The following is a 57,481-nucleotide window of genomic DNA, read 5'->3' on the forward strand; positions in this document are numbered from 1 at the left end:
AAGCGCCGGCTCCGAGCCGGGCCCGGCCTGCTACGGCCGCGGCGGCGAGCGCCCCGCCATCACCGACGCCGATCTGGTGCTCGGCAAGCTCGACCCCGACAATTTCGCCGGCGGCGCCATCCGGCTCGATACCGAGGCATCGCGGCGGGCGATCACCCGCGATGTCGGCGCCCGCCTGTCGCTGGAGCCGCAGGCGGCGGCCTTCGGCATCTGCGAGGTCGTGGACGAGAACATGGCCAACGCGGCCCGCGTCCACGCCGTCGAGAACGGCAAGAACATCTCCGACAACGTGATGATCGCCTTCGGCGGCGCCGCCCCGCTGCACGCGGCCCGCCTGTGCGAGAAGCTCGGCCTCGACCGCTGCCTCGTCCCGCAGGGAGCAGGCGTCGGCTCGGCGATCGGCTTCCTCAAGGCGCCCTTCGGCTACGAGGCGCTGGCCTCGAAGCTGGTGCGGCTGTCGCGGTTCCGGGCCGACGAGGTGAACGCGCTGCTGGCCGACCTCAAGGCTTCCGCCGAGAGCTTCGTGCGCGCCGGCACCAGCGGCACGATCCGGCGCGAGATCACCGCCTTCATGCGCTATGCCGGACAGGGCTGGGAAATCCCCGTGCCGCTGGCGGACGAACCCTTCGGCGACGGCGCCGTGGCGGGCCTCACCGAGGCCTTCCGCCGGAACTATGCCCGCTTCTTCGGCCGCGCCATCGACGGCCTCGACGGCCTGGAGATCGAGGTCGTCACCTGGTCGGTGAAGGCGAGCGACGAGCGCCCGGCGCCCGAAAAGCACTCCATCACCACCGGCACGCGGACGGTACCGGCGGGCGTGACGCGCCCGGTCTTCGACCCCGCCACCGGAACCACGCAGATATCCGCCATCGTCGAGCGCACCACTCTCTCGGCCGGCGATCGCGTTCCCGGCCCGGCGGTGATCGTCGAGCGCGAGACTTCGACGGTGGTTACCACGACGTTCGATGCGGTCATGCAGAGCGACGGCGGGATACTTCTGGTCCGCAAGGAGATCGCGGCATGAGCAACGTGGCCGAAATCCGCATGCAGGTCATGTGGAACCGACTGATCTCGGTGGTCGAGGAGCAGGCGCTGACGCTGCTGCGCACCGCCTTCTCCACCTCGGTGCGCGAATCCGGCGACCTGTCCGCCGGCGTGTTCAACCCGCGCGGCGAGATGCTGGCGCAGGCGGTGACGGGAACGCCCGGCCATGTGAACACCATGGCCGAGGCCGTACTGCAGTTCATGAACGAGATTCCCCGCGAGGAGATGTTCGAGGGCGACACCTACGTCACCAACGATCCCTGGCAGGGCACCGGGCACCTGCACGACATCACCATGGTGTCGCCGTCCTTCCTCAACGGCGAGCTCGTCGCCTTCTTCGCCTGCACGGCGCATGTCGTGGACGTGGGCGGGCGCGGCTTCGGCGCCGACGGCAAGTCGGTCTACGAGGAAGGCATCCAGATCCCGATCATGAAGTTCGCCGAGCGGGGCACGGTCAATCGCGACCTGATCCGGATCCTGCGCAGCAATGTCCGCGAGCCGAACCAGGTCATCGGCGACTTCTATTCGCTCGCCGCCTGCAACGATGTCGGCCATCGGCGCCTCGTCGACATGATGAACGAGATCGGCCTGGCCTCGCTGGACGGGCTGGGGGAATTCATCTTCTCGCGCACGCACGACGCCATGCTGGAGCGGATCCGGACCCTGCCGAAGGGATCGTGGTCGAACGAGCTGGTCACCGACGGCTATGACGAGCCGGTGAAGCTGGCGGCGACGGTCAGCGTGCACGACGAGCGCGTCGACGTGGACTTCTCCGGCAGCGCGCCGATGAGCCGCTGGGGCATCAACGTGCCCATCATCTATAGCAAGGCCTATGCCTGCTACGCCCTCAAATGCGTGGTGGCGCCCGATATCCCGAACAATGCCGCCTCGCTGGCCTTCTTCACCGTCTCCTCGCCGACCAACATCCTCAACGCCGCCCGGCCGGCGCCGGTGGCGCTGCGCCACGTGATCGGCCACATGGTGCCCGACCTCGTGCTGGGCGCGATGGCGCAGGCGCTGCCGGGCCGGATCCTCGCCGAAGGCGCCGCCGCGCTGTGGAACATCCACATCTCGGTGAGGCCCGCCAACGGCGCCGCCGGAAGGCGCGCCGAGGTGCTGATGTTCAATTCCGGCGGCATGGGCGCGCGCCCGGCGCTCGACGGGCTGTCGGCGACCGCCTTCCCCTCCGGCGTGCACACCATGCCCATTGAGGCGACCGAGCATACCGGCCCGATCGTCATCTGGCGCAAGGAGCTGCGCCCGGACTCCGGCGGCGACGGCGAGTTCCGCGGCGGGCTCGGGCAAGTGATCGAGATCGCCGCGACGGACGGTCACGAGTTCGATTTCTCGGCCATGTTCGACCGGGTCCGCCACCCCGCGCGCGGGCGTGACGGCGGCGGCGACGGCGCGCCGGGCGTCGTGCGGCTCGACGATGGGACGCAGCTGCGCCCCAAGGGCTGGCAGCACGTCCCGGAAGGGCGGCGGCTGATTCTGGAATTGCCGGGCGGCGGTGGCTATGGCGACCCCGCAAGGCGCAGCGTCGATGCCCGGGCCGAGGACCGGTCCAAGGGCTATGTTTCGGAGAACGACCGATGAGCTACATCTCCTCGCGCCTCGCGGTGGTCAAGCCGTCCGCCTCGATGGCGGCCTCGCAGGCGGCCAAGGCGCTGCGGGCCAAGGGCGTCGACGTCATCGACCTCGGCCTCGGCGAGCCCGATTTCCCGACCCCCGCCCACATCATCGAGGCGGCCTATGCCGCGGCCAAGGCCGGGCAGACGCTCTACACCGGGGCCACCGGCACGCCGGAGGTCCGCGAGGCGGTGGCCGGCAAGTTCCGGCGCGAGAACGGCCTCGACGTCACCGCCGACGACATCGTGGTGGCCAACGGCGCCAAGCAGATCATCTTCAACGCGCTGATGGCGACGCTGGAGACCGGCGACGAGGTGATCCTGCCCGCGCCCTATTTCGTCTCCTATCCGGAGATGGTGAAGCTGCTGGGCGGCACTCCCGTCATCGTCGAATGCCCCGAGACGACCGGCTTCCGGCTGACGCCGGAACTGCTGGAGCGGACCATCACGCCGAAGACCAAGTGGCTGTTCCTCAACATGCCGGGCAACCCCTCCGGCGCCGTCTATTCCGAGGACGACCTCACGGCGCTGGGCGCCGTGCTGGCCCGCCACCCGCAGGTGCTGGTGCTGTCGGACGAGATCTACGAGCATATCCTGTTCGACGGACGCGCCTTCGTGTCCTTCGGCAAGGCCTGCCCGGAGCTGAAGGACCGTAGCCTGATCGTCAACGGCGTCTCCAAGTCCTATGCCATGACCGGCTGGCGCGTCGGCTACGCGGCGGGGCCGGCGCCGCTGGTCAAGGCGATGGCGACCATCCAGAGCCAGTCCGTCACCTCGGTCTGCTCGATCGCGCAGGCGGCGACGGTGGCCGCGCTCAACGGCCCGCAGGACGAGGTGGCGCGCTTCCGCAAGGCCTTCGAGGCGCGCCGCGACCTCGTCGTCGAGGGCATAGGCGGGATCAACGGACTGACCCTCTCCCCGCCGGAAGGCGCCTTCTACGCCTATATCGGCTGCGCCAGCCTGATCGGCCGCAAGACGCCCGCCGGCGTGGTGCTGGAAGACGATGCCGCCGTCGCCGCCTATCTGCTCACCGAGGGGCGGGTGGCGTCGGTACCGGGCGTGGCCTATGGCCTGTCTCCCTATTTCCGCATCTCCACCGCGACCAGCGAGGAGGTGCTCACCGAGGCGGTGGCGCGCATCAAGGCCGCCGTCGCGCATGTGGAGTAGATCATGCCGCAGTATGAACGCATCCTGATCACCGGTGCCGCCGGCCGCCTCGGCTCGGAGCTGCGGAAGGCGCTGGCGCCGCTGGCGGGCAGGATACGCCTGGCGGCGCGCGAACCGCTGGGCGCGCTCGCGGCGCATGAGGAGGAGGCGGTCTTCGACCTCGCCGACATGGACGCCACCATCGCCGCGACCGAGGGCTGCGACGCGATCGTGCATTTCGGCGGGGCGTCGCTGGAAAGCCCGTGGCAGACCATTCTGGACGCCAATATCCGCGGCTCCTACCACATCTATGAAGGCGCCCGGAAACACGGCGCCAAGCGCGTGGTCTACGCTTCCTCCGTGCACGCCATCGGCTATCACGAGGTGGAAGCCCAGATCGGCGTCGACGCGCCGGTGCGGCCCGACAGCCTCTACGGCGTGTCGAAGAACTTCGTGGAGAGCCTCAGCCGGCTCTACTGGGACAAGTTCGGCATCGAGTCGGTGTGCCTGCGCATCTTCTCGTCCTTCCCGGAGCCGGCCGACCGGCGCATGCTCTGGTCCTATCTTTCCTTCGCCGACTGCATAAGGCTGGTCGAGGCCTCGCTCACCGCTCCGCGCGTGGGCCACACCATCTCGTTCGGCATGTCCGACAACAAGGTGAAGACGGTCGACAACCGCGGCGCCAACCATCTCGGCTTCATCCCGCAGGACAGTTCCGAGCCGTTCCGCGCGGCGGTGGAGGCACGCACCCCCGTTCCCGATCCGGCGCGGCCTTCGGTCAAATATCTCGGCGGCTGGTTCTGCGAACTCGGCCATCCCGACGACGAGCCGAAGGGCTGAGCAGCGTCGCGCTTACACGGGCGCCGGCCGTCCGTCGGCGCCCGGCAGCGACATCGAACGCAACACGTCGATGAAATCGGCCGCGTTGGCCGAGGGCTTCTCGCCCTTGCGCGTGATAATGCCGAGCGGGCGGAGCTGGGTGGAAAGGTCGATCGGCAGGCGCACAAAGGCGCCGCGCGCCACGCTGTCGGTGAGGATCGACTTCGGCAGGCAGGCGATCATGCCGGCGTCGCGCACCAGATGCAGCGTGGCGAAGATCGAGGTGGTCTCGACGCAGTTGTTGAGCACCCCGACCCCCTGCTCGGCGAAGGTGCGGTCGATCAGCTCGCGCATCGGGCTGCTGCCGGGCTGCAGCACCCACGGCATCGGCGCGGTTTCCGCCAGCGTCAGGAAGGGCCGCGCCGCCAGCGGGTGGTCCCGCGCCACGAAGATCCACAGTTCCTCATGCGCCAGCGGCTCCATGTCGAAGGCGAGCGCGTCCTTGGCGTCGGTGAAGCGCCCCACGGCCAGCGCGATCTCGTTGCGGCTCAGCGCATCGAGCAGGATGTCGCTGGTGGCGGCGAGCAGCCGGATCGTCATCAGCGGGCGGCGCTGCTTCAACTCCGCCACCGCGCGAGGCAGGAGGCCGGGCGTGGTCGCCATGATCGCGCCGATCGACAGCGCGCCGAAGCCGCCCGCCTTCAGGTTTCCCAGCCCTTCCGCGAAACTGTCGGTCTCGCGCAGCAGCCGCCCGGCATAGTCGGCGACGAAGCCGCCTATCTCGGTCAGCGCCATGCCGCGCGGCAGGCGCTCGAACAGCAGCGCGCCGAGGATCGTCTCGGCGTCCTGCAGGATCTTCGTCGCCGCCGGCTGGGTGACGTGCATCTCGGCGGCGACGCGGTGCAGGTTGCCGGTGCGCGCGAGGGCGTCGATCAGGCGCAGGTGCCGGAAGCGCAGCCGGCCGACGAGTTGGGCGGAAAGCGGGGACGCCATCGACCCTCCGATAACCTGATGGAATTAGCCAAGTCAGACTTTTCATTACCCAGTTATCGGCTTTACCGCTAGGGCTTTCGGCCAAGAATAGCTGCCGTTCAATGGCGGCAGCCTCAGGCAAGGAGGAACCTCGGGATGAAACTGGTTCGCTATGGTGAGTTCGGGCGCGAGCGCCCCGGTCTGATCGACGATCAGGGCGTGCTGCGCGACCTGTCCGCGGTGGTTCCCGACATTGCCGGCGACACGCTGCTCCCCGAAGGGCTGGCTCGCCTGCGCGGGCTCGATCCGAAGACGCTTCCGGCCGTGAGCGGCGCGCCGCGCTTCGGCGCCTGCGTCGGCGGGGTCGGCAAGTTCGTCTGCGTCGGCCTCAACTACACCGACCACGCCGCCGAATCCGGCATGCCGATCCCCGAGGAGCCGGTGCTCTTCATGAAGCCGACCAACTGCATCGTCGGCCCCTACGACCATGTCGAGATCCCGCGCGGCTCGCAGAAGACCGACTGGGAAGTCGAGCTCGGCATCGTCATCGGCAAGGCCGCCAAATACGTCTCGAAGGAAAACGCCTACGAGCACGTCGCCGGCTACTGCATCGTCAACGATGTCTCCGAGCGCGCCTTCCAGCTCGAGCATGGCGGCCAGTGGGACAAGGGCAAGGGCTGCGACACCTTCGGCCCGGTCGGTCCCTGGCTGGTGACCACCGACGAGATTCCCGACCCGCACGTGCTCGACATGTGGCTGGAGGTCGACGGCAAGCGCTACCAGAACGGCTCGACGCGCACGATGATCTTCGACGTGCCGACCATCGTCTCCTACATCAGCCGGTTCATGAGCCTGCAGCCGGGCGACATCATCTCCACCGGCACGCCGCCGGGCGTCGGCCTCGGCCAGAAGCCGCCGGTCTATCTCAAGGCCGGCCAGACCATGCACCTGTTCATCGACGGCCTCGGCGAGCAGAAGCAGACGACCGTCCCGGCCGCGTGAGAGTGAGCAGCTAGCGTCATGAACAACATCGATCTCAAGGGCCGCGTCGCTATCGTCACCGGCGGCGCCCGCGGCATCGGCTACGCCACCGCCGAGCGCATGCTGAACTCCGGCGCCTCGGTGGCGCTGTGGGACATCGACGCCGCGCGCCTCGACGAGGCGGCCGCCGCCCTCGGCGCGCACGGCAAGGTGTCGACCCATGTCGTCGAGCTGACCGACGAGGCCTCCGTCACCGCCGCCGCCGAGGCGACCGCGGGCGTGCACGGCAAGATCGACATCCTCGTCAACAATGCCGGCATCACCGGCGGCAACGGCAAGCTCTGGGAGCTCGACACTGACACCTGGCGCCGCGTCGTCGACGTCAACCTCGTGGGGCCGTTCCTGACCTGCAAGGCGGTGGTGCCGCACCTGCTGAAGAACGGCTGGGGCCGCATCGTCAACGTCGCCTCCATCGCCGGCAAGGAAGGCAACCCGAACGCCTCCCACTATTCGGCGTCGAAGGCGGGGCTGATCGGGCTGACCAAGTCGCTCGGCAAGGAGCTGGCGACGAGCAACATCCTCGTCAACGCCATCACCCCGGCGGCGGCGAAGACCGAGATCTTCAACCAGATGAAGCAGGAACACATCGACTTCATGCTGTCGAAGATCCCGATGAACCGGTTCCTGCAGGTCGACGAGGCCGCCGCGCTGATCTCGTGGCTGTCCTCCGAGGACTGCGCCTTCTCGACCGGCGCCGTGTTCGACATTTCCGGCGGGCGCGCCGTGTACTGACGATAGCCGGCGCGGCCTGCCCGCGGCGCTGTCCAATTTCGATGAAGAAGATCGCCGGTGGCCGCAGGCGCGGCCGCCAAAGGCGGCGCTTGTCCACGCGTCGGGGGAGGAAACCCGCATGCCCACCATATCGCCCACGCTCGCGGCGACCATCGACAAGGTCACCAAGCGGCTGCTGCCGTTCCTGCTGCTGATGTATGTGCTCGCCTTCCTGGACCGGGCCAATGTCGGCTTCGCCAAGAAGGCCTTCCAGGCCGACACCGGCATCTCCGACGCCGCCTTCGCGCTCGGCGCCAGCATCTTCTTTCTCGGCTATGCGCTGTTCGAGGTCCCCTCGAACCTGATCATGCACCGTGTCGGCGCCAAGATCTGGATGGCGCGCATCATGATTACCTGGGGGCTGATCTCGGCGGCGATGATGTTCGCCCATAACGAGATCACCTTCTACGTCCTGCGCGTTCTGCTCGGCATCGCCGAGGCCGGCTTCTTCCCGGGCGTGATCCTCTACCTGACCTACTGGTTCCCCTCCTTCGCGCGCGGCCGGGCCATGGGCCTGTTCTATTTCGGCGCGCCGCTCGCCTTCATCTTCGGCTCGCCGCTCTCCGGCCTGCTGCTGGAGTTCCAGGGGCTGGGCGGCCTGCATGGCTGGCAGTGGATGTTCCTGATCGAGGGGCTGCTCGCCTCCATCGTCGGCGTCTTCGCCTACTTCTACCTCGACAACAAGCCGAAGGACGCCAAATGGCTGAGCGGCGAGGAGAAGGCGGTGCTCGACCAGGCGCTCGCGAACGAGGACAGCGCCAAGCAGGCGCACGGGCCCCGCGGCACGCTGGCGGCGCTGAAGAACGGCCGGGTGCTCTATTTCTCGCTGATCTACCTGATCATCCAGATGAGCGTGTACGGCGTGGTGTTCTACCTGCCGAGCCAGGTGGCCGGGCTGCTCGGCACCAATGTCGGCTTCACCGTCGGCCTCGTCACCGCCATTCCGTGGATCTGCGCGATGGTCGCGACCTACTTCCTGCCGCGCTGGTCCGACCGCACCGGCGAGCGGCGGCTGTTCGCCGGCGGCATCCTGGTGGTGTGCGCCATCGGCATCGCCGCCTCGGTGGCCAGCAACTCGCCGGCGCTGTCGCTGATCGCCCTGTGCTTCGCGGCGGCCGGCTTCATCTCGGTGCAGCCGATCTTCTGGACCCTGCCGACCGGCTATCTCGGCGGCGTGGCGGCGGCCGGCGGCATCGCGCTGATCAACTCGCTGGGCAATGTCGGCGGCTTCATCGCCCCGAACGTGAAGACCTGGGCCGAGGCCACCTTCGCCTCGACCTCGGCCGGCCTCTATCTGCTCGCGATCACCACCCTCATCGGCGCGGTGCTGGTCTTCGCCCTCGCGGCGGTGGGCATCGGGCGCGAGACGCGCGCCGCCGAGGCCTCGGGCCGCTGAACCTTCTTCCCCGCGGCGGCAGCGCTGCCGCGGGTTCCACCTTCCGGGAGCTCGACACATCATGTCCATGCCGACCATCAAGGCCGTGCGCGCCTTCACCGTCCGGGGCGGCGGCGCCGACTACCACGATCAGGGCGCCGGCCACTGGATCGACGACCACATCGGCACGCCGATGGGCAAGTATCCCGAGTACCGCCAGAGCCGGCAGAGCTTCGGCATCAACGTGCTCGGCACGCTGGTCGTCGAGATCGAGGCCTCCGACGGCACGGTGGGCTTCGCCGTCACCACGGCGGGCGAGATCGGCGCCTTCATCGTCGAGAAGCACCTCGCGCGCTTCCTGATCGGCCGGCAGGTCACCGAGATCGAGAAGATCTGGGACCAGATGTATTTCGCCACCCAGTATTACGGCCGCAAGGGCGTGGTGCTGAACACCATCTCCGGCGTCGACCTCGCGCTGTGGGACCTGCTCGCCAAGGTGCGCGGCGAGCCGGTGCACGCGCTGCTCGGCGGCCCGGTGCGCGACGAGCTGCAGTTCTACGCCACCGGCGCGCGGCCCGACCTCGCCAAGAAAATGGGCTTCATCGGCGGCAAGATGCCCCTCCACCACGTTCCCGCCGAGGGCGAGGAAGGGCTGCGGGCGAACATCGAGGAGCTCGCCACCATGCGCGAGCGCTGCGGCGACGACTTCTGGCTGATGTTCGACTGCTGGATGAGCCTCGACCTCAACTACGCGACCCGCCTCGCCCACAAGGCCCACGAATACGGGCTGAAGTGGATCGAGGAATGCCTCTCGCCGGACGATTACTGGGGCTATGCCGAGCTGCGCAGGAACGCGCCCAAGGGCATGCTGGTGACCACCGGCGAGCACGAGGCCACCCGCTGGGGCTTCCGCATGCTGCTGGAAATGGGCTGCTGCGACATCATCCAGCCGGATGTCGGCTGGTGCGGCGGCATCACCGAGCTGATCAAGATCTCGGCGCTCGCCGACGCCCATTCGACGCTCGTCGTGCCGCACGGCTCGTCGGTCTACAGCTACCACTTCGTCATCACCCGCCAGAACTCGCCCTTCGCCGAGTTCCTGATGATGCATCCGGTGCCCGACCAGGTGGTGCCGATGTTCACGCCGCTGCTGCTCGACGAGCCGGTGCCGGTGAACGGGCGGATGAAGGCGGGCGTGCTCGACAAGCCCGGCTTCGGCGTGCGGCTCAATCCCGATGTGAAGCTCCACCGCCCCTACGCGGTGGGCTGAGCTGGTCCCTCCCGAGGGCGACCAACCTGTGGCCGGGTCCCGCAAGGAGCCCGGCCTCTTTCTTTCACGCCCGGTCCGGGAAGAGCCGCTTGCTCAGGATGGCGTGGACGCCCCAGTTGCCGTCCACCACCTGGGTGATGCCGAAATCGACGGCCGCCGACATCAGGGCGATCGCCTCATCCTCGCTCAGCCCCTTCGTCGTCATCAGGAAGCGCCGCACCTTGCGGAAGGCGTCGCGCATGGCGAGGTCGAGCGAGGACTTGGCGTAGACCTCGCTCTGGCCGTCGGCGCCGAACTCGGCGAGGTAATTGGGGTGGCTGAAACCGGTCAGTATCCAGTCGTCCGGCGTCTCGATCAGCGGATAGGTCAGATCGGCCAGCAACGTGCCGGCGACGTCGGCCTTCTTGTGCAGCACCACGCGGAAGGTGCCGGTCATCGAGCACTCGATCGCCGTGCCCGACAATTCGCCGTCGCCCTGCGCGGCGTGCGGATCCCCGACCGACAGCAGGGCGCCGGGGACGGACACCGGCAGGTAGACCGTCGCACCCTTGCCAAGCCGCCAATTGTCGAGATTGCCGCCGAAATAGGCCGGCGGAACGGAATCGACGAGATCGGCCTCGCGGGGAGCGACGGCGATGACGCCGAAATGCGGGCGCAGCGGGATGCGCACGCCCTCCAGCACGCGCGTCTGCGGCGTCACCGTGCCGGGGCGGACGGGCACGCCGGGATAATCGTAGAGAACGTGGCGGACGCCGAACGGGTCGGTCTGCGGCTCCCAGCGATAGGCGTGCACCGCCTGCGCATAGGGCTCGTCCGCATCGGCCATGATCTCGTAGATCGTCACCGTCTCGCGCGGATGCGGCTCGCTGAGGAACTCGGAATAGTGGAAGCCCCACCACGCGGCGACGCTGCTGCCGAAGACCCGCCCGGCATGGGCGGGATGGCGCGAGGGGCGCGGCTCGATATCGAGGATATGGACTTCCAGCACGTCGCCGGGCTGGGCGCCGCGCACCGCGATGGGGCCGGTGCAGATGTGCACGCCGAAGCCTTCCCCCGCCCCGCGCCCGAACACCGAGGCGTCGAGCGGGCCGGCGCCGCGCCGGTCCACCGCCTTGGCGGTGCGCGTCCAGTGGAAGACGCTTTCCGCCCCGGCATCGCCCTCGATCATGCGCTCGGGGTCGTCGGAGGCGTGCTGGGTCAGCGTCTCCACGGTGACGATATCGCCGGAGGCGATCTCGATCAGCGGCTTGAGCGAACGGCTGAAATAGCCCCAGTGCACGTGCTGGGCGTGCACCGGCAGATAATGGCGGGCCGGCGTCTGCGGCGTCGCGTCCGGCTCGCCGCTCACGGGAACGACGCTCCGGCGGGTGTCGGGCTCGGATTTCGTCTGGCGCGCGCGCAGCTGGACCAGCGCCTCCTGCGGCCAGCCGCGCTGCCCGCTCGGCAGGGCGCCCTGGCCCTGCCTGTCGGCCTCGCGCCGGCGCAGCTCGCGCGGGGGGAGGCCGAAGCGCTCGCGGAACAGGCGGCTGAAATGCGCCGAGTCGGCGAAGCCGTAGCGATAGGCGACGTCGGAGATCGGCACCGCCGCCTCGGCGGGATTGGCGAGATCATGCCAGGCGCGCTGCAGGCGCCGCTCCCGCACGTAATGGCTGAAGCTCTCGCCCGTGCCCTCGAACAGCTTCTGGAGATAGCGCTCGGAGATGCCTTCGGCCTGCGCCACATCGGCGATCGAGACGTCCTCGCTGCCGATGCTCCGCTCGATGGTCGCGTAGAGGCGCTGGAGCAGCGCCGCGCGGCTCGATGACGGATCGGCGCTCGTCGTCGCGAGCTCCCCCGAGAGGGCGAGAAGAAGCTCGGCCGCGCTCTGCGCCACCGCCTCCCATTCGGGCTCGGAGAGCCGGTCGAGCGCCGTCGTGGCGGCCTGGACGGTGTGGGCCAGGATGTCCGGCAGCCCGTCGGCCTCGAAGACGCGCGGCGAGCAGGCGGCGAGCGGGGCCGCCTTGCGGCCGCGGAACGCCTCCGCCGGCACCGAGAGCACGAGCGCGCGCAGGCCGCGCTGGAACTGCACCTGCCAGTCCGCGGCGCGCGGCGCGAGGATGACCTGTCCGGCGGGAACGATCTGCGGCTCGCCGCCCGTGACGAGAACGGTGCTGTTCCCGACCGGCAGCAGCAGAAGCGGCAGGCCGGTCCGCGTCGGCAGGGGCCGCAGCACCTGCGCATCGGCAGAGAGCGTACCCAGCCGCACCCCGAGCGAGGACAGGCGCGAGAGCGCCGTGGCGTGCGCGGGCGAGCCGGCGCGCACGCCGAGCGATTGCAGCCCGAAGCCGGCGAGCACGTCCTGCCAGGCGCGCTCGCGCGCGTCCCCGGAATAGGACTCGCTCGTGAACGGCTGGGCATTCATGGTTCGGACCTCGGCATGAAGGCCCGTTCAAGCAAGGATCATGCCTTGGAAGGCGGCCCGAGAGCGGCCGTGCCCGCCCCCGGGGATGCCCCTCAACGACCCGCGAAGAGGCTCTTGCGGATCGAGCCGGTGACGCCCCAATTCGCGTCCACCACCTGGGTGACGGCGAAATCGGCGGCAACCGACATCAGCGAGATCGCCTCGTCCTCGGAGAGCTTCTGCGTCGTCATGAGGAACCGGCGCAGCTTGCGGAAGGCGTCGCGCATCGCGTTGTCGAGGCTGGAACGCTTGAGGATCTCGTGCTGGTGGTCGGGGCCGAGCTCGGCCAGATAGTTGGTCACGCTGAAGCCGTAGACCGACCAGACGTCCTCGTTTTCGAGCAACGGGTGATTCAGCCCCTCGAGGATGGTGCCCCCGAGGTCCGCCTTCTTGTGCAGGATGAACTCGAACTCGCCGGTGAGCGAGATCTCGATCGCGGTGCCGGAGAGCTCGCTGTCGCCCTGCGAGGCGTGGGCGTCGCCGCAGGAGAACAGGCCGCCGGGCACGGCGACGGGGTAGTACATGCGCGCGCCCCTGGCGATGCGCCAGTCGTCCATGTTGCCGCCCGTGTAGTTCGGCGGGATGGTCGAGACGAAATCCGCCTCGGCCGGGGCGAGGCCCATCGTGCCGAAATGCAGTCGCGCCGGCACCTTGATCCCCGACAGGATGCCTTCCTTCTTGACGATGGTGTCGTGGTCGACGCGAACGCCGGGATAGTCGATGGTCGGGTGCACGATGCCGTCCGGGTCGGTCTGCGGCGTCCAGAGATAGGAATAGAGCGCCTTCACCGACGCCTCTCCCATGTCGAGCTCATAGATGGTGACGACCTCGCGCGGTTTCGGCTCCTCGATCAGGTCCTTGTACTGGAAGCCCCAGTTGGCGGCGGGATTGGAGCCGAAGAAGCGCCCCTGATAGGCCGGGTTGGCACTGGGACGCGGCCACGCATCAAGGATGCGCACCTCGATGATGTCGCCCGGCTCGGCACCCTCGATGGCGATGGGACCGGTGAGCAGGTGCACGCCGAGCCCTTCGCCGGAGCCGTAGGTGAGCGCCCCGTCCGTGGGGCCGGCGCCGCGCCGGCGCAGGGTCTTGCGATCCTTCGACCAGTGGAAGATCTCCTCCGCCGCCGGGTCTCCGGCGATCATGCGCTCATAGTCGTCATTGGCGTGATGGGTGATGGTCTCGATCACCGCCCGCTCGCCGGATTTCAGCGTGAGGACCGGTTCGAGGGTCTTGCTGAAATAGCCCCAGTGGACGGTGTCGGGCGTGGCGGGCAGGTGATGCTTGGTCATGTCGAACCTCGATTGGAGGGAGTGCCTGGCCCCGGCGTGCCGGGGTGCGCCGCCGGGCTATTCGGCGGCCATGGTGCTGAGGAAACGGGCCGTGAGCGGATGGCGCGGCTGGTTGAGGACCCGGTCGGCCGGTCCTTCCTCGACGATCGACCCGCCGGCCAGGAAGACGATCCGGTCGGCCACCTCGCCGGCGAAATGCAGCTGGTGGGTGGAGATGATCATCGCCAGCCCGTCCTCGACGGCGAGGCGGCGGATGACCTCCAGCACCTCGCCCACGAGTTCGGGATCGAGCGCGGAGGTCGGCTCGTCGAGCAGCAGCACGCTCGGCCCCGGCGCCACCGCCCGGGCGATGGCGACGCGCTGCTGCTGGCCGCCGGAGAGATGGCGCGGCAGGGCATCGGCGCGGTGGGCGAGGCCGACGCGCTCCAGCAATTCCTGCGCGCGGCGGTCGGCATCGAGCCGCGACAGGCCCTGCACCCAGCGCAGCGGCCCGGCGATGTTCTCCCGCGCGGTCAGGTGGCCGAAGAGATTGAATTGCTGGAACACCATGCCGACGCCGACGCCGGCGCGCATCTGCGCCGTCGCGCGCGGCGACAGCGCCCGCCCGCCCTCGTCGGTGCCGAGGAAGCGGCCGCCGACGCGGATGGTGCCGCCCTCCCAGCCTTCCAGCCGGTTGATGCAGCGCAGCAGCGTGCTCTTGCCGGAGCCGCTGGGGCCCAGCAGCGCCACGACCTCGCCGGCACGGACCGTCAGGTCGATGCCGTCCAGAACGGTCTGGCGGCCATAGTTCTTGCGCAGCTCCTTCACCTCGACCGCGACGTTGTTGCCGGCGAGACGGCGGGCGCGGGCCTCCCGGTCCGGCCGCGCCAGCGCGGCCTTGGGCGATGCCGGCGGCAGCGGATCGACGGCGATCTCCTTGAGGATTTCCCCGGCGACATCGGGAGGGACAGTACCCGCGGCACCGGCCGGCTCCGGCGCAGCACGGCCGGGCAGCAGCGCAAGCAGGAAGCGCCGGAGCTGCTCCCTCGGCGGCGGCCGGTCGAGGTCGAGCAGCATCTCGACGACGATCTGGATCACCGCGATGGCGCCGGTCAGCACCAGATACATGAGGCCGGAGGCGAAGAAGATGGAGAAGAAGTCGAAGGTCGCGGAGGCGAGCTGCGTCGAGCGCAGGGTGAGCTCCTGCACCGCCACGACGGAGGCGAGCGAGGAGTTCTTCAGCGCGCTCACCGCCTCGTTGCCGAGCGCGGGCACCATGGAGCGGATGGCCTGCGGCGCGATCACCCGGCGCATGATGGCGGCCGGCGTCATGCCCAGCGCCTGCCCGGCGCTCACCTGCCCGCGATCGACGCCCAGCACGTTGGAGCGCAGGATCTCGGCGATGAACGGCGCTTCGTTGAGCGCCAGCGCGAGGCCGGCGGCGGAGATGGCGGTGAGCTTGATGCCGATGAGCGGCAGGGCGTTGTAGCAGAAGACCATCTGCAGGATCAGCGGCGTGCCGCGGAAGATGATCGAATAGCCGCGCGCGATGACCGCCAGGGCGCGGAAGCGGCTGAGCTGCATGGCGGCGAGCACCACGCCCATGACGAGCCCGCCCAGGAGGCCGAGCACCGTGATCAGCAGCGTGTAGCCGACCCCGTCGAGGAGATACGGCATGCTGAGATAGTGGAGGAAGAGATCCATCGGCCTTTCCGCGCTCTGTCGGAGAGGGCGGCCGCGGGGTCGCCGCGCCCGCCCCCGTCATCGCGGGACGTCAGTCGGCGAGCACGAGCTTGGGGGTCTCAAGCTGCTCGGCCGGCAGGTTCCACTTCTTCATCAGCTCGGCCTGCAGGCCGGTCTTCTGGATCTCGACCAGCGCCGCCATCACCGCGTCGCGGAACTCCAGATTGTTGCGCGGCACGGCGATGCCGACGGAATAGGGCAGCGTGACCGCCGTCGCCTTCTCCAGCTTGTCGGGATAGGCCTTCACCGCGCCGTCGACGGTGTTGACGTCGTTGATGTAGGTGTCGGCGCGGCCGGAGAGGATCGCCTGGATACAGTTCGCGTTGTTGTCGTAGAGCTGGATCTCCGGCACCGGCTTGCCGGCCGCCTTGCACTCGGCCTCCAGCGCCTGGATCAGCGGCACCTCGACATAGCCGGTGTTCTCCGCCGCCACCGCGCCGCAGAGCGACAGATTGATGCCGTTGATGCCCTTCGGATTGCCCTTGGCGACCAGCACTCCGTCGAACACCTTGAGATAGGTGATGAAATCAGCCGCCTTGGCGCGCTCCTTGGTCGCGTAGATGTCGGAGATGACGATATCGGCCTGACCGGCCTGAAGGGTGGTCAGCAGGGCGGCGAAGGTGACCGGCTTGTAGGTCAGCTTGAAGCCGAGGCACTCGCCGATGGCCTCGCCGAGATCGATGTCGAAGCCGATATACTTGGTCGGGTCGTTCGGATCGATGGTCTCGTAGCCCGGCGTGTGCGGGTTGATGGCGTTGACCAGCGTCTTGCCCTTCAGGGCGGGGTATTTCGCCTGCAGGGCGGCGCAGGCTTCGGGGGCGGCCGCCTCGGCCTTCTGCGGCAGGCCGGCCGTCATGCCGCCGACGGCGACGGCGAGGCCCAGCACGCCGAAGAGCGCGGACCGGAGACGGGCGGCGACGGACATGCGGCGCCCGCCGAAATGCGTGTCGAGATTGAGTGCCACTGAACCTTCTCCTCTGCTTCCGCGTGCCGGTGGGCACGGTGACGGGGACCGAGGAGAAAAGTCTTACGCAGGCGGGGTCCGGCAGACTTGTCTATGGGCGTACCGATTGTTGGACGGGTGGCTTCCAACTTTCAGGCACGCGCTGCCCATTAGATGAGCGGCGCCCGACGGAATGGCACCGGCCGGGGCCCGGGAGCCGCGTGCGGGTGCCCCCGCTCCGCCCATCCGCCGTGATCGGGGAGATCAGAAATCGCCGAGGATCGCGTCGGCGAGGCGGGCGACGGTCGCCACGTGATCGCGGCTCGCCGCATAAGCGGCGTCGCCGTCGTGACGGCGGATCGCGTCGTGCAGCCGGCGCATCTCGCCGATGGCGGCCTCATGGCGCCCTTCCGCCGCGGTGGTCATGCCGCGCAGATGGCTGATACGGGCGTTGAGCGAACGCACCACGTCCCACGCAACCTCCTTGCCCGCCGCGATGAACAGCTTCTCATAGAAATCCGTCGTCGCCCTCAGCAACTCGCGCGGGCTGCCGACGCGGAAGGCCGCATCGATGATGTCGATCATGCGCCCCAGTTCGGCGATCGCCGCCGCGTCGGCCTTGAGCGCGCAGGCGCGCGCCGCCTCGCTCTCCAGCAACCCCCGGATCTCGTAGATCTGCGCCGCCTGCGACGGATTGGGCTTGGCCACCGCCGGCCCCTGGTGCGGAATGGTCTCAACCAGTCCTTCCGCCTCCAGATGGCGAAGCACCTCGCGCACGACGCTACGGCTCACCCCCAGCCGCTCGCACAGGGTACGTTCCACCAGCCGCTCGCCCGGGCGGAAACGAAAATCGAGGATCGCATCCCGCATTTTTTCGAGCGTGAGGCTGCGCAGGGTCGCGACGGACCGCTCCACCTTCATCTCTTCCCCAGCCATCGCATCCCCGGCGCCGTTCGATTCCGTCATCGCGACCATCGTCGTCTCCATCCCGTCCTCTTGTCGCCCGTGTCGCGCGTCATGACAATTGACTCGGATGTCTTATGGTATACCATCTTACGATAAACGATAGATAGGGCGCCGGAACGGGCGCCGCCAACGTGGAATTCGCGTCATGCCTCTGCAGCTCAGGAAGCTCGTCACCTACTCCGAGACCACGCTGATCGAGGGCGGACGTGCCGCCACGACCCCGCTGCGCATGCACGCCGCGGCGGCGGTGCTGACCAACCCCTGGGCCGGTCGCGGCTTCGTCGAGGACCTGAGGCCCGAGATCCATGACATCGCCCCTCAGCTCGGCGCCCTGCTGACGGAGGAAGTCCTGAAGCTCGCGGGTTCGGGCGAGGCGGTGGAAGGCTATGGCAAGGCCGCCATCGTCGGCACCTCGGGCGAGGTGGAGCATGCTTCCGCGCTGATCCACACGCTTCGCTTCGGCAATCACTACCGCAAGGCCGTGGGCGCCAAGAGCTACCTCGCCTTCACCAACACGCGCGGCGGCCCCAACACCCCGATCGTGATCCCGCTGATGGACAAGCTCGACGAGGGGCGCCGCTCGCACTACCTGACCATCCAGTTCTCGATCCTCGACGCCCCAGCGCCGGACGAGATCGTCGTCGCGCTCGGCGCCTCCATCGGCGGGCGCCCGCATCACCGCATCGGCGACCGCTACCAGGACCTGAAGGAGCTGGGCAGCACGCAGGAGCTGGGCGCCGCTCATGTCTGAAATGCGTGTCGCCGCCTATGTCGGCCGTGACGGCCGGCCCGCCCGCATCCGCTACCGGCGCGATGGAGCGGCGGGTGGCGTGCCGGTGGTTCTCATCCACGGCGTCGGCATGGCGCTGGATGTGTGGGAACCGCAGATCGAGACTCTCGCCTCCCGCTACGATGTGATCACGCTCGACATGCCCGGCCATGGCGGCTCCAGCCTGCCGCCGGAAGATGCGTGCCTCGCCGACTACGCCAGCCATGTCATCGCCCTTCTGGACGCGCTGGCGATTCCGGCGGCGGTGGTCATCGGCCATTCCATGGGCGCCCTGGTGGCGCTGGAAGTCGCGCTTTCCCATCCCGCGCGGGTGCTCGGCGTCGTCGCCCTCAACGCCGTGTTCTGCCGCACGCAGGAACAGCGCCTGGCCGTTTCGGAGCGCGCCGCCATCCTTGCCGAGGAAGGCAGCTCCGCCTCGCACGAGGCCGCCGTGCGCCGCTGGTTCGGCGAACCGGTGCCGGAAGAGCTGGAAGCCACGGCCGCGCGTGTCGCCGGCCTGCTCGCCAGCTGCGACCCGGTCGGCTATGCGCGCACCTACGCACTCTTCGCCGCCTCCGACGAGGCGCATCGCGACCGCCTTGCCACGCTGGCCGTGCCGGCGCTGTTCATGACGGCGGACGGCGATCCGAATTCGACCCCCTCCATGTCGGAGGCGATGGCCCGCCTCGCACCGCAGGGGCGCGCGGAGGTGCTGGCGGAGGCCCGCCACATGATGAACCTCACCGCGCCGGAAGCGGTGAACCAGCGTCTTCTCGCCTTCCTGCAGGAGGTGGCGCCCACACCCTTCGACCCGAAGGCGTTCCGCCAGGCGCTGGGCGCCTTCGTCACCGGGGTGACGGTGGTGACCACGCGCAACGCCGCCGGCGAGATGCGCGGCTTCACCGCCAATTCCTTCACCTCGGTCTCGCTCGACCCGCCCCTCCTCCTCGTCTGCATCGCGAAGACGGCATCGAGCTTTCCGGTGTTCGGCAGCGCCGAGACCTTCGCCGTGTCGGTGCTGGCGGCGGCGCAGAAGGACGTCTCCGCGCTTTTCGCTTCCAAATCGGCCGACAAGTTCGGCGCCAGCCGCTGGCATATCGGGCCGGCGGGCAGTCCGGTCATCGAGGGCGCGAGCGCCTGGTTCGACTGCCGCCGCCACAGCCTCGTCGAGGCCGGCGACCATGTGATCCTGATCGGCGAGGTCGCCGGCTTCGGCGCCACCGCCTCGCCGCCGCTCGGCTATTGCCGGGGCGCCTATGTCGACTTCGCCCTCGGCCAGCAGGCGCTGGCGAAGCGCGACGAGCCGGCCCGCGTCGGCGCCATTCTTGAGAGGGACGGCGCGGTGCTGCTGGTCGAGGACGGCAAGGGCGGGCTCGACCTTCCCGCCGGCACCTGCCTGGAGCCGACCGGCAATCCGCGCAGCCTCAAGGGCGCGCTGGCCCGGCTCGGCGTCGAGGGCCGGCTCGGCTTCCTCTTCGCCGTGTTCGAGACGCCGGAAGCGGGGAGCGGCCAGGCCGCCGTCTCCATCTATTACCGTGGCACGTTCGAAGGCGTTCCGCACCCGGAAGCCGGCGCCCGGCTCGTGCCGTTCGACGCCATCGAATGGCCGCGCCTGCCGGACGAGGCAACGCGGTCCATGCTCGCCCGCTTCGTGCGCGAGCGCAGTGAAGACGCCTTCGGCATCTATGTGGGCGATGCCGAGCGAGGCACCGTCCACCCGCTCGCCGCCCACGCCTGAGACAGAACCGGGGACCCGACGATCATGAAATTCTCCCTCTTCGTCCACATGGAGCGTTCCGATCCGTCCATCCCCCACCGCCGTCTCTTCGACGAGCTGGAGGAACTGGCCCTGACCGCCGAGGCCGCCGGCTTCGAGACGGTATGGATCGGCGAGCACCACGCGATGGAGTTCACCATCGCGCCCAACCCCTTCATCCAGCTCGCGCACCTGGCCGCCCGCACCTCGACGATCCGGCTCGGCACCGGCAACGTGGTGGCGCCGTTCTGGAACCCTATCCGCCTCGCCGGCGAGGCCGCGATGATGGACGTCGCCTGCAACGGCCGGCTCGACCTCGGCGTCGCCCGCGGCGCCTATGCCTTCGAATATGAGCGCATGCTGCCGGGCCTCGACGCCATGGGCGCCGGGCAGCGCATGCGCGAGCTGGTGCCGGCGGTCAAGAAGCTCTGGGAAGGCGACTACGCCCATGAAGGGCAGTTCTGGTCCTTCCCCACCTCCACCGCCTCGCCGAAACCCGTACAGGCCGGCGGCCCGCCGGTCTGGATCGCGGCGCGCGACCCCAACAGCCACGACTTCGCCGTAGAGAGCGGCTGCAACGTGCAGGTCACGCCGCTGGCCGCCGGCGACGGCGAGGTGGTGAGCCTGATGGAGCGCTTCAACACGGCGGTGGCCAATCACCCCGAGGTGCCGCGCCCGAAGATCATGCTGCTCCAGCACACCTTCGTTACGGACTCGGAGGCCGAGACGCAGGCGCTCAGCCAGGATCTTTCCGATTTCTACTGCCTGTTCGGCGCCTGGTTTGCCAATAAGCGGCCGATCCGGCAGGCCATCATGGAACCGCTCACCGCCGAGGAATGCGCCGCCTACCCGCAATACGCCCCGGATATCGTGCGCAAGAACGTGGTTCTCGGCCAACCCGAGGACGTGATCGCACGGCTGAAGGACTACGAGGCGCAAGGGTTCGACCAGTTTTCCATCTGGATTGACGGCGGCATCAGCCACGCCCGCAAGAAGAAGTCGCTCGACCTCTTCATCCGCCACGTCATGCCCGCCTTCGAACCGGCCTACGCGTGAGACACCTGATGAGCACGCACGATTTCAAGCTCTATATCGACGGCGCCTTCGTCGAGGCGGGCGCCACCTTCGAAAGCACCGATCCGGCCAGCGGCGAGGCCTGGGCCCGCATGCCCGCCGCCGACGCCGCCGATGTCGACCGTGCCGTGCGGGCGGCCCACCGCGCGCTCAACGATTCCGCCTGGGCCGAGCTTACCGCCACCCAGCGGGGCAAGCTGCTCACGAGACTCGGCGACCTCATCGCGACCAACGCCGCCGAGCTTGCCGCGCTGGAGACCCGCGACACCGGCAAGATCATCCGCGAGACCAGCGCCCAGATCGGCTATGTCGCGGAATATTATCGCTATTTCGGCGGCCTCGCCGACAAGCTCGAAGGCGCCCACCTGCCCGTCGACAAGGCGGACATGGAAGCCTATGTGCGCCGCGAGCCGATCGGCGTCGTCGCCGCCGTGGTGCCGTGGAACTCCCAGCTCATGCTGGCGGCGGTGAAGCTGGGCCCCGCCCTCGCGGCCGGCTGCACCGTGGTGCTGAAAGCCTCCGAAGACGGCCCCGCGCCGCTTCTCGCCATGGCCCGGCTGGTGCACGAGGCCGGTTTTCCGCCCGGCGTGGTCAACATCATCACCGGCTTCGGCGAGGAATGCGGACGCACGCTGACCGCCCATCCGCTCGTCGCGCGCGTCGCCTTCACCGGCGGCCCGTCCACCGCCCGCCACGTGGTACGCAACACCGCCGAAAATCTCGCCTACACGACGCTGGAACTCGGCGGCAAGTCGCCGGTGCTGGTCTTCGAGGACGCCGATCTCGACAGCACCGCCAACGCGGTCATCGCCGGCATCTTCGCCGCCTCCGGCCAGAGCTGCGTCGCCGGCTCGCGCCTGCTGGTCCAGCGCTCCGTCCGCGACCGGATGCTCGCCATCCTCGCGGAAAAGGCCCGGCTGATCCGCATCGGCAACCCGCAGGATCGCGCCACCGAGATGGGGCCGCTCGCCACCGGACGGCAGCTCGCCCATATCGAGGCCACGGTGGCGGCGAGCATAGCCGCCGGGGCGCGCCTCGTCACCGGCGGACGCCGGCCGGAATCGCATCCCACCGGCAACTACTACGAGCCGACGATCCTGCTCTGCGCGGGCAACGAGGTGCCCTGCGCCGCCGAGGAGCTGTTCGGCCCGGTACTCAGCGTGATCGCTTTCGACGACGAGGAAGAGGCGGTGGCGCTGGCGAACGACACCGCCTTCGGCCTGGCCTCGGGCGTCTTCACCGCCAGCCTCACGCGGGCGCACAGGATGATCCGCCGCCTGCACGCCGGCATCGTCTGGGTGAACACCTACCGGGCCGTCTCGCCCATCGTGCCCTTCGGCGGCTACGGCCAGTCCGGCCTCGGCCGTGAGGCGGGAGCGGAATCCATCCGCGACTACACCCGCACCAAATCGGTCTGGATCCGCACCTCGGACGAGCCCATCGCCGATCCCTTCGTGATGCGCTGAGGAGACCCGCCATGCTCTACGAGATGCGCACCTACCGGCTGAAGACCGGCGCCACGCCGGCTTATGTGAAGCTGGTCGAGGAGGAAGGCATCGCCATCCAGAAAAGCCATCTCGGCCAGCTGGTGGGCTACTTCACCAGCGAGATCGGCCCGCTCAACGAGATCGTTCATATCTGGGCCTATGCGAGCCTCGACGACCGCGTGGCTCGCCGTGCCAGGCTCGCCGCGGATCCGGCGTGGCAGGCCTTCGGCCCCAAGATTCAGGCGCTGATCGAGGTGATGGAGAACAAGATTCTCCTGCCCACCTCCTTCTCGCCGCTGCCCTAAGACGAGAGCGCGAAAACGCGCCGCGTGCCGAACACAACCAGAGAACCACAGGGGAATAACATGTCTCGCACGTCCAAGATCGGCTGGATCGGAGGTCTGGCCCTCGGTGCGCTCGTCGCCGGCGCAGGCCTCGGCATCGCCCAGTCCGGCTCCATCGTCTTCACCAGCTGGGGCGGCACCACGCAGGACGCCCAGAAGCAGAGCTGGGCCGTGCCCTTCACCAAGAAGACCGGCATTGCCGTGAAGCAGGACGGGCCGACCGACTACGGAAAATTCAAGGCCATGGTCGAGAGCGGCAATGTCAGCTGGGACGTCGTCGACGTCGATGGCGACTTCGCCGCCGCGGCCGCCAAGGACGGGCTCCTGGAACCGATCGACTTCAGCGTGGTCCAGCGCGCGGACCTCGATCCGCGCTTCGTCTCCGACATGGCCGTGGGAAGCTTCTATTACTCCTTCGTGCTCGGCTTCAATCCGGCCAGTTTCGGCGAGAAGGCACCCAAGAGCTGGGCCGACGTGTTCGACACCAAGACCTTCCCCGGCAAGCGTACCTTCTACAAATGGTCCACCCCGGGCGTGCTGGAGATCGCGCTGTTGGCCGACGGCGTGCCGGCCGACAAGCTCTATCCGCTCGACCTCGACCGCGCCTTCAAGAAGCTCGACACCATCAAGGCGGACATCGTCTGGTGGGGCACCGGCGCGCAGTCGCAGCAGCTTCTCGCTTCCGGCGAGGCGCCGATCGGCCAGTTCTGGAACGGGCGCCTCTTCGCGCTCGAGCAGGGCGGCACCAAGGTCGGCATCTCCTGGGAGCAGAACCTGACCGCCGCCGACATGCTGGTGGTGCCGAAGGGTTCGAAGAACAAGGAGGCGGCGATGAAGTTCCTCGCCGAGGCGACCAGCCCCGAAGGCCAGGCAAGCTTCGCCACCGACAGCGGCTACGCGCCCATCAACCTGAAGTCGCCGGCCCTCATGCCGAAGAATGTCGCCGCCGATCTGCCGGACCAGCACACCGCCTCGCAGATCAACCTCGACATGGGGTACTGGGCCGCGCACCGCGACGAGATCGGCAAGCGCTGGTACGCTTGGCAGGCTCAGTAGGCCGGCAAGCATTCATCACGCCGCGATGCCCGTGCCGACGCGCGGGCATCCATCGCCTTCCCGGCCCGGTTCCAAGGGCCGGATCGCCTTCGAGCCCTTTCGACGAGCGCCCATGACCGTGACCGACGCCACGACCAGCACCGCTCCGCACGCGCCATCCGCCTCGTCGCGCCGCGCCGCCCGCGGTTTCGCGCCGGTGACGCCGGCCCTGGCGCTGGTGGTGTTCGTCTTCGTGCTGCCGGTGCTCGCGCTCCTGCTGCGCAGCGTGCTGGAGCCGCAGCCGGGTCTGCAGAACTATGAGGCCTTCTTCGCCTCCACCACCTATCTGAAGGTGCTCGGCAACACCTTCCTCGTCGCCGGCACGGTGACGGTGGTGACCGTGCTGCTGGGTTTCCCGGTGGCGTGGTTCCTCGCCATCGCACCGGGATTCTGGTCGCGCCTCCTGTTCGCCATCGTCATCCTGTCGATGTGGACCAACCTGCTGGCGCGCACCTATGCCTGGATGGTGCTGCTCCAGCGCACGGGCATCATCAACCGCACGCTGATCGACCTCGGGCTCATCTCCGGGCCGCTGCCGCTGATCAACAACCTCGTCGGCGTCACCATCGGCATGACCTACATCATGCTGCCCTTCATGATCCTGCCGCTGCACGCCACCATCCGCTCCATCGACCCCACCGTGTTCCAGGCGGCGGCGCTGTGCGGGGCGAGCCGTTGGCAGGCCTTCACGCGGGTGATGCTGCCGCTCACCGCCTCCGGCATCGCCGCCGGCGCGCTGATGGTGTTCGTCATGTCGCTCGGCTACTTCATCACCCCGGCGCTGCTGGGCGGCACCTCCAACATGATGCTGGCGGAGCTGATCGCCCAGCTCGTACAGTCGCTGCTCGACTGGGGACTGGCGGGGGCCGCGGCGCTGATCCTGCTGACCATCACGCTCGCCATCTATCTCGTCCAGCTGCGCTTCTTCGGCTTCGGACAGGCAAGGAGCTGACCCATGCTGCTCGATTTTTCCCGTCTCGGCGGCTGGCGCGTCGCCCTCATCCTCATCGCGCTGCTGGTCGGCGCCTATCTGCTGCTGCCGATCCTGCTCATCGTCGCGCTGTCCTTCGGTTCCTCGCAATGGCTGCAGTTCCCGCCGCCCGGCTGGACGCTGCGCTGGTACGAGGAGCTGTTCGACGATCCCGAATGGATCGCCTCCTTCCTCACCAGCTTCCAGATCGCCGCCGTCGTCACCGTGCTGTCGGTTCTGATCGGGCTGATGGCCTCCTTCGGCCTCACGCGCGGCACCTTCCGCGGCCGGGAGGCGCTGCGCGCGCTGTTCCTCACCCCGATGATCCTGCCGGTGGTGGTGCTGGCGGTGGCGCTCTACGCCTTCTTCCTGCGCCTCCATCTCAACGGCACCTTCGTCGGCTTCGTGCTGGCGCACCTGGTCATCGCGCTGCCCTTCTCGATCATCGCCATCTCTAACGCGCTGGAGCGCTTCGACCGCGACATCGAGACCGCCGCCATCGTCTGCGGCGCCAGCCCGCTGGAAGCCAAGATCCGCGTCACCCTGCCCGGCATCCGCCTCGGCCTCGTCAGCGCGGCGATCTTCTCCTTCCTCGCCTCCTGGGACGAGGTGGTCATCGCCATCTTCATGGCGAGCCCGGACCTCCAGACCCTGCCGGTACGCATCTTCGGCACGCTGCGGCAGGACCTCTCGCCGGTCATCGCCGCCGTCTCGACGATCCTCATCGCCCTGACCGCCGCCCTCATGGCGCTCGCCGCCCTCCTGCGCAAGGACGCCCGCTCATGACCTTTCTCGACATACGTGGCGTGTCCAAGAGCTTCGGCAATGTCGCCGCCGTCTCCGACGTCTCGCTGGAGATCGCCCGGGGCGAGTTCATGACCTTCCTCGGCCCGTCCGGCTCCGGCAAGAGCACCACGCTCTACATGATCGCCGGCTTCTTCGAGCCGACCGGCGGCGACATCCGCCTCGACGGACGCAGCATCCTTGCCGAGCCGTCGAACAGGCGGAACATCGGCATGGTGTTCCAGCGCTATACGCTGTTCCCCCATCTCAGCGTCGCCGAGAACGTCGCCTTTCCCCTGCGCGTGCGGCGGCGGTCCGGCGCGGAGGTCTCCCGCAAGGTCGAGGAGATGCTGGCGCTGGTGCGGCTGGAGCGCTTCGCCGACCGCATGCCGGCCCAGCTCTCGGGCGGCCAGCAGCAGCGTGTCGCGCTCGCCCGCGCGCTCGCCTACGATCCCCCGCTGCTGCTGATGGACGAGCCGCTCTCGGCGCTCGACAAGAAGCTACGCGAGGAGATCCAGGCCGAGATCCGCCGCATCCATCGCGAGACCGGCGTGACCATCCTCTATGTCACGCACGACCAGGAGGAGGCGCTGAGCCTTTCCGACCGGGTGGCGCTGTTCAACCATGGGCGCATCGAGCAGGTGGGCAAGGGACGCGACCTCTACGACGCGCCGCACACCCGCTTCGTGGCCGGCTTCGTCGGCCATTCCAACTTCCTCGACTGCACCATCGCCGCCCGGCGGGACGTGCGTGCCGACATCGTCTTTCCCGATGGCAGCGGCTGCGCGGACATTCCGCTGCACGCAGCCGCTTCCTCCGGCACCGCCGCGCGGCTGATGATCCGCCCCGACCGGCTGCAGCTCGCCGCACCGGTGCCGGCGGCCGGTCCGGGCATCGACGCCACCCTGTCCGATGCGACCTTCATCGGCGAGACCTTCCACTTCGCGGTGACGACCGGCTGGGGGGCGCAGGTCAATGTCCGGCTTCCCGCGGGCGCGCCGATGGCCCATGAGCCGGTCATCGGCGAACGCGTCCGGCTGAGCTGGAACGCCGCCGACGCCCGCCTGTTCGCGGACTGAGTGCCGCGCCAGGACGCCGGTAGATCCCTGGTTAAAGGGGCGGGCGTGCCCGCCCCTCGCGGGCCTACGCCAGGGTGGGCGAGGTCTTCCAGTCGCGCAGCTTGTAGACCGTGCCGGGACGCGGGCGTGGGGTATCGCCGCCTTCGCGCATGCGGCGCTTGAAGGAGTGGATGGGCGTGGCGAGATCGTCGATGCGGAACTCCACCACCGAGGGGCCGTCATAGGCGAAGGCGGCGTCGAGCGCGGGGCCGATCTCGTCCGGCTTCTCCACATAGAACGCCTTCAGCCCCAGCCCGGCCGCCGCCTCGGCGAAGCTCGGGTGGCAGCTCTGGCTCTCCAGCAGCGCCGACTGGACGTTCTTGAAGAAGATCTCCTGCCAGAGCTGGATCCAGCCCAGCCGGCCGTTGTTCAGCACGATGTTGACCACGCGCTGGTTCTGCTGGACCTGCGTCGCCAGCTCGCCGATCGTGTAGGAGAAGGCGCCGTCGCCGGCCACCGTCACGATGCGCGCGTCGGGCCGCGTCGCCGCCGCGCCGATGGCCGCCGGGGTGGAATAGCCGAGGCCGCCCTGCCCGCGCGCATAGAGGAACTGGCGGCCGGCCTTGCGCGCCGGCAGGAAGTTGGCGATCCAGCCGGCCGAGAAGCTGGCGTCGGAGACCACGATGTCGTCCTCCGACAGCCGCTCGGCGAGCGCCGCCATGACGCGGGGCGGGTTGAGCGGCAGCTGCTCGCTGGCGATCTCCTCGCGCTTCTGCGCCTCGCCGGCTTCCTTGACCTCGGCGATGCGCGCCATCCAGGCGGGGTGGCTCTGCGGTTCCAGCGAGCGGTCGATCAGGCGCAGGGCCTCGCGCACGTCGCCGAACAGCGAGACGGTCGGCCGGAAGGTGCGGCCATGCTCGTTAGGGTCGGCGTCGATGGTGATGGTCGCCTGCTCCGGCAGCGGCAGCGTCCAGTTCATCGCCGTGTTCTGGCTGGCCTTGGAGCCGCACCAGATCACCAGATCGGCCTCCTTGATCAGCTCGATCGCCGCCCAGGAGCCGAGCGGGTTGAGCGTGCCGGCGGCATAGGGCAGCGTCTCCGGCACCGAGCCACGCCCGGTGAGGCTGGTCACCACGAGCCCCTGCAGCTTCTCGGCGACCCGCCCGACCTCCGCCGTGGCGTCGGCCCCGTGGACGCCGCCGCCGCAGACCAGCGCCGGGCGCTTCGAGCGGGCGATCAGCGCCACGGCGTCGGCCACCGCCTCGCCCGTCGGCGCGGCGCGCACGAAGGGCGCCTGGATCGCCCGGTCGTCGATGGCGACCTTGACGAGGTTCTCGTCCCATTCGGCGTCGAAGATGTCGTGCGGGATGATCAGCGCCACCGGGCCCGGCCGCGGCGAGGTCGCCACCCGGAAGGCGGTGCGGATCATCTCCGGCAGGGCCGTCACCGAGGGAACCAGCCAGGAATCCTTGGTGATGGTCTTGAAGAAGGAGAGCTGGTCGAAGCCCTGGCTTGCGATGCCCTTCTCCTTCAGCGTCAGCCAGTCGAGCGGCAGCTCGCCGACGATGCCGATCATCGGCACCGAGGCGTTGAGCGCCTCGATGAAGCCGGCCGGCAGCAGGTTGGCGCCGGGGCCGACGGTCACGTCGCAGACGCCGGGCTTGCCGGTGAGGCGCGCATAGGCGTCGGCGGCATAGGCGGCGTTGCGCTCGTCGCGCATCAGCACGTGGCGGATGCGGTTGCTCCGCCGCGAAATGCCGTCATGCAGCGCCGTGGTCTGCCCGCCCGGCATGCCGAAGACCAGCTCGACGCCGTATTGCGCCAGCATTTCGGCGACCAGATCTCCGATGTGAGCCATGTGTCCTGTACTCCAGATAGGGACCGTTGCCGTCCGGGTCGGACGGGAGGGATAGGGATGGACGATGCCGGCCGGGACGGGCCGGAGGGATCAGGCCGGCACGGCGCGCTCGCGCACCTTGGCGTGCATGAGCGGGGCGAGCGCGACATGGGTCGCCCGGTAGTCCTCGAAGATCGAGGCATAGCGCGCGCCGGCCTCGCGGTCGGGCTCGATCACGAAATCCTCGCGGACCATCGCCCCGGCGCCTTCCGGCAGGTCGCGGAACGCGCCGCCCCCGACCGCCGCCACGATGGCCGAGCCGAAGGCGGAGGCCTCGCTCACCTGCGGCACGTTGATCGGCACGCCGCTGACATCGGCGTGCATCTGCAGCAGGAAGCGGCTGCGCACCGTGCCGCCGCAGGCGGTGAGGGAACTCACCGCGATGTCGTTGGCCGACAGCGTGCGCAGGATGTTCTCGGTGCCGTAGGCGACGGATTCGATCAGCGCCCGCAGGATGTGGTCGGGCGAATGCTTGAGCGTGAGGCCCCAGATGGCGCCGCGCAGGTCGTAGTCGGTGTAGGGGTTGCGGTTGCCCTGCCAGAAATCCAGCGCCACCAGCCCCTCGGCGCCGATCGGTATGCCGGCGGCGCGCGCGATCATCGCGGTGTAGGGATCCTCGCCATGGCACAGCGCGGTGCCGAAATGGTCGTGCCACCACTTGATGATGGAGCCCGAGGAGACCTGCCCGCCCTCCAGCACGTAGAGGCCGGGGACCACGCAGTCGGGATGCGGGCCGAACAGGCCCGGCACCTCGCCGGGCTGGTCGGTCACGCTCAGCACGAGATGCGACGATCCGGTGATGAAGGCGGTGCGGCCGGGCCGGCACACGTCGAGCCCGACCATGGCCACATAGGCGTCGGTGCCGCCGCAGACCACCAGCGTATGGCGGCCCAGCCCCATGGTCTCGGCGACGTCGGGCACCACCGGCCCGATCGGCGCGCCGAGCGCCAGCACGTCGGGAGGAAAGCGCTCCGTGATGCCGGCGAGCCCGATGCGCTCGAAGAAGCCGGTCGGCCAGCCGCCGGCGAGGCCGCCATGGAACCAGCGGTTGCTCGCCTGGTTGAGGCCGAGCGTCAGCCGCCCGGAGAGACGGTAGGCGATGTAGTCCGCCATCTCGACGAACCAGCGGGTGCGCGCGAACAGCTCCGGCTGGTTCTCCTTGATCCAGAGGATGCGGGGGATCATCCACTCCGCGCTCACGCCCGCCCGGCAGCGGGCGAGCGCGGGATCGCCGCATTCGGACATCCGGCGGGCCTGGGCCGAGGCGCGGGTGTCCATCCAGAGAATGGCCGGGCCGAGGGGCTGGCCCGTCTCGTCGAGCGCCACGAGCGTGCTCGACGTGCCGTCGGCCGAGATGGCGAGGATGTCGTCCGGCGCGGCGCCGGCACGGGCCACCGCCTCGCGCACCGCCATGCAGGCGGCCGCCCACCAGTCGGCGGGGTTCTGCTCGGTCCAGCCCGGCTTCGGATGGATGGTGGGATAGTTGCTCGTCGCCGTGCCGCGCACATGGCCGGCAAGGTCGGACACGATGGCGCGCGCGCCGCCCGTGCCGCAATCGAGCCCCACCACGAGGGGACCGGCCGCCCGGGGATGCATGTTCATGACCGTCCCCCCCTGGCGAAGCCGTCCAGCGCCCGCCCCATGCGCACCGCCATGGCGACGCCGGCGAGCAGCAGCGCGCCCTTGATGATCTCGCGCTGATAGTCGGGCCATCCCAGCAGGGCACCGCCGCTCACCAGCACCGCCAGCAGCAGCACGGCGGTGGCGGTGCCGATCACGTTGGGCCGGCCGATGCGGATCATCATGCCGCCCAGGAAGACGGCGGTGAGCCCGTCGATGAAGTAGGAGCTGCCGATCATCGGCTGGCCGGAGGACAGGCTCGCCGCCAGCAGCACCCCCGCGACCGAGGCGCAGACGCCGCTGATCAGATAGACCAGCACCAGCAGGCGGTGGACGGGGACGCCGACATCGACCAGCGCCTCCTCGTTCTGCTCGGCGGCGTAGATGTAGTGGCCGAAGGTCAGCCGTTCCTGCATCCACCACGCCACCGCGTAGAGCGCGGCGACGAAGAGCGCGATGAGCGGCACCGGACCGAGACGGGCGGCGAGGAAATCGCCGAGCAGCCCGGTATCGTCGATGCGGATCGAGGTGCCCGCGCCGATGGCCGCCGCCGCGGAGGCGCACACGCCGCCGGTCGCGATGGTGGTGATCAGCGGGGAGAGCCGCATGCGGCCGACGAGCACGCCATTGACCAGCCCCACGACGGCGCCGATGGCGATGCCGCACAGCGCCGCCAGCGCCCAGCCGCTGCCCTGCGCCAGCAGGCCGGCGGTCGTCATGTTGGCAAGGGCGGCGATCTGCATGAAGCTGACGTCGATCTTGCCGGCCGCGATCACCCAGGTCAGCCCGAGCACCATGATCGCCATGATGCTGGCACTGCGCAGGATGGTGACGATGTTGCCGCCGTCCAGCATCTGCGGCCGCCCCGCCGCGAAGGCGAACAGGCTGGCGATCAGCGCGAGCAGCAGCCACCAGCGGCCGATAGTTCTGAAGCCGGCAAAGGACATCTGCGGGCGCATAGGCGAGGAAATCTCGGTCACGGGTGTGTCTCCCCGATCTTTCGGCCGAAGCCGAGGAAGGTCATGAGGAAGGCCGCCTCCCGCCGCAGGCGCTCGTCGAACAGGACGACGCCTGCCAGAAGGATCAGGCTCACCACGCCGTCGCTGTAGTAGTAGGGCACGCCGAGCAGCGAGAAGCCGTCGAGCAGGACGGTGATCAGCGCGGTGCCGGCGAGCGTGGCGGGGATGGAGGCGCCGCCGAGCAGCGCCGCGCCGAGGAAGACGGCGGCATAGGCCGGCATGAGGAAGTTGGCGCCCTCATTGGTATCGGCGGTTCCCGATTCCGCCAGGATCAGCACCACGGCCAGCACGGCGGTCGCCGCGCAGACGGCGAAGGCACCCATCGTATAGAGCCGGACGGGGATGCCCGACAGGTGGGCCGAGACCGGGTTCTCGCCGGCGGCGCGGAACGAGGCGCCGAACCGCGAATGGTGCAGCACCAGATAGGCGACACCGTAGACGGCGATGAGGAAGAAGAACGAGGCGTTCAGGCCGAGGAAGCGGATGTCGTTGAGGTCGATCAGCCCCGAGGTCATGAAGTTCTGGAAGATCGTCCGCCCGCCCGTATAGAGGAAGGCCATGCCGCCGACGATGGAGCCGGTCGCGATGGTGGTCACGATGTCCGGCAACCGGCCATAGGCGACCGCGAAGCCGTTCACCAGGCCGACCGCGATCCCGACCCCCAGCCCCGCCGCGATGGCGGCGCCGAGGGAGTATCCCCCGGCGATCAGGAAGCCGATGGTCATCGCCGCGAAGGAGGCGATGCCGGGAAAGGACAGGTCGTATTTGCGCACCACCACCACGAAGGTGAGGCCGAGCGCGGCAAGCCCGTTGGCCGCCATGTGGCGGGTCACCGCGGTGAGGTTGCGCATGGAGAGGTAGCGCGGCTCGATCAGCGCGAAGATGGCGACCACCGCCGCCACGAGGGCGAGGAAGGCCAGCACGCGGTAGAAGCCGGAAGGCAGGCGCGAGGTCCCTGTCATCAGTGCAGGCTCCCCATGATCCCGGCGGCGAGGAGCCGGCCGCGGGTGATGTCGGCGGAGGGCTGGCCGATCTGCCGGCCCTTGTAGAGCGCGAAGGTGCGGTCGGAGAGGCCGTGCACCTCGTCGCAGTCGCTGGACATGACGATGACCGCCGCACTCTCGGCGAGGTCGCGCATCAGCCCGTAGAGGCGCGAGCGGGCGCCGATGTCGACGCCGACCGTCGGCTCGACGAAGATGTAGAGGTCGGCCCCGGCGAAGAGCCCCTTGGCGACCACGATCTTCTGCTGGTTGCCGCCGCTGAAGTCGCTCACTGCGCGGTCGAGCAAGGGCGGGTGCAGCGTCACCTTCTCCGCCAGCTCCGCGCTGGCGCGGCGGTTCCGGCCGCGGCGCAGCAGGCCGGCGAGGCCGGACGCCTTGCCCAGATTGGCGAGCGTCATGTTGAAGACCGAGGCCTGGCTGAGCGTCAGCCCCTCGGTGCGCCGGTCCCCCGGCACGAGGAAGATGCCGTTCGCCAGGGCCTCGCGCGGCGTGCGCGGGGCGATCTCCCGCCCGCCCAGCCGCATCCTTCCCTCCGCCGGCCCCACGGCGCCGAACAGCACCTTGGACAGTTCGTCGAGCCCGGAGCCGACGAGCCCGAAGACGCCGACGATCTCGCCGCGCCGCACGTCGAAGCGGATATTGTCCAGCACGCCCGGCAGCCGCAGCCCCTCGACGGAGAACACCACCTCGCCGGCCCCGGCATCCTCGCGCCGGGGCGGATAGACGTGATCGAGCGTCTCGCCGAGCATCAGCTCGGCCAGGGTGACGCCCTCGGCGCGGGCCGCCTCGACGCTCATGGTGGTGATGCGCCGGCCGCCGCGGAAAACGGTGAGGCGGTCGACGATCTCCATCACCTCCTCCAGGCGGTGGGTGATGTAGATGATCGAGATGCCGGAGGCGCGCAGATGCGCCATCAGGCGGAACAGCACGTCCTTCTCCACCTCGGTCAGCGTCGAGGTCGGCTCGTCGAGGATGAGCACGCGGATGTTCTCGCGCGACAGCGCCTGCAGGATGGCGACGATCTCCCGCTCCACCACCGACAGGCTGGCGACGCGACGGGAGAGGTCGATCTCCACCGGGAAGCGGGCGAGCAGCGCGTCGGCGCGCCGACGCATGGAGGCGCGGTCGATGCGGCTCCAGAAGCCGCGCCGTTCGCCTTCCATGCCGAGGAAGATGTTCTCGTAGCCGGTGAGATCGCCCACCAGTTCGGGGTGCTGCTGGACGGCGGCCACGCCATGGGCGATGGCGTCGCGCGGCGAGCGGAAATCCACGCTGCGGCCGTCGATCTCGATCGTGCCCTCGTCCTTGGTGTAGACGCCCGACAGGATCTTGATGAAGGTCGACTTGCCGGCGCCGTTGACGCCGAGCAGCGCGTGGATCTCCCCCTGCTCCAGGGTGAAATCCACCTCGCCGAGCGCCTGCACGGGGCCGAAGCGCTTGGCGAGCCGCGATATGGTCAGGACGGGTTGGGCCAAGACAGGTTGGGCCATGACAGGCCTCCTCACGGATATCCGCATCGGTGCCGGCGGAAGCCGGGGGCGGCGGCACGCCCCCGGCCGGCGGACGGTCAGACGGCGCGTACCCAGCCCATCTTCTCGGCGCGGCCCGGCACGTCGTAATCGTCCGGCAGCCCCTCCTTGAGCATGTCCTGGGTCACGGCGTAGGCGGGCGTGATGACCGTGCGCGGCGTCTTGCGGCCGGCGAGGTGCTCATGGGCGTAGAGCACGTCGAGATAGGCCATCTCGTAGAAGGACTGCGCCATGGTCAGCTTCAGCTGCGAGCCGGCGGCGATGTAGTTGAAGGCCTGCGAGCCGCCGTCGATGCCGGTGATGACGAGGTTCGGGCGGTCGGCCGCGCGAGCGGCGAGGGTGCCTTCCACCGCCGCCCCGTCCCAGGCGCACCACACCGCCGCCAGGTCGTCATGCGCGGTGAGGATGTTGTCGACCGCCTGCCGGGGCGTGACGTTGCCGGCGAGGGCGAAGGCCCAGCTCGTCACCACCTTGATATCGGGATAGCGCCGGAGCGCCCATTCCATGCCGAGCGTGCGCTGGTCCCAGCTCTCGTTCTGCGGCAGCAGCACGCGGGCGATCGGGCCCTTGCCGTTCAGCTTCCGGGCGATGAAGTCGCCGGTGTAGAAGCCCATGCCGAAATTGTTCGACATCGCCGTGGTGTTGACGGCGACGCCGGGGATCATGCTGTCGGCGGCGAAAACCGGGATGCCGGCGCTGATCGCGCGCTGCACCGCCGGGGCGATGGCCACCGCGTCGGCTGGGGTGACGAACAGGGCGTGCGGCTTGGTGGCGATGAGCGAGTCGATCTGGTCGGACTGCTTCTTGGCGTCGAAGCCGGCATCGGTGGTGGTGAGCGTACCGCCCAGCTCCTTCACCGCCGCGGTGAAGCCGTCCTGCAGATGGCGGCCGGAATCGTAGGTCGTCCAGCCCAACGCCGCGGCGAACTTGTAGTCGGCGGCGAGGGTCGGGCGGATGTTGAGATACTGCGCCGCCATCAGCGTCGTGCCGGCGGTCAGCAGCATGCGGCGCGACAGCTTGAAGCCGCCCTCGCCCGCTCCGGCGGGCGCCGCGTCGTTCGATGCGAAATCCGTCATTGGGTCGTTCTCCCTGGTCGAAGATGTCCTGGTCCACCGTCGGGGGCGGAGCGGCTCTTTCGTTTTCGAGTGGCTCCCGACCGAAGCGCCGGGAGGCTGGCGTTGGTTCAGGCGTGGTCGGCGTCAGGCGTGGCCATGCAGCGCCATCGAGGCGTTGCGGACGGGGGCGTAGAGCCCGCGCCACTGCGCAAAGGCGTCGCGATAGCTTCCGGCGAGCGCCGGATCGGGCTCGATCGTGCGGGCGATCTTCGGCCGCCGCAGCACGTCGCGCGGCGGCGCGTTGGTCGCCGCGATCATGCCGAGGCGGGCGGCGCCGAAGGCCGCCCCGAGCTCGCTCGCCTCGGGAATGTCGATGACGCAGTCGAGCGCGTTGGCAACCATCGACATCCAGAGCGGCGAGCGCGACCCGCCGCCGATGCCGAGCAGCCGCTCGAAGCGCGCGCCATTGTCGTGGAAGCCGTGTGCGGCGTCGGTGAGGGCGAAGGCGACGCCCTGCAGCACCGCATGGGTGAGCGCCCGCGCATCCGTGCCGTGATCGAGGCCGACGAAGGCGCCGCGTATCTCGGCGTCGTCCTGCGGGCTCCAGCAGCCGTCGAGGAAGGGCAGGAACAGCAGGGAGCCGGCGGGCCGGGGCGTGTCGCCGAGGTCGCGGACGAGTTCGGCCGCCGGTCGCCCGAGCAGGCCGGCGAGCCAGTTGAGGCAGGAGGTCGCCGAAAGGATCACCGACATCTGGTGCCAGATGCCCGGCACCGCGTGGCAGAGCGTCTCGATCGCGTGGTCACGGCTCGGCCGCGCCTCGTTGGTGGCGACGAACAGCACGCCGGAGGTGCCGAGCGACACCGTGCCGGCACCGGGTTCGATGATGCCGCTGCCGCAGGCGCCGCAGGCATTGTCGCCGCCGCCGCCCGCCACCGCCGGCCGGTTCACCATGCCCCAGCGGTCGGCGAGGCCGGGGGTGAGCAGGCCGCTCGGCTCGGTGCCTTCGACGAGGCGGGGCATCTGCGAACGGTCGAGATCGGTCGCCGCCAGCAGCCGGTCGGACCAGGCCCGGCGGGTGACGTCCATCCAGAGCGTGCCGGAGGAATCCGCCATGTCGGATACCTTCTCGCCGGTCAGCTTCAGGCGGATGTAGTCCTTGGGCAGCAGGACGGTGCGGATGCGGGCGAAATTCTCCGGCTCGTGCCGCTGCACCCAGATCAGCTTGGGCGCCGTCACGCCGGGCGTGGCGCGGCGGCCGGCGATGGCCCGCAGGTCCGGCTCGCGCTCCTCGAGCTGGCGGCATTCGGCGGTGGAGCGCGTGTCGTTCCAGAGGATGGCCGGCCGGATGGGCCGGTCCGCGTCGTCGAGCAGCGTCGCCCCGTACATCTGCCCGGAGAGGCCGATGCCGCGCACGGCGGCCATCTCCCTGGGGTGACGATGGGCGAGGTGGTCGAGCGCCTCGCAGACCGCGTCCCACCAGATCTCGGGGTGCTGCTCGGACCAGCCGCGATGCGGCCGGTCGACCGACAGCGGCCGCGACGAGCCCTCCGCGAGGATGCGCTGGTCCTCATCCATCAGGATGGCCTTCACCCCGGACGTGCCGAGGTCGATTCCCAGATACATGTCGTCACCCGCTGTTACGGTGTGAGTAACCTGGGGGAATCCCCAGGGGCGTCTTCTCCCGTGGCGCCGGCCTTTTTGGCCGTCCGCCGATGGGCGGCTTGTGCCGCCCTTCTTGTGTCGTCACGGCTGGCTGGGCCGCGTAGGCGTGGTGTCTGCGTCTTCCTTCTGCGTTCAGGCACGTTGTCTTGCAGGCCCGCTCTTGCGAAGCGTGTTCCTGCCGTCAGGCGACCTGCGAAAGGCCGCCCATGTACCGGTCCATGTCCCGGACCTGCTCGCGTGTAAGATGCAGGCCCAGCTTGCTGCGCCGCCAGAGAATGTCCTCGCTGGTCGTCGCCCATTCGTTGCGGCGCATGTGCTCGATCTCCGCCTCGGTCAGCCCGGCGCCGAAATGGCGGCCGAGATCGGACGGCTTCGACGCCTTGCCCAGGATCGCCGCCGCCTCGGTGCCGTAATAGCGGGCGAGGCGCTCCGCCTCGCGCGGCGCGAGGAACGGATAATCCTCGCTCAGCTCGCGCCGGAGCGCGTCGAACCCCTGCATCGGGAAGTCGCCGCCGGGCAGCGCCGCGCGACCGGTCCAGCCGCGCCGGGCGGTGATCTGCGCGCGCTGCGGCGGCGCGTAGAGCGGGGCGATCCTGTCGAGGACGGCTTCGGCGAGGCGGCGGTAGGTGGTGATCTTGCCGCCAAAGATCGACAACATTGGCGCTCCGCCGGCCGCATCGAGTTCGAGCACATAGTCGCGGGTCGCGGCCTGCGCCGCGCCGGCGCCGTCGTCGTAGAGCGGGCGCACGCCGGAATAGTGCCACACCACCTCGCGCTCCGACACCGGCCGGGCGAAATAGCCGCTCGCCGCCCGGCAGAGATAGGAGACCTCCTCCTCGCTCGCCCGCACCTGGGTGAGGTCGCCGGTGTAGTCCCGGTCGGTGGTGCCGATGAGGGTGAAGTCCTGCTCGTAGGGAATGGTGAAGACGATCCGCCCGTCGCCGTTCTGGAAAATGAAGCAGCGGTCGTGCTGGTAGAGCTTGCGCACCACGATGTGCGAACCCTGCACCATGCGCGTCCGCCCCTTGGGCGAACGGCCGGCGAGGTGCCGCACCACGTCTCCTGCCCACGGCCCGGCGGCGTTGACCAGCACCGGCGCGCGAATCTCCCGCCGTGCGCCGCCTTCGCCCTCGACGGTCAACGTCCACCCCTGCGCATCCGAGCGTACCGCCGTGCAGGCGCTGCGGGTGACGATCTGCGCGCCCTTGCGCTCGGCGTCGCGGGCGTTCAGCACCACCAGGCGGTTGTCCTCCACCCAGCAGTCCGAATATTCGAAGCCCACGGACAGGCCCGGCTTCAAACCCTCGCCGATCGGGCTGGAGGCGAAGTCCACCGTGCTCGTGCCCGGCAGCGCCTTGCGGCCGCCGAGATGGTCGTAGAGGAAGAGCCCCGCCCGCAGCATCCAGCGCGGGCGCATCTGCGGCACGTGCGGCAACACGAAGCGCAACGGGCGAACGATGTGCGGGGCAATGCCCCACAGCACCTCGCGCTCCTCCAATGCCTCGCGCACCAGCCGGAACTCGTAGTGCTCGAGATAGCGCAGTCCGCCATGCAGCAGCTTGGTGGAGGCCGAGGAGGTGGCGCCGCCGAGATCGCCACGCTCGCACAAGAAGACCTTCAGCCCGCGCCCCGCCGCGTCGCGCGCGATGCCGCAGCCATTGATGCCGCCGCCGATGATGGCGAGGTCGTAGACGTCCGTCCCGCCGGTGAGCGCCGCCTCAGCCATGGCCGTGCACTCCGGGAGCGCGGGTACCCTGCGCGCCGTCGCGGGCCGCGAGCACCAGATCCGCGACCTCGACGAAGCCCTCGCCGCCGCGTCCGCGGGCGACGAAGCTCGGCAAATGAGGCACCGCGTCCTTGAAGTCGAGCACGTTGGCGACGCCGAAGGAGAGCGGGAAGAAGTCGAACATCGGCCCGTCATTCGGGCTGTCGCCGACGAAGACGATGCGCTCGCGGTCGTCGTCGAGGTCAAGGCCGAGGATGTCGCGGGCGAAGATCCGGCTCATCGCCAGCTTGTCGTAGTCGCCGAACCAGCCATTGACGTGGATCGAGGAGAGCTTGGCGATGGCGCCCGCCGAGGTGAACAGGTCCAGCACCCGGTCGACCGCTTCCTTCGGCAGCGGGGGAACGTCCTCGCAGACGTCGATGGCGAGGTCGGCCTCGCGGTAGAGCTGGTCTGAGGCGATGCCGGTACCCGGTACCTCGCGCAGGATGATCTCCCGCAATTCGGAAAGTCGGGCGCGGTTGCGTCGGCGTTCCTCGTCGGTGGCGAAGAAGCGCTGGACCATGCGCCTCTCTTCCCGGCGATAGGAGAAATAGAAGGCGCCGTTCTCGCCGACGACGCCGGCCACCGGCCAGAACCGGGCGATCATGTCGCACCAGCCGGCGGGACGGCCGGTGATCGGCACCACCGCGAGGCCGGCGGCGTCGAGCCGCTCCAGCGCCTCATAGGCGGCGGCGGGCAGGCGGCCCTCGCAGGTCAGCGTGTCGTCGATGTCGGTGAACACCGCGGCGATGCCGGACAGGGCCGAGGCATCGAGGGTGGCGAGCGGGCGCAGGCTCATCGTCCCTCCTCCGCGATGAAGTCCTCGAGGATGCCCATACCGGCCGCCAGATCGAGGAAGGAGTAGCGGTCGCGCATCTCCGGGCTGTAGCGCAGCGCGTCGCGGTAGAGGTCGAGGTCGATGCCGAGCTCGCCCGCCGTCGCCGCCCCGCCCGCCGCGTGCATGTGCCCGGCGAGCACGGCCGAGGGGACGGCCATGTCGAGAAGCCGCGCCCGCAGGTCCGGCCAGAGCAGAGCGAGGCGTGTGTTGAAGGCCTCGCACCCGGCCTCGTCGAGCGCCTTGGCGCGGCTGGCCGCGATGCAGGCGTCGACCGCCGCCGCCGGATAGCGCCGGCGCAGGGCGTCCTCGTCGACGGGAACGGGACGGACGACCGGCGCCTGCTTCTGAGACAGGATCCGCTCCTGCAGCCGCGCCATGGTGACGGAGGTCACGCCCACCTGCTGGCCGTGCACCGTGCCGGGGTGGCGGTCGCCGGCGAAGCTGTCGATCCAGTGGGAAATCTGGTGCTCGCCCATGGAGCCGGGGTGGCTCATGCGGGCGACGGAGATGCCGAAGCCGGTGAGGGTGAGCACGCGGTGCAGGTAACCCACCGCCTCGCGGTCGCCCTGCGCGAGATCGGCGGAGCGGGCGAGAAGCGCGCTCTCGTCGGCATCCTGCAGCGCATAGGGCGCCTCGCAATAGGTGGTGCCGAACATCCGGTTGGAGAAATACCAGTCCACCTGCGCGGTGGAGCGGCACAGGCTGTCGCCGAGCCCGGCGGCGATCAGATAGGCGGGCGCCGCGGCGTTCACCGCCAGATCGATGAAGACGCCGCGCGCCGCGTGGGCGTTCTGCGTCGTCTTCAGGCCGGAGGACAGAGTGATGGAGGCTGTCGTCGAGGTGTAGCCGTTCATCGAGGGCGCGGTGCCGAACACGCAATAGGGCCGGCCATCCCGGGCGGTGGCGTATTTGCAGAGGTCGTTGATGGTGCCGGAGCCCACCGCGACCAGCGCATCGACGCCGCGCGTCTTCTCCTGCAGGGCGGCCACCTGCGCCTCGTCGGCGTGGGGATGGTCGAGCACGACCGCGCGGGCCGAGGAGCCGAGCGCGGCGGCGACGGCGGCGCCCTGCGCGTCCCAGGTGTCGCGGTCGGCCACCACCGCATAGCTCGCCGCCGGCATGTTGGTGCGGACGAGATCGGCATGGGCGCCGTCGAGATCGTCGGCGATCACCACGCAGGCGAAGGGCACCTCGGCGGGACGGCCGGTATCGGGGCTGATCCAGCGGCCGGCGATCACGTCGTCGATCAGCTCGGTCCAGGGCGCGCGCGCGGTCTCGCGCACCATCACGGGGCGATTCATGCCGGTGTTCCCTCCCAGGGAGCGTTCTTGTCCTGTTGTTGGCATATTTCAATTGACTATGACGTTTGTCAATATCGTTTTTCACGACTATCTGACAAATGCCGGAACGGTGCCGAAAGGCCGGAAATCCGTTAGAAGAAGCAGCAAGGAATCGCGACGCCGCCGTCACCCGCCGGGGGATGACGGTGCGGCGCGGCAAGCGAGGGGGCATAGATGGGCGAGCCACATGAGACGCAGCTGCGCCGTCCGCGACGCCAGCCCGCCGTGCCGGCGGAGTTCGGCCTCGATCCGGTCCTGTGGGCGGCGTGGCTCTATTACGAGGAAGGGCTGAAGCAGGACGACATCGCCGAAAAGCTGGGCGTCTCGCGCGCCTCGGTGTTCAACCTGCTGCAGCGCGCCCGCGACGAAGGCGTCGTCAACATCAAGATCGATCCCTCGCGCATGGAGCGCGTCAGCCTGGCGCGGGACATCGAGGCCGCCACCGGCATCGACGAATGCTTCATCATCCCCGACGAGGGTGCCGACGAGCCGCTGCACGACCGCATCGGCCGCTTCGGCGCGCGGCTGCTGGAACAACGCCTGACCGGCGAGGACGTGCTCGGCGTCGCCTGGGGCCGGACGGTCATGTCGCTGTCGAAGGCGCTGACGCCGCTGCATCTGCCCGGCGCCTCCATCGCGCAGGTCACCGGCAGCTCCATCGCCACCTACGACTTCTCGCCGGAGCTGTGCACCTCGAACATCGCGATCCGCGTCGGCGGGCGCTGCATCAACCTGCACGCGCCCGGCATCGTCTCCAGCGCGAAGATGAAGCAGCTCCTGATGGAGGAGCCGATCATCGAGCAGCATTTCAAGCTGCTGCGCACCTGCACGCGGACGCTGTTCGGCGTCACCCATGTCGGCAGCGAGACGCTGCTCAAGGACAGTGGCTTCATGTCGGAGCCGATCCTCGCCGAGTACCAGCGGCGCGGCGCCATCGGCTTCGTCTCCGGCTACTTCTTCGACAGCCAGGGCAACCCGGTGCTGACCGAGATCGACGCCCGCCACATCGTCATGCCGCTGGAGGACTTCCTGAAGGTACCGGAGCGCATCTGCATCGGCGGCGGCATGGAGAAAGTCGAGGCGATCTCCGGCATGCTGAAGGGCGGCTACGCCAACATCCTCGTGACCGACGCCGCGACCGCCGGCGCCGTGCTGAAGAGCTGCTGAAGACCTGCTGAAGCCGCGCCCGCGAACGGGCGGGATCGGGTGGCGAGCCCGCTCCGGAACGGGGACCTTCCGCCGCGCACTGGCCCATTCCGGCCAGATCGGCTATCCAGCGGCCCCCGCCTCGCGGTGGGTCACAGGTGGCAGGGCAGGACGGAAGGACGGCGGACATGGATACGGCAACGAGCCCGACCCGCCCGCCGCAGGCGACGCCCCGCGACTGGATCGCCCTCGCCGTCATCGCGCTGCCCTGCCTCGTCTATGCGATGGACCTCACGGTGCTGAACCTCGCCGTTCCGCACCTCGCGCTCGATCTCGCGCCCTCCGCCTCGCAGCTGCTCTGGATCATCGACATCTACGGCTTCATGGTCGCCGGCACGCTGATGCTGATGGGCACGCTCGGCGACCGCATCGGCCGGCGCAAGCTGCTGCTGATCGGCGCCGCCGCCTTCGCCTGCGCCTCCGTGCTGGCGGCGATGGCGCGCAGCGCCGAGCAGCTCATCCTCGCCCGTGCCCTGCTGGGTATTGCCGGGGCGACCCTCGCCCCCTCCACCCTCTCGCTGATCCGCAACATCTTCCTCGACCAGCGCCAGCGCACCTTCGCCATCGGCGTGTGGATCGCCTGCTTCTCCTCCGGCGCGACGCTCGGCCCGCTCGTGGGCGGGGTGATCCTCACCTATTTCGCCTGGGGCGCGGTGTTCCTCGCCGCCGTGCCGGTGATGATCGGCCTGCTCATCGTCGGGCCGCTGCTGCTGCCGGAGTTCCGCGACGAGAACGCCGGCCGGCTCGACATCGTCAGCGCGGTGCAGTCCATCGTTGCCTCGCTGGCGCTGATCTACGGCATGAAGCGGACCGCCGAGAGCGGCTTCGGCTGGGAGGCGATGGCCGCCATCGCACTCGGCCTCGCCGTCGGCGCCCTCTTCATCAGCCGGCAGAGGCGGCTGGCCGACCCGATGATCGACCTCGGCCTGTTCCGCCATCCCGGCCTCGGCGCGGCGCTGGCGATCAACGTCACGGCGATGCTGGGCGCGATGGGCATCTTCGTCTTCATCTCGCAGTATCTCCAGCTCGTGCTCGGCATGAGCCCGATGGAAGCGGGGCTGTGGACCGCGCCTTCCGGCGTGTGCTTCGCCATCGGCTCCATGGCGACGCCGCAGCTGGTGCGGCGCTGGCGGCCGGTCGACGTGCTCTCCTGCGGGCTGGTGCTGGCCTCGCTCGGCTTCCTGCTGCTCACCCGGCTTGGGGAAAGCCAGTCGCTGCCGGTGCTGATGGGCGCGATCCTAATGATGTGCCTCGGCCTCTCGCCGGTCGGCACCATCACCACCGACCTGATGATGCGCATCGCCCCGGCGGAACGGGCGGGCGCCGCCTCGGCCATCTCCGAGACCAGCTTCGAATTCGGCGGCGCGCTCGGCATCGCGGTGCTCGGCAGCCTGGTGGCGGCGAGCTACCGGGTGGCGATGGCGGACGTCCCGCTGCCCGGCATTCCGCCCGAGATCCTCGCCCCCGCCCGGCGCACGCTCGACGCGGCGGCAATCGCCGCCGACAAGCTTCCCGAGGCGCTCGCCGCGCCCCTGCGGGAAGCCGCCCATGCCGCCTTCGCCCACGCGCTCGACCTCGCGGCGCTGGCCTGCGTAGGCGCGACGCTGCTCGCCCTGATCATCGCCCGCACGCGCCTCAGCCGCGCCTGACGGAGCCGCGAACCACCGCTCCCCTCAAAATTACCGACAGCGCCGGGGCGCCCCCCGGTGCCTCCCTGATCGTCTTTCGCAACCGCCCGCCCACGGGCGCGTTGAACCGCTTGGGCGGTGCATTCCCGCCATCGCGTTCGTTCTGGGTATACGGCGTGCCGGCGCCTCCGGTCAGCTGAGCGGGCAACCGCCTCGTTCCTCACATCCACGGAGGAAAGGCCGCTGCCGCGCGCCGCGTCGCACCGGCCTCTCCTCCGGCACAAACCGCAGGAGTTCGATCGCATGAACGAACAGCAACCTCCTGGCGCGCGGTACCGGCTCTGGCCGCCGCACCCGCGCGCCCTCGCCGGCCTCGGGGCCACCGGTCTCGTGCTGGCCGGCGTCGCCGGCGCCTTCGCCTATACTGGCGGCTTTCTCTCGCCCGGAAAGCTCACCCAGTCGCGGTTCATCGACCGCTTCCAGGCGCTCAACGGCGTGCATCCCGGCTTCCGGCGCAACCATGCCAAGGGCGTCTGCGTCACCGGCAGCTTCGCCAGCAACGGCGCCGGCACCCGGCTGTCGCGCGCGGCGGTGTTCGCGCCCGGCAGCGTGCCGGTGATCGGCCGCTTCGCCGTCGGCATCGGCAAGCCCTTCATGCCGGACAACGAGACGGAGGTGCGCAGCCTCGCGCTCAGCTTCCGCCCCGCCGGGGGCGAGGAATGGCGCACCGGCATCAACGACATTCCCGCCTTCCCCGTGCGCACGCCGGAAGCCTTCTACGAGCTGATGGGCGCCTCCGCCGCCGATCCGGCGACCGGCAAGCCGGATCCGGCCCGCATGCAGGCCTTCCTCGCCGCGCACCCGGAAAGCGCCCGCGCCCTCGGCCTCATCCGCGCGCGGCCGTTCTCCACCGGCTTCGCCAATGCCAGCTACAACAGTCTCGACGCCTTCCGCTTCGTGAATGCGGAGGGCGTCTCGACGCCGGTGCGCTGGACGCTGGCGGCGGTGGATCCCTATGTCGCCCAGACCCCGGCTCCGGACGCGCCACACGACCCGAACTACCTGTTCGACGCGCTCATCGTCCGCATGCAGCAGGCGCCTCTGCAGTACCGGCTCGTCGTCACCATCGGCCAGCCGGGCGACCCGACCGACGATGCCACGCAGCCCTGGCCGGCGGATCGCGATGAGGTGGAAGTCGGCACCCTCACCCTCGACCACATCGAGGCCGAGGCGCCGGGCAATTGTCGCGACATCAACTACGACCCGCTGGTGCTGCCGGACGGCATCGCGCCTTCCGACGATCCGCTGCTGAGCGCCCGCTCGGCCGCCTATTCCGTCTCCTTCACCCGCCGGGCCGGCGAAGAGAAGACGCCGAGCCAGGTGCAGGTCCCCGAGACGCAAACGCCCGGCGCGCAAGCCCCCGTCACACCCTCCGACACCGGAAAAGGAAGCTGACCATGACCGCACAGCGCTTCCCCGCCTTCTCCCGCCTGCTGCACTGGCTCATGGCGGCGATGATCCTCGCCATGCTGTTCATCGGCATCGGCATGGTCGCCTCGCTGGCCGATTATCACTGGCTGCTGTCGATCCACCGCCCGCTCGGCGTCGCCATACTGGTGCTGGTCGCGGTGCGGCTGGTGAACCGGCAGATCAACCCGCCGCCGCCCCTGCCGGCGGACATGCCGGCGCATCTGCGCATCGCCGCGCATGCCTCCCACGGGCTTCTCTACGCGCTGATGTTCGCCGTGCCGCTGGTCGGCTGGGCGATGCTGTCGGCGGCGCGCTACCCGATCGTGCTCTACGGCGCGTGGCAGCTGCCGCCGATCCTGCCGCAGAACGACATGCTCTATGCGTGGCTGCGCAGCACCCACACCGTGCTGGCGCTGGCCTTGTTCGCCGTCTTCCTGGCGCATCTCGCCGCCGCGCTCACCCACGCTTTTGTCTTCCGCGACGGCGTGTTCCAGAGCATGGCCTCGGTGCGCAGGGCCAAGGCGTGACGCTCCCCCGGGTGGCTTGGCCACCCGGGCTGCCCGGCCAATCCCTCCTGCCATTGACGGCTCGGCCAAAAAAAGACCCCGGCTCGCGAGAGCCGGGGTTTGAGGAAGGCTTCCGGGGACGAAGCCTCAGGGGAAGTGGAGAGGGGCAGGCACGGAACGGGGTTCGCCTGACGCGATGTGCGCGGCTCAGTTGCGAACGCGGTTGGCGCAGCGCCACTGATAGGGGGTGTCGCCGACGAAGCGGCGGAACACGGTGGTGAAGTGGGCCTGGGTCTGGAAGCCGACCGCGAGGGCGATCTCCACCAGCGGATCGCGGGTCTCCAGCAGCATCTCCTGGGCCCGCTCGATGCGCCGGCGCAGCAGATATTCGTGCGGGCGCATGCCGGTGGCGACACGGAACTGGGCAGCGAAGTGCATGCGGCTCAGGCCCGCGGCAGTAGCCATGCCGGCCAGCGTGATGGCCTCACCGAGGTTCTCCTCGACATAAGCGACCACGCGCTTGAAGCGCCACTTGGGCAGGCCGGACTTGGGACGGCGGGGCGCGGAGGCCGGATCCTCAGCGGGCGAGGTCTCGACCGGCTCGATCGACGGATGGAACGAGCGGTCGTCGCAGTCCGGCTCGGCCTTCGCGAAGCCGGGAACGCTCAGCAGTCGGGTGACGATGGCGAGGCGCAGCGCGTCGGCATAGAGTCCGCCGAACTCCCGCCCGTCGTGCTCGGCCGCTTCCAGCGCCTGCGAAAGGCGGCTGACGACCGGATCGGCGGCATTGGCGACCATGCTTCCGGCAAGGACGCCGGCGCAGCGGCGCACATCCTCCGGCGCGACCTCGAGGCGGATCGTCTCGCTGCTCTGGTCGAGCGCATCGACGCCGCCGACCGGCGAGGAAATGGCGACCACCACGCCCATATGGCCGAGGCGAACCGAAAAACCGTCATCCGGCAGGCCGGCGGAGCGGGGCGCGGCCGGCGCGGGAACCGGAGCGAAGGGATAGGAGGCAAGCGGCGCATCGGCGCGCGCCGACCGGAAGCTGCCGGAGAAGGGCGAGACGTGGATCGACATGGCTTGGACTCCGTGGTCCTCGAATTGGGAGGAAGCCGCTGGAAGCCCCGTGGGCGGTGGTCGTCGGCCCGAATACTTGCCTCGGCAACACCAGGTCTTGCCGGGGTAAATACCGCGCTGACCTCCTCTGTCGCTCGGTGCGTCCAGAACATCGGCTGGCGATGAGGACAGAGTATCGGCCGGGCGCAATCTCTCCATTCTACCAGGGTTTGCACCCGTATCTGATGAGTTTGCCCCTCTCATACCTAGGTATGGTGGCACGCCGGAAAGCGGTTGCCGGAAGCCCCGGCCGGCGCTTCGGCAAGCCTTGCGGCGATCGCGAAAGACCGCCGACGCGACGCGGCGCAAGGTACGGCCCGTCCGCCACCGCAGCCCTGCCGCTGGCGGCCCCTTGTTCGAGGGCACAGGTCATGCCGGAACACACCAGCGCGCCCGGACCGGCGCATTCCAGATCAACACTGCGCCACGCTTCGCTGCTGATTCTCGTCCTCACCCTTGCGGGGGCCGGCTATCAGGTCTGGCGCCATACCGATGCGCCTGCGCCTGCGCCCGCCGCCGCCGCGCCGCCGGCCGTGCCGGTCGAGGTGGCGCCGGCCGCCCGTGCCGACGTTCCCGTCCATCTCACCGGCATCGGCACGGTGGAGCCCTACAACACCGTGACCGTGCGCTCGCGCGTCGACGGCGAGTTGCAGCAGGTGCTGTTCCAGGAGGGACAGGACATCAGGAAGGGCGCGCTGCTCGCGGTCATCGACCCCCGCGTCTTCCAGGCGGCGCTCGAACAGGCGAAGGCCAAGCTGGCGCAGGACGAGGCCTCGCTGGTGAATGCCAGGCTCAATCTCGGCCGCGACACCCGGCTCGGCAAGGACGAATTCGCCAGCCAGCAGATGATCGACAACGAGAGCAGCGCCGTCGACCAGCTCAACGCGCAGATCGCCCAGGACAAGGCGATGATCGATTCGGCGGCGACGCAACTCTCCTACACCTCGATCACCGCGCCGATCGACGGCCGCGCCGGACTGCGCCTCGTCGATCAGGGCAACATCGTCCATGCGAGCGACCCGAACGGTCTCGTCGTCATCAACCAGATCCATCCGATCAGCGTGATCTCGACGCTGCCCCAGCGCGACGTGCCCGCCATCCGCGCCGCCCTCGACCACGGCAAGGTGGAGGCGCAGGCGCTCTCGCGCGACGACGGCTCGGTGCTGGACATCGGCACGGTCGAGCTGATCGACAACCAGATCGACCCGCAGAGCGGCACGCTGCGCGTGAAATCGAACTTCCCCAATGCGAGCGACCGGCTGTGGCCCGGCCAGTTCGTCGACGTCGAAGTGCGCGTGAGCACGCTCGCCGGCGCGGTGACGGTGCCCTCCGATGCCATCCAGCGTGGCCCCGACGGCGATTATGTCTTCGTCGTCGGCCCGGACGACATGGTGGCGCAGGTGCCGGTGAAGGTCGGCCAGATCGCCGACGAGATCGCCGTCATCGAGAGCGGGCTCGCGCCGGGCGCGCGCGTGGTGACGCATGGCCAGTACCGCCTCGCGCCGGGCACGCGGGTCTCGGTCGGAACCGGCGCGGAAGGCTAGGCTCATGTCCGCAACCGCGCCCGGTCCCGCCGCATCCCAAGCCCCGTTCGAGCCGCCGGCACCGCCGCGCGCCTCGCTCTCCTCCTGGTTCATCCGTCATCCCATCGGCACCTCGCTGCTGATGGCGGGGCTGCTGGTGCTCGGGCTGGCGGCGTTCCCGCGCCTGCCGGTAGCGCCGCTGCCGGAGGTCGATTTCCCGACGCTGCAGGTCTCGACGCAGCTTCCCGGCGCCAGCCCGGAGATCATCGCCTCGTCCGTCACCCAGCCGCTGGAACGGCAGTTCGGGGAGATTCCCGGCCTGTCGCAGATGACGTCGGTCTCGACGCTCGGCAATTCGTCGATCACGCTGCAGTTCAGCCTCGACACCGACATCAACGCCGCCGCGCAGGATGTGCAGACGGCGATCAACGCCGCCGGCGGCCAGCTGCCCACCGACCTGCCGGCGCCGCCGACCTACCGGAAGGTGAACCCCGCCGATCCGCCGATCCTCGTGCTGTCGCTCACCTCGCGCTCGCTGCCGATCATCAAGGTCGACGACTTCGCCGAGAACGTGCTGGAGCAGCACATCAGCCAGATCGACGGCGTCGGGCAGGTGCTGGTGTTCGGCCAGCAGAAGCCCTCGGTGCGCATTCAGGTCGACCCGGCCAAGGTGGCCAATCTCGGCCTGTCGCTGGAGGACCTGCGACAGGCCATCGTCTCGACCACGGTCAACGGCCCGAAGGGCATCGTGAACGGCGCCCGCCGCACCTTCACCCTCTACGACAACGACCAGCTCACCTCCGCCGCCCCGTGGCTCGACGCCATCCTCGCCTTCCGAAACGGCGCGCCGGTGCGGGTGCGCGACATCGGCACGGCGGTCGACGCGCCGGAGAACGACCAGCTCGCCGCCTGGGCCAATGGCGAGCGGGCCATCGTGCTGCCGGTCTTCAAGCTGCCGGGCGCGAACGTCATCGACACGGTCGATCAGATCAAGGCGCAGTTGCCGGCGCTGCTGGCCACCGCCCCGGCGGGCATCGAGGTGAAGGTACTGAGCGACCGCACCGAGACCATCCGTGCTTCCGTGCGGGACGTGGAGACCACCCTCGTCATCACCGTCGTGCTGGTGGTGGCGGTGATCTTCGTCTTTCTGCGCAGCCTGTGGGCGACGCTGATTCCCTCCATCGCCGTGCCGTTGGCGGTCATCGGCACCTTCGGCGCGATGTACGCGCTCGGCTACAGCCTCGACAATCTCTCGCTGATGGGCCTTTCCATCGCCGTCGGCTTCGTGGTCGACGACGCCATCGTCATGCTGGAGAACATCGAGCGGCATCTGGAGATGGGCAAGACGCCCCTTCAGGCGGCGCTCGACGGCTCCGCCGAGATCGGCTTCACCATCCTGTCGATCAGCCTCTCGCTGATCGCCGTCTTCATCCCCTTGCTGCTGATGGGCGGGCTGGTCGGCCGGCTGTTCCGCGAATTCGCCGTCACCGTCACCATCACCATCGCCGTGTCGGCCTTCGTCTCGCTGACGCTCACCCCGACCATGTGCGCGCTCTTCCTCAGGCCGAAGGGGGAGGAACGCCCGCACGGGCGGCTGTACCGCTGGTCGGAGCGCGGCTTCGACACGCTGCTCGCCGGCTATCGCGTCACGCTGGACCTCGCGCTCGACCATCGCCGGGCGACGCTCGGCGTCTTCCTCGCCGCGGTCGCCGCCACCGGCGTGCTGTTCTACGAGATTCCGAAAGGCTTCTTCCCCTTGCAGGACACCGGGCTGATCATCGGCGTCTCGGAAGCGGCGGAGGATGTCTCCTTCCCCGACATGGTCCGCCACCAGCTCGCGCTCGGGCGGATCGTCGCCGCCGACCCTGATGTCGCCACCGTCGGCATGGCGGTCGGGGCGGGCACGGGCCAGACGGTGAACAATGGCCGCATGTTCATCACGCTGAAGCCGCGCGACGAGCGCCGCGCCTCCGCCTTCCAGATCATCGACCGGCTGAACGCCAAGCTCGCCACTGTCGAGGGCGCCGCGCTGTTCCTGCAGGCGGCGCAGGACCTGAATGTCGGCGGCCGCGTCGCGCGCACCCAGTTCCAGTACACGCTGCAAGACGGCGATATCGCCGAGCTGAACGCATGGGCGCCGAAGATGCTGGCGAAGCTGAAGACGCTGCCGGAACTCACCGGCCTCGCTTCCGACCAGCAGACCGGCGGTGCCACGCTGACGCTGACCATCGACCGCGACCAGGCCGAGAGGCTCGGCATCAGCCCGGCCGACATCGACAACACGCTCTACGATGCCTTCGGCCAGCGGCAGGTGACGCAGTATTTCACCCAGCTCAACAGCTATCATGTCATCCTCGAGATCCTGCCCGAGCTGCAAAAGTCGCCGCACGCGCTCGACCAGCTCTATGTGAAATCGCCGCTCACCGGCCAGCAGGTGCCGCTCGGCGTGCTCGCCCGCTGGACCTCGGAGCCGACGAGCTTCCTGTCGATCAATCACCAGTCGCAGTTCCCCGCCGTGACGCTCTCCTTCAATCTCGCTCCCGGCGTCGCGCTGGGCGATGCAGTGGCGGCCATCCACAAGGCGGAGGCCGAGATCGGCAAGCCGGCCACGCTGACCGGCACCTTCCAGGGCAATGCGCAGGCGTTTCAGGATTCGCTCGCCAGCGAGCCCTGGCTCGTCGCCGCCGCGCTGCTCGTCATCTACGTGATCCTCGGCGTGCTCTACGAGAGCTACGTCCACCCGGTCACCATTCTCTCGACCTTGCCCTCGGCGGGGCTCGGCGCGCTGATCATGCTCTGGATGTTCGGCTTCGACTTCTCGATCATCGCGCTGATCGGCGTGATCCTGCTCATCGGCATCGTGAAGAAGAACGGCATCATGATTGTCGACTTCGCCATCGAGCGGGAGCGCGTCGAGGGCATGTCGCCCCATGACGCCATCCGCGAGGCCTGCCTGCTGCGCTTCCGGCCGATCCTGATGACCACCTTCGCCGCGCTGCTGGCCGGCGTGCCGCTGATGCTCGGCCACGGCACCGGCTCGGAACTGCGCCAGCCGCTCGGATACGCCATCGTCGGCGGGCTGATCGTGAGCCAGCTGCTCACCCTCTACACCACGCCGGTCATCTATCTCTATCTCGACCGGATCGGCCGGCGCCGCGCCCATGGCCCCGTATCGGCCACCGGCGCCGCCTGAACCCCGCGGCCGGCTCACGGGAGAGGTGCGATTGCGAAAGCCGCGTGGCGAGCGGGAATACCCGCCGGCCGATCGGCGCGATGGTTGACGCAACGTCCAACCTTCCTGCGCGGAGCGCCCCGATGAACGTCGCCACGGATCCTGCCAAGCTCGATGCCCGGCCTCTCGCCGATCCGCCGGCCGGCCCGGCGGCACCGGCCGCCGCCGTTCCTCCCACACCGGCACGTCGGGTCTCGCCCCTGCGCCGGCGCCTGATCGAGGCGGTGGCCGGCCTCGCCCTGCTCGCCGGCGCCGCCTATGCCGGCTACGAGTACTGGACGGACTGGCGTTTCGAGGAATCGACCGACGACGCCTATGTGCAGGCCGACATCGTGCCCATCGCGCCGCAGGTCTCCGGCTATCTGATCACCGTCAACGTCACCGACAACCAGCCCGTCCGGAAGGACGACGTGCTCGCCGTCATCGACCCGCGCGACTATCAGGCGGCGGTCGCGCAGGCGGAGGCGGACGTCGCCGAAGCCAGGGCGACGATCGACAGTCAGGTCGCCCAGCTGAACGAACAGCAGGCGGTGATCGCCGAGGCCAGGGCGCAGATCGATTCCGATCAGGCCGCGCTCACCTTCGCGCAGCAGAACGACGTGCGCTTCACCAAGCTGGCCAAGGACGGTTACGGCCCGGTGGAGACCGCGCAGCAGACCGCCTCGCAGATCGCGCAGGCGCAGGCGACGCTCGCCCACGACATGGCGGCGCTCGACGCCGCGCAGAAGCAGGTCGCCATCCTCGACGCGCAGCTCGCCCAGGCCAAGGCGTCGCTCGGCCACAACGAGGCGGCCCTCGACACCGCCAAGCTCAATCTCGGCTACACCGAGCTGAAGGCGCCGGTGGACGGCGTGGTCGGCGCCCGCACGCTGCGCGTCGGCCAGTTCGTCGAGCCCGGCAACCAGCTGCTCGCGGTCGTCCCGCTGCAGGCGACCTACATCATCGCCAACTACAAGGAGACCCAACTCACCGACGTAAAGCCCGGCCAGCCGGTCTCCATCGCCGTCGACACCTTCCCGGGCGTCACGGTGCGCGGCTTCGTCACCAGCCTGGCGCCGGCCAGCGGGCAGGAATTCGCCCTGCTGCCGCCCGACAACGCGACCGGCAATTTCACCAAGATCGTCCAGCGCATCCCGGTGCGCGTCGATCTCGACCCCACCGATCCCCTCGCCGGGCAGATCCGGCCGGGGATGTCGGTGACGACGACGATCCGCGTCGATCAGGACGTCACTCCCGCCAAGGCCGGGTGAGGAGGCCGAGATGGACGCCGCCGCCACCCTCCCCGCCGCTCCGGCGGCTTCCGCAAGCCCGCAGGGCGCCAGCCTCATCACCTGGATCTCGGTGTGCGGCTGCATGCTGGGGGCGCTGATCGCGGTGCTGGACATCCAGATCACCAACGCCTCGCTGCCGCAGATCGAGGGCGGCATCGGCACCGGCGTCGACAACGGCACCTGGATCTCCACCTCCTATCTGATCGGCGAGATCATCATGATCCCGCTGACCGATTTCTTCGCCCGCGTGTTCGGCTTCCGCCGCTTCATCCTGAGCTCGACGGTGCTGTTCCTGGTCTTCTCGGTCGGCTGCGCCTTCGCCACCACCCTGAGCCAGATGATCGTCACGCGCGGCTTTCAGGGCTTCTTCGCCGGCTGCCTCATACCGCTGGCCTTCACCATGGTGCTGACGCGCCTGCCGCGCCACCAGCAGCCCATCGGCCTCGCCGCCTTCGCGCTCACCGCGACCTTCGGCCCGGCCATCGGCCCGACCATCGGCGGCTACCTGACCGAGCAGTATGGCTGGCCCTACATCTTCTTCGTGAACCTCATCCCCGGCGCGGTGATGCTGGGGCTGCTCTACCCCACGCTGGAGAAGAGCCCGCTGCGGCTGGACCTGTTGCGCGAGGGCGACTGGTGGGGCATCGCCTTCATGATCGTCGGCCTCGCCAGCCTGCAGACGGTGCTGGACGAGGGCAACAAGGACGACTGGTTCGGCTCGCCCTTCATCGTGCATCTGAGCATCGTCGCCGCGGTGTGCATCGCCGCCTTCATCGCCATCGAGTTCTATGTCGAGAAGCCGGCGGTGCAGCTTCGCCTGTTCAGCCGCCGCAACTTCGCCCTCGGTACCATCGCCAACACCAGCGTCGGCTTCGCCCTGTTCGGCTCCGTCTACGTGCTGCCGACCTATCTCGACCAGGTGCAGGGCTACAATGCCGAGCAGATCGGCGCGGTGCTCGCCTGGGTCGGCCTGCCGCAGCTCGTCATCATCCCCTTCATGCCGACGCTCCTGAAACGCGTCGACGCGCGCGTGCTGGTCGGCATCGGCCTCACCATCTTCGCGGTGAGCTGCTTCATGAACACGCATCTGAGCTTCGACGACGCCGGCGACCAGTTCATGATGACCAACATCGTCCGCGCCATCGGCCAGGCGGTGATCCTCTCGCCGCTCGCCGGCATCACCATGATCGGCACGCCGCCCGAGCTCTCCGGCCAGGCTTCCGGCCTGTTCAACATGATGCGCAGCATGGGCGGAGCGGTAGGCACGGCGGCGCTCGCCACGGTGATCACCAAGCGCGAGCAGTTCCATTCCAATATCATCGGCCAGTCGGTGACGCCCTATGGCGACACGGTGCACGCCTTCCTGACCGAAAGGCAGCACTACTTCATGCAGCACGGCATGGCCGACGCGGCGGGCGCCTATCATCAGGCCGAGATCCTCCTCGGCAAGCTGGTGGCGCAGCAGGCGCTGATCATGGGCTTCTCCGATACTTTCGCCGTGCTCGGGGCGATCCTGCTGGTAGCCGCCATCGCCGTCGCCTTCACCCGCAAGCCCGCCTAGCCTGCCCGCCGGCCGCCCCGGCGCCGGGGCGTCGACCGTGCGAATCCGAAAAGAGACGGGCTCCTGCCGGCTACTGGGAAAGACCGGCCCCGTCTCCACCGGCAACCTCGCGCGAGCGCCTGTGCTCGCCTAGAGTGCCGATCCTCGGAAAAGCTCGACGGCCCTGCCGGCAAGCGAGGCGCGATGTACGCATCAAGGGACGTTATCTTGAACGACAAGCCGACGAATCGGTGGCTCATGCCGGTCATCGCCGCGCTGCTGGCGGCGGCGATCTTCATCATCGACACCTTCTCGTCGCTCGATATGGCGATCGCGGTGCTCTACGTCGTCGTCGTGCTGCTGTCGGCCAACTATTCCGACCGCCGGGGCCTGCTCGCCATTGCCGGGTTGTGCGTCGGGCTGACGATCCTGTCCTTCCTCGTCATGCACGCGGGGAACTACGACCTCTCGGCCGTCATGCGCGGCCTGGTGAGCATCGCCGCCATCACGGTGACGACGCTGCTGTGCCTCGAGAACCAGACCGCGACCCAGTCGCTGCGGGGACAGGCGGACCTGCTCGACCTCACCCACGACGCGATCTTCGTGCGCGATATCGCCGATACGGTCCTGTACTGGAGCGATGGCGCCGAGCGCCTCTATGGCTGGCCACGCGAGGAGGCGGTGGGACGTCCGGCGGCGAGCCTGCTGAAGACCGTGTTTCCCGCTCCCCTCGCCGACATACGCGGCGAGCTTTTTCGCACCGGGCGCTGGGAGGGCGAGCTCGTCCATACCCGGAAGGATGGCTCGAAGGTCACGGTCATGAGCCGCTGGTCGCTGCAGCGCGACGAGAAGGGGCGTCCGCTGGCGGCCATGGAGACCAACAGCGACATCACCGAGCGCAAGCAGGCCGAGAACGCGCTCAACCAGACCCGTGCCGAGCTCGCCCATGTTACCCGCGTCACCACCATGGGCGAGCTCACCGCCTCCATCGCGCACGAGGTCAACCAGCCGCTGGCCGCCGTCGTCACCAATGGCGAAGCCTGCCTGCGCTGGCTCGGCCGTGCCGAGCCCGACATCGGCGAGGCGAGGGCCTCGGTCGAGCGCATGATCGCCAATGGCCGCCGCGCCAGCGACGTCATCGCCCGCCTGCGCGCGCTCGCCCGGCGCGACGAGCCGCTGCAGGCGCCGGTCGACGTCAACGAGGTGATCGACGAGGTGCTGCCGCTGATCGAGCGGGAGCGCGCCACCCATGGCGTGGCGCTCGATGTGGCGCCCGGCGAGCGGTTGCCGGTCGTCCTCGGCGACCGCGTGCAGCTTCAGCAGGTGGTGCTCAATCTCGCGCTCAACGCCGTGCAGGCCATGGCGGCGGTGCCGGATGGCAACCGGCGCCTGCAGATCGCCACCCGTATCGACGGGCAGGAAGACCGCGGCTGCGTGCTGATCGAGGTCCGCGACACCGGGCCGGGCGTCGACGCCGAGAGCCTGCCCAAGCTGTTCAACGCCTTCTACAGCACCAAGAAGGACGGCATGGGCATGGGGCTGTCGATCTCGCGCTCGATCATCGAGGCCCATGGCGGGCGCATCGCTGCCGCGCCCGGCGAGGATGGCGGTATGCTGTTCACCGTCGCCCTGCCGAATCCCGGAAAAGACGCTTCCGGCGACAGCCTGCCTGAGGAAAGAAGGCCCTGATGAACCGCCCGCCCGCCAGATCGCCCGCCCCGCCGGCCGAGCCGCTCGTCATCGTCGTCGACGACGACGAGGCGCTTCGCGAGGCGCTGTCCAGCCTGTTCCGGTCGGTCGGGCTTCAGGTGGAACTGTTCGCCTCCGCCGGCGACCTGCTCACCGCCAGGCTGCCGGACGTACCGCGCTGCCTGGTGCTCGACATCCGCCTGCCGGGGGTGAGCGGCCTCGACTTCCAGGGCCAGCTCGTCCGGCTGGACATCGAGATGCCCACCATCTTCATGACCGGCCACGGCGATATCCCGATGACCGTGCGGGCGATGAAGGCGGGCGCTGTCGACTTCCTCACCAAGCCCTTCCGCGATCAGGACATGCTCGACGCCGTGGCCTCCGCCATCGCCATCGACCGCGAGCGGCGCGAGGCGCGCAAGGCGGTGTCGGGCGTGCAGTCGCTCTACGAGACGCTGACCCCGCGCGAGAAACAGGTCATGGCCCTCGTCACCTCCGGGCTGATGAACAAGCAGGTCGCCGCCGAAGTCGGCCTCAGCGAGATCACGGTGAAGATCCATCGCGGGCACGTCATGCGCAAAATGGGCGCGCAGTCGCTCGCCGATCTCGTGCGCATGGCCGAAACGTTGGGCCTGTCCACTGCCAAGAGATGATTCGGCAAACCTGCGTATAATTCGAATCCGGGGATAATGAGAGCTATATGGAGACCAGTCCGGCGTCGCAGCGTCATGCCGGAGAATATCTTGAGCGAGGTGCCTCGAAGTGTCCCCCACCCCGATGATCACGATCATCGACGACGACGAATCCGTGCGTGTCGCCACCGAAAGCCTGGTGCGCTCGCTCGGTTTCTCGACCCGAACCTTTGCGTCCGCCGAAGATTTCCTCAACTCGCCGCTGCTCGGCGAAACCGCCTGCGTCATCACCGATGTGCAGATGCCGGGAATGAGCGGCGTCGAGTTGCAGAGTCAGTTGCGCGCCCGGGGCGACGAGACCCCGCTGATCTTCATCACCGCCTTCCCGGAAGAGCGCATCCGCCGTCAGGTCCACGCGGCCGGCGCGGTCGGCTTCCTCGCCAAACCGTTCGATGGCCATGCCATGATCGAGTGCATCGACCGCGCGCTCGGCGAACGCGGCGTCGCCATGGCCGGCGCCTGAATTCTCCCGGCCCTGTCCGCCGGCATCATGGATCGGCGCTTCTCGCTGTCCATTCGCCGGGCCACGTCTGCCGGGGCAGGTGAATTCCGCCGCTCCCGGACGCCCGCACCCGCGTTCGGCTCGCTCACGGCAAGGCCGCTCTCACATCGCTACCCGGCAATGACTCCCGCCTGGGCAGGGGGTTATAGCGATCGCGCCATCGGCAGTGCCTACCGGAAGAGTGGCTCGCCTTGCCAGGGAGGCCGGACGTTCAGGCGGCGCATGCGACGATGCACGGTCGTGCGATCCAGACCGAGATCGCGCGCGGCCGCCGAAACATTCCATTGGCGGGCGGTAAGCGCGGCGATGAGATGGTCACGGTCAGATGCGCTACCGGGCATCGCGGGGGTGCCCGCAAATCGCATGGCCGCCGGCGGAAGCAGGGCAGCGCCCGGTATTCCCGGCTCCATCTGCGGCGTCCTGCGCACGATGTCGGGCAGGTCCTCCGGCCGGATGATTCCATCGCTCGCCACCGCGCAGGCATAGTCCAGCGCATTGGCCAGTTCGCGGATGTTGCCGGGCCAGGAATAGTGGCACAGCGCGCGGATCGCCTCGTCGCTGAGATCGATGCGGCCGCCAGGCGGCGTACGCTCCGCCAATAGCTGGCCGACC

Annotated in this window: 46 protein-coding genes (2 of these 46 only partly in view); 28 read left to right on the forward strand and 18 right to left on the reverse strand. The window is 69.2% G+C overall.

Annotated elements, in window-relative coordinates; genetic code table 11:
- The 4 genes in view from STARVERO_RS18130 to STARVERO_RS18145 are tightly spaced (at most 3 nt apart) and all read left to right on the forward strand, a layout consistent with a single transcriptional unit that may run on beyond the window.
- Positions 1–1,024 carry the end of a hydantoinase/oxoprolinase family protein gene (locus STARVERO_RS18130; protein ID WP_159600552.1) on the forward strand. The gene continues 1,073 nt to the left of window position 1, outside the view, so the window shows 1,024 of its 2,097 coding nt (coding positions 1,074–2,097); its start codon lies beyond the left edge, outside the window; it ends in the stop codon at positions 1,022–1,024.
- Positions 1,021–2,640 carry a hydantoinase B/oxoprolinase family protein gene (locus STARVERO_RS18135; RefSeq protein ID WP_159600554.1) on the forward strand — a complete coding sequence of 540 codons (1,620 nt, stop codon included), beginning with the start codon at positions 1,021–1,023 and terminating at the stop codon, positions 2,638–2,640. Before STARVERO_RS18130 ends, STARVERO_RS18135 begins: the two co-directional genes overlap by 4 nt.
- The gene (locus tag STARVERO_RS18140) at positions 2,637–3,839 is read left to right on the forward strand and encodes a pyridoxal phosphate-dependent aminotransferase (protein WP_159600556.1); all 1,203 of its coding nucleotides are present in this window, start codon (positions 2,637–2,639) and stop codon (positions 3,837–3,839) included. Before STARVERO_RS18135 ends, STARVERO_RS18140 begins: the two co-directional genes overlap by 4 nt.
- 3 nt (positions 3,840–3,842) lie before the next feature.
- Complete coding sequence (locus STARVERO_RS18145; protein WP_159600558.1) at positions 3,843–4,658, forward strand: NAD-dependent epimerase/dehydratase family protein; 816 nt, start codon at positions 3,843–3,845, stop codon at positions 4,656–4,658.
- Between the two features lie 12 nt (positions 4,659–4,670).
- Here the strand turns inward: STARVERO_RS18145 and STARVERO_RS18150 are convergent, their stop codons facing one another.
- Positions 4,671–5,630 (reverse strand): LysR family transcriptional regulator, encoded by a 960-nt coding sequence (locus tag STARVERO_RS18150; protein WP_159600560.1) that lies wholly within the window; start codon positions 5,628–5,630, stop codon positions 4,671–4,673.
- 135 nt (positions 5,631–5,765) lie between these two features.
- Here STARVERO_RS18150 and STARVERO_RS18155 point away from each other — a divergent pair, with 135 nt between their 5' ends.
- From STARVERO_RS18155 to rhmD, 4 genes are all read left to right on the forward strand, one after another.
- A complete protein-coding gene (locus tag STARVERO_RS18155) occupies positions 5,766–6,611 on the forward strand; it encodes a fumarylacetoacetate hydrolase family protein (RefSeq protein ID WP_159600562.1) in 846 nt (281 codons plus the stop codon).
- An 18-nt stretch (positions 6,612–6,629) separates the two neighbouring features.
- Positions 6,630–7,382 (forward strand): SDR family NAD(P)-dependent oxidoreductase, encoded by a 753-nt coding sequence (locus STARVERO_RS18160; RefSeq protein WP_159600564.1) that lies wholly within the window; start codon positions 6,630–6,632, stop codon positions 7,380–7,382.
- 118 nt (positions 7,383–7,500) lie between these two features.
- Positions 7,501–8,817: an MFS transporter gene (locus STARVERO_RS18165; protein ID WP_159600566.1), complete on the forward strand. Its 1,317-nt coding sequence runs from the start codon at positions 7,501–7,503 to the stop codon at positions 8,815–8,817.
- Positions 8,818–8,878: 61 nt separating this feature from the next.
- On the forward strand, positions 8,879–10,066 hold the full coding sequence (gene rhmD / locus STARVERO_RS18170) for an L-rhamnonate dehydratase (protein WP_144341152.1): 1,188 nt from the start codon (positions 8,879–8,881) through the stop codon (positions 10,064–10,066).
- Between the two features lie 64 nt (positions 10,067–10,130).
- Here rhmD and STARVERO_RS18175 read toward each other — a convergent pair whose 3' ends face one another.
- The 5 genes from STARVERO_RS18175 to STARVERO_RS18195 form a co-directional block, all read right to left on the reverse strand.
- Positions 10,131–12,467 (reverse strand): acetamidase/formamidase family protein, encoded by a 2,337-nt coding sequence (locus tag STARVERO_RS18175; RefSeq protein WP_159600568.1) that lies wholly within the window; start codon positions 12,465–12,467, stop codon positions 10,131–10,133.
- 92 nt (positions 12,468–12,559) lie between these two features.
- Positions 12,560–13,798, reverse strand: coding sequence for an acetamidase/formamidase family protein (locus tag STARVERO_RS18180; protein ID WP_159600570.1), 1,239 nt, complete (start codon positions 13,796–13,798; stop codon positions 12,560–12,562).
- 57 nt (positions 13,799–13,855) lie between these two features.
- The gene (locus STARVERO_RS18185; RefSeq protein ID WP_159600572.1) at positions 13,856–15,481 is read right to left on the reverse strand and encodes an amino acid ABC transporter permease/ATP-binding protein; all 1,626 of its coding nucleotides are present in this window, start codon (positions 15,479–15,481) and stop codon (positions 13,856–13,858) included.
- A 70-nt stretch (positions 15,482–15,551) separates the two neighbouring features.
- Positions 15,552–16,445 carry an ABC transporter substrate-binding protein gene (locus STARVERO_RS18190; RefSeq protein WP_144342008.1) on the reverse strand — a complete coding sequence of 298 codons (894 nt, stop codon included), beginning with the start codon at positions 16,443–16,445 and terminating at the stop codon, positions 15,552–15,554.
- 282 nt (positions 16,446–16,727) lie between these two features.
- Positions 16,728–17,438 carry a GntR family transcriptional regulator gene (locus tag STARVERO_RS18195; protein ID WP_159601886.1) on the reverse strand — a complete coding sequence of 237 codons (711 nt, stop codon included), beginning with the start codon at positions 17,436–17,438 and terminating at the stop codon, positions 16,728–16,730.
- 136 nt (positions 17,439–17,574) lie between these two features.
- Here STARVERO_RS18195 and STARVERO_RS18200 point away from each other — a divergent pair, with 136 nt between their 5' ends.
- The 9 genes from STARVERO_RS18200 (at position 17,575) to STARVERO_RS18240 (ending at position 26,786) form a co-directional block, all read left to right on the forward strand.
- Positions 17,575–18,180 carry an amino acid synthesis family protein gene (locus STARVERO_RS18200; RefSeq protein ID WP_159600574.1) on the forward strand — a complete coding sequence of 202 codons (606 nt, stop codon included), beginning with the start codon at positions 17,575–17,577 and terminating at the stop codon, positions 18,178–18,180.
- Entirely contained in the window at positions 18,173–19,936 is a 1,764-nt protein-coding gene (locus tag STARVERO_RS18205; RefSeq protein ID WP_159600576.1) for an alpha/beta fold hydrolase, read from the forward strand. Before STARVERO_RS18200 ends, STARVERO_RS18205 begins: the two co-directional genes overlap by 8 nt.
- Positions 19,937–19,960: 24 nt before the next feature.
- A complete protein-coding gene (locus STARVERO_RS18210; RefSeq protein ID WP_159600578.1) occupies positions 19,961–21,010 on the forward strand; it encodes an LLM class flavin-dependent oxidoreductase in 1,050 nt (349 codons plus the stop codon).
- 8 nt (positions 21,011–21,018) lie between these two features.
- The gene (locus tag STARVERO_RS18215) at positions 21,019–22,494 is read left to right on the forward strand and encodes an aldehyde dehydrogenase (RefSeq protein WP_159600580.1); all 1,476 of its coding nucleotides are present in this window, start codon (positions 21,019–21,021) and stop codon (positions 22,492–22,494) included.
- Between the two features lie 11 nt (positions 22,495–22,505).
- Positions 22,506–22,820 carry an NIPSNAP family protein gene (locus tag STARVERO_RS18220; protein ID WP_159600582.1) on the forward strand — a complete coding sequence of 105 codons (315 nt, stop codon included), beginning with the start codon at positions 22,506–22,508 and terminating at the stop codon, positions 22,818–22,820.
- A gap of 60 nt (positions 22,821–22,880) precedes the next feature.
- Positions 22,881–23,915, forward strand: a complete 1,035-nt coding sequence (locus STARVERO_RS18225) for an ABC transporter substrate-binding protein (protein ID WP_144341161.1) — start codon at positions 22,881–22,883, stop codon at positions 23,913–23,915.
- Between the two features lie 112 nt (positions 23,916–24,027).
- The gene (locus tag STARVERO_RS18230) at positions 24,028–24,906 is read left to right on the forward strand and encodes an ABC transporter permease (protein WP_144341162.1); all 879 of its coding nucleotides are present in this window, start codon (positions 24,028–24,030) and stop codon (positions 24,904–24,906) included.
- A gap of 3 nt (positions 24,907–24,909) precedes the next feature.
- Positions 24,910–25,710 carry an ABC transporter permease gene (locus STARVERO_RS18235; RefSeq protein ID WP_144341163.1) on the forward strand — a complete coding sequence of 267 codons (801 nt, stop codon included), beginning with the start codon at positions 24,910–24,912 and terminating at the stop codon, positions 25,708–25,710.
- Complete coding sequence (locus tag STARVERO_RS18240; RefSeq protein ID WP_159600584.1) at positions 25,707–26,786, forward strand: ABC transporter ATP-binding protein; 1,080 nt, start codon at positions 25,707–25,709, stop codon at positions 26,784–26,786. The genes STARVERO_RS18235 and STARVERO_RS18240 overlap by 4 nt, the downstream gene beginning before the upstream one ends.
- Before the next feature lie 64 nt (positions 26,787–26,850).
- Here the strand turns inward: STARVERO_RS18240 and STARVERO_RS18245 are convergent, their stop codons facing one another.
- The 10 genes from STARVERO_RS18245 to STARVERO_RS18290 form a co-directional block, all read right to left on the reverse strand.
- Positions 26,851–28,623, reverse strand: coding sequence for a thiamine pyrophosphate-binding protein (locus STARVERO_RS18245; RefSeq protein WP_144341165.1), 1,773 nt, complete (start codon positions 28,621–28,623; stop codon positions 26,851–26,853).
- Between the two features lie 90 nt (positions 28,624–28,713).
- The gene (locus tag STARVERO_RS18250) at positions 28,714–30,264 is read right to left on the reverse strand and encodes an FGGY-family carbohydrate kinase (protein ID WP_159600586.1); all 1,551 of its coding nucleotides are present in this window, start codon (positions 30,262–30,264) and stop codon (positions 28,714–28,716) included.
- Positions 30,261–31,262, reverse strand: coding sequence for an ABC transporter permease (locus STARVERO_RS18255; RefSeq protein ID WP_244616814.1), 1,002 nt, complete (start codon positions 31,260–31,262; stop codon positions 30,261–30,263). The genes STARVERO_RS18250 and STARVERO_RS18255 overlap by 4 nt, the downstream gene beginning before the upstream one ends.
- Positions 31,259–32,263 carry an ABC transporter permease gene (locus tag STARVERO_RS18260; RefSeq protein WP_159600588.1) on the reverse strand — a complete coding sequence of 335 codons (1,005 nt, stop codon included), beginning with the start codon at positions 32,261–32,263 and terminating at the stop codon, positions 31,259–31,261. The genes STARVERO_RS18255 and STARVERO_RS18260 overlap by 4 nt, the downstream gene beginning before the upstream one ends.
- Positions 32,263–33,792, reverse strand: coding sequence for a sugar ABC transporter ATP-binding protein (locus STARVERO_RS18265; RefSeq protein ID WP_159600590.1), 1,530 nt, complete (start codon positions 33,790–33,792; stop codon positions 32,263–32,265). Before STARVERO_RS18265 ends, STARVERO_RS18260 begins: the two co-directional genes overlap by 1 nt.
- Before the next feature lie 77 nt (positions 33,793–33,869).
- On the reverse strand, positions 33,870–34,907 hold the full coding sequence (locus STARVERO_RS18270; RefSeq protein ID WP_159600592.1) for a sugar ABC transporter substrate-binding protein: 1,038 nt from the start codon (positions 34,905–34,907) through the stop codon (positions 33,870–33,872).
- A 123-nt stretch (positions 34,908–35,030) separates the two neighbouring features.
- Entirely contained in the window at positions 35,031–36,509 is a 1,479-nt protein-coding gene (gene xylB / locus STARVERO_RS18275) for a xylulokinase (protein WP_159600594.1), read from the reverse strand.
- A gap of 220 nt (positions 36,510–36,729) precedes the next feature.
- Positions 36,730–38,274: a glycerol-3-phosphate dehydrogenase gene (gene glpD / locus STARVERO_RS18280; protein ID WP_159600596.1), complete on the reverse strand. Its 1,545-nt coding sequence runs from the start codon at positions 38,272–38,274 to the stop codon at positions 36,730–36,732.
- Positions 38,267–39,106, reverse strand: coding sequence for an HAD-IIB family hydrolase (locus STARVERO_RS18285; RefSeq protein ID WP_422802176.1), 840 nt, complete (start codon positions 39,104–39,106; stop codon positions 38,267–38,269). Before STARVERO_RS18285 ends, glpD begins: the two co-directional genes overlap by 8 nt.
- A gap of 2 nt (positions 39,107–39,108) precedes the next feature.
- On the reverse strand, positions 39,109–40,452 hold the full coding sequence (locus STARVERO_RS18290; protein ID WP_159600600.1) for an iron-containing alcohol dehydrogenase: 1,344 nt from the start codon (positions 40,450–40,452) through the stop codon (positions 39,109–39,111).
- Between the two features lie 213 nt (positions 40,453–40,665).
- Between STARVERO_RS18290 and STARVERO_RS18295 the strand changes: the two genes are divergently transcribed.
- The 4 genes from STARVERO_RS18295 (at position 40,666) to STARVERO_RS18310 (ending at position 45,322) form a co-directional block, all read left to right on the forward strand.
- Positions 40,666–41,658 carry a sugar-binding transcriptional regulator gene (locus STARVERO_RS18295; RefSeq protein WP_144341174.1) on the forward strand — a complete coding sequence of 331 codons (993 nt, stop codon included), beginning with the start codon at positions 40,666–40,668 and terminating at the stop codon, positions 41,656–41,658.
- Positions 41,659–41,825: 167 nt separating this feature from the next.
- The gene (locus STARVERO_RS18300) at positions 41,826–43,346 is read left to right on the forward strand and encodes an MFS transporter (RefSeq protein ID WP_159600602.1); all 1,521 of its coding nucleotides are present in this window, start codon (positions 41,826–41,828) and stop codon (positions 43,344–43,346) included.
- Between the two features lie 282 nt (positions 43,347–43,628).
- Entirely contained in the window at positions 43,629–44,780 is a 1,152-nt protein-coding gene (locus tag STARVERO_RS18305; protein WP_159600604.1) for a catalase family peroxidase, read from the forward strand.
- Positions 44,781–44,782: 2 nt separating this feature from the next.
- On the forward strand, positions 44,783–45,322 hold the full coding sequence (locus STARVERO_RS18310) for a cytochrome b (protein ID WP_159600606.1): 540 nt from the start codon (positions 44,783–44,785) through the stop codon (positions 45,320–45,322).
- Between the two features lie 186 nt (positions 45,323–45,508).
- Here STARVERO_RS18310 and STARVERO_RS18315 read toward each other — a convergent pair whose 3' ends face one another.
- A complete protein-coding gene (locus STARVERO_RS18315) occupies positions 45,509–46,381 on the reverse strand; it encodes a helix-turn-helix domain-containing protein (RefSeq protein WP_244616815.1) in 873 nt (290 codons plus the stop codon).
- Positions 46,382–46,791: 410 nt separating this feature from the next.
- Here STARVERO_RS18315 and STARVERO_RS18320 point away from each other — a divergent pair, with 410 nt between their 5' ends.
- The 7 genes from STARVERO_RS18320 to STARVERO_RS18350 all read left to right on the forward strand — a co-directional run bounded on the left by STARVERO_RS18320 (position 46,792) and on the right by STARVERO_RS18350 (position 56,830).
- Positions 46,792–47,964: an efflux RND transporter periplasmic adaptor subunit gene (locus STARVERO_RS18320; RefSeq protein WP_159600608.1), complete on the forward strand. Its 1,173-nt coding sequence runs from the start codon at positions 46,792–46,794 to the stop codon at positions 47,962–47,964.
- Positions 47,965–47,968: 4 nt separating this feature from the next.
- On the forward strand, positions 47,969–51,136 hold the full coding sequence (locus STARVERO_RS18325; protein WP_159600610.1) for an efflux RND transporter permease subunit: 3,168 nt from the start codon (positions 47,969–47,971) through the stop codon (positions 51,134–51,136).
- Positions 51,137–51,258: 122 nt separating this feature from the next.
- Positions 51,259–52,425, forward strand: a complete 1,167-nt coding sequence (locus STARVERO_RS18330; protein WP_159600612.1) for an HlyD family secretion protein — start codon at positions 51,259–51,261, stop codon at positions 52,423–52,425.
- 10 nt (positions 52,426–52,435) lie between these two features.
- Positions 52,436–54,007 (forward strand): DHA2 family efflux MFS transporter permease subunit, encoded by a 1,572-nt coding sequence (locus tag STARVERO_RS18335; RefSeq protein WP_159600614.1) that lies wholly within the window; start codon positions 52,436–52,438, stop codon positions 54,005–54,007.
- Positions 54,008–54,214: 207 nt separating this feature from the next.
- Positions 54,215–55,675, forward strand: a complete 1,461-nt coding sequence (locus STARVERO_RS18340; RefSeq protein WP_244616816.1) for a sensor histidine kinase — start codon at positions 54,215–54,217, stop codon at positions 55,673–55,675.
- Positions 55,675–56,328 carry a response regulator transcription factor gene (locus STARVERO_RS18345; RefSeq protein ID WP_144341183.1) on the forward strand — a complete coding sequence of 218 codons (654 nt, stop codon included), beginning with the start codon at positions 55,675–55,677 and terminating at the stop codon, positions 56,326–56,328. Before STARVERO_RS18340 ends, STARVERO_RS18345 begins: the two co-directional genes overlap by 1 nt.
- A 124-nt stretch (positions 56,329–56,452) precedes the next feature.
- Complete coding sequence (locus STARVERO_RS18350; RefSeq protein ID WP_159600618.1) at positions 56,453–56,830, forward strand: response regulator transcription factor; 378 nt, start codon at positions 56,453–56,455, stop codon at positions 56,828–56,830.
- A 209-nt stretch (positions 56,831–57,039) separates the two neighbouring features.
- On the opposite strand, the gene STARVERO_RS18355 is transcribed toward STARVERO_RS18350, so the two are convergent.
- Positions 57,040–57,481: the 3' end of a sigma-54-dependent Fis family transcriptional regulator gene (locus STARVERO_RS18355; protein ID WP_159600620.1), read on the reverse strand. It continues 1,547 nt past the right edge of the window; 442 of the gene's 1,989 nt are visible here — the last part of the coding sequence; the start codon falls outside the window, past its right edge — the gene reads right to left on this strand; its stop codon occupies positions 57,040–57,042.

The sequence above is a fragment of the Starkeya nomas genome (assembly GCF_902703545.1).
Classification (GTDB): domain Bacteria; phylum Pseudomonadota; class Alphaproteobacteria; order Rhizobiales; family Xanthobacteraceae; genus Ancylobacter; species Ancylobacter moscoviensis.

Bases quoted from the DNA above. Each gene is read 5' to 3' on its own strand.
- STARVERO_RS18190 (WP_144342008.1), bottom strand. From the start codon at position 16,445: ATGTCCGTCGCCGCCCGTCTCCGGTCCGCGCTCTTCGGCGTGCTGGGC.
- STARVERO_RS18210 (WP_159600578.1), top strand. From the start codon at position 19,961: ATGAAATTCTCCCTCTTCGTCCACATGGAGCGTTCCGATCCGTCCATC.
- STARVERO_RS18315 (WP_244616815.1), bottom strand. From the start codon at position 46,381: ATGTCGATCCACGTCTCGCCCTTCTCCGGCAGCTTCCGGTCGGCGCGC.
- STARVERO_RS18310 (WP_159600606.1), top strand. From the start codon at position 44,783: ATGACCGCACAGCGCTTCCCCGCCTTCTCCCGCCTGCTGCACTGGCTC.
- STARVERO_RS18260 (WP_159600588.1), bottom strand. From the start codon at position 32,263: ATGACAGGGACCTCGCGCCTGCCTTCCGGCTTCTACCGCGTGCTGGCC.
- STARVERO_RS18140 (WP_159600556.1), top strand. From the start codon at position 2,637: ATGAGCTACATCTCCTCGCGCCTCGCGGTGGTCAAGCCGTCCGCCTCG.
- STARVERO_RS18265 (WP_159600590.1), bottom strand. From the start codon at position 33,792: ATGGCCCAACCTGTCTTGGCCCAACCCGTCCTGACCATATCGCGGCTC.
- STARVERO_RS18235 (WP_144341163.1), top strand. From the start codon at position 24,910: ATGCTGCTCGATTTTTCCCGTCTCGGCGGCTGGCGCGTCGCCCTCATC.
- STARVERO_RS18345 (WP_144341183.1), top strand. From the start codon at position 55,675: ATGAACCGCCCGCCCGCCAGATCGCCCGCCCCGCCGGCCGAGCCGCTC.
- xylB (WP_159600594.1), bottom strand. From the start codon at position 36,509: ATGTATCTGGGAATCGACCTCGGCACGTCCGGGGTGAAGGCCATCCTG.
- STARVERO_RS18195 (WP_159601886.1), bottom strand. From the start codon at position 17,438: ATGGTCGCGATGACGGAATCGAACGGCGCCGGGGATGCGATGGCTGGG.
- STARVERO_RS18325 (WP_159600610.1), top strand. From the start codon at position 47,969: ATGTCCGCAACCGCGCCCGGTCCCGCCGCATCCCAAGCCCCGTTCGAG.
- STARVERO_RS18145 (WP_159600558.1), top strand. From the start codon at position 3,843: ATGCCGCAGTATGAACGCATCCTGATCACCGGTGCCGCCGGCCGCCTC.
- STARVERO_RS18220 (WP_159600582.1), top strand. From the start codon at position 22,506: ATGCTCTACGAGATGCGCACCTACCGGCTGAAGACCGGCGCCACGCCG.
- STARVERO_RS18300 (WP_159600602.1), top strand. From the start codon at position 41,826: ATGGATACGGCAACGAGCCCGACCCGCCCGCCGCAGGCGACGCCCCGC.
- STARVERO_RS18305 (WP_159600604.1), top strand. From the start codon at position 43,629: ATGAACGAACAGCAACCTCCTGGCGCGCGGTACCGGCTCTGGCCGCCG.
- glpD (WP_159600596.1), bottom strand. From the start codon at position 38,274: ATGGCTGAGGCGGCGCTCACCGGCGGGACGGACGTCTACGACCTCGCC.
- STARVERO_RS18175 (WP_159600568.1), bottom strand. From the start codon at position 12,467: ATGAATGCCCAGCCGTTCACGAGCGAGTCCTATTCCGGGGACGCGCGC.
- STARVERO_RS18240 (WP_159600584.1), top strand. From the start codon at position 25,707: ATGACCTTTCTCGACATACGTGGCGTGTCCAAGAGCTTCGGCAATGTC.
- STARVERO_RS18150 (WP_159600560.1), bottom strand. From the start codon at position 5,630: ATGGCGTCCCCGCTTTCCGCCCAACTCGTCGGCCGGCTGCGCTTCCGG.
- STARVERO_RS18200 (WP_159600574.1), top strand. From the start codon at position 17,575: ATGCCTCTGCAGCTCAGGAAGCTCGTCACCTACTCCGAGACCACGCTG.
- STARVERO_RS18165 (WP_159600566.1), top strand. From the start codon at position 7,501: ATGCCCACCATATCGCCCACGCTCGCGGCGACCATCGACAAGGTCACC.
- STARVERO_RS18290 (WP_159600600.1), bottom strand. From the start codon at position 40,452: ATGAATCGCCCCGTGATGGTGCGCGAGACCGCGCGCGCGCCCTGGACC.
- STARVERO_RS18335 (WP_159600614.1), top strand. From the start codon at position 52,436: ATGGACGCCGCCGCCACCCTCCCCGCCGCTCCGGCGGCTTCCGCAAGC.
- STARVERO_RS18135 (WP_159600554.1), top strand. From the start codon at position 1,021: ATGAGCAACGTGGCCGAAATCCGCATGCAGGTCATGTGGAACCGACTG.
- rhmD (WP_144341152.1), top strand. From the start codon at position 8,879: ATGTCCATGCCGACCATCAAGGCCGTGCGCGCCTTCACCGTCCGGGGC.
- STARVERO_RS18245 (WP_144341165.1), bottom strand. From the start codon at position 28,623: ATGGCTCACATCGGAGATCTGGTCGCCGAAATGCTGGCGCAATACGGC.
- STARVERO_RS18180 (WP_159600570.1), bottom strand. From the start codon at position 13,798: ATGACCAAGCATCACCTGCCCGCCACGCCCGACACCGTCCACTGGGGC.
- STARVERO_RS18205 (WP_159600576.1), top strand. From the start codon at position 18,173: ATGTCTGAAATGCGTGTCGCCGCCTATGTCGGCCGTGACGGCCGGCCC.
- STARVERO_RS18250 (WP_159600586.1), bottom strand. From the start codon at position 30,264: ATGAACATGCATCCCCGGGCGGCCGGTCCCCTCGTGGTGGGGCTCGAT.
- STARVERO_RS18295 (WP_144341174.1), top strand. From the start codon at position 40,666: ATGGGCGAGCCACATGAGACGCAGCTGCGCCGTCCGCGACGCCAGCCC.
- STARVERO_RS18160 (WP_159600564.1), top strand. From the start codon at position 6,630: ATGAACAACATCGATCTCAAGGGCCGCGTCGCTATCGTCACCGGCGGC.
- STARVERO_RS18185 (WP_159600572.1), bottom strand. From the start codon at position 15,481: ATGGATCTCTTCCTCCACTATCTCAGCATGCCGTATCTCCTCGACGGG.
- STARVERO_RS18155 (WP_159600562.1), top strand. From the start codon at position 5,766: ATGAAACTGGTTCGCTATGGTGAGTTCGGGCGCGAGCGCCCCGGTCTG.
- STARVERO_RS18230 (WP_144341162.1), top strand. From the start codon at position 24,028: ATGACCGTGACCGACGCCACGACCAGCACCGCTCCGCACGCGCCATCC.
- STARVERO_RS18270 (WP_159600592.1), bottom strand. From the start codon at position 34,907: ATGACGGATTTCGCATCGAACGACGCGGCGCCCGCCGGAGCGGGCGAG.
- STARVERO_RS18215 (WP_159600580.1), top strand. From the start codon at position 21,019: ATGAGCACGCACGATTTCAAGCTCTATATCGACGGCGCCTTCGTCGAG.
- STARVERO_RS18320 (WP_159600608.1), top strand. From the start codon at position 46,792: ATGCCGGAACACACCAGCGCGCCCGGACCGGCGCATTCCAGATCAACA.
- STARVERO_RS18330 (WP_159600612.1), top strand. From the start codon at position 51,259: ATGAACGTCGCCACGGATCCTGCCAAGCTCGATGCCCGGCCTCTCGCC.
- STARVERO_RS18225 (WP_144341161.1), top strand. From the start codon at position 22,881: ATGTCTCGCACGTCCAAGATCGGCTGGATCGGAGGTCTGGCCCTCGGT.
- STARVERO_RS18350 (WP_159600618.1), top strand. From the start codon at position 56,453: ATGATCACGATCATCGACGACGACGAATCCGTGCGTGTCGCCACCGAA.